Here is a 57,671-nt window from a genome sequence, read left to right as displayed (position 1 = left end):
TATTTAAATGCACAACAAAATGATAATGAAGAGGAATAAAATTATTTATTTCTCTTCAAAAGATATCGGACTAATAAAAAAGCATCCTCTTGGGGTGCTTTTTTTATGAACATATTCTTTCAATGGTTGTTTTAATTAGTAGATAATTAAAGCAAAACGAAAGGATTTTTTTCTTACATTTGGAATGAATTTCTTAGCCAAATAAAGAATTGACTTACGAAATATTTACAACAAACAGCTTGTTAAACTAAAAAATTCATTGATTATGAGCGAGGAAGACAAGGTATTGGAATATGATGAACAGGATTCCGTAAGATTTATACAAGAGCATTTGCCCGATGAAATGAGAGGCGAGTTTACCGACGATGAGATAAACTATATTGTGGATCTCGTCTATGAGTATTATGAAGAAAAAGGCTTTTTGGATGAGGAGGAAGATGCGGAAGTGATAATTGATGAGGAAGAATTGTTGGCATACGTCATCAAAAACGCACAAAAAGATGCGATAAGGGATTTCTCAGAAGATGAAATTGAAGCCATCGTAGCGGGAGAATTGGCTTATTGCGATTCATTGAATCTTTTCTATTAAAAAACAAAAGTTATGAAACAGGTATCATTGGTTTTAACTGCACTTTTCTTGGTTGCAACGTTAACATTATCGAGTTGTGGAGCAAGCAAGACAGTTCAGGGTGCAGGAATTGGAGCTGCAAGCGGTGCTGCATTGGGTGCAGGCATCGGGGCCATTGCCGGAGGAGGCAAAGGAGCAGCATGGGGAGCAGGAATTGGTTCGGTAGTAGGAGGAACAGCAGGTGCCATCATCGGCAATAAAATGGATAAGCAAGCCAAAGAATTGGCCGAGATTGAGGGTGCACAAGTGGAGAAAATTAACGAAGGACAGGCCATTAAGGTTACTTTTGAATCGGGTATTTTGTTTGCAACCAATTCCAGTACATTGAACGAGGCTTCGCGCGAGTCGCTGGATAAATTTGCCGAATCGCTGAAAAGCAATCCCGACACCGATATCAAAATTTATGGGCATACCGACAGTACCGGCAATGACGCCATTAACAATCCTTTATCGGAACGTCGTGCCGAAGCAGTTTACAATTATCTTCTCTCAAAAGGGATAACGGGAACCCGTATGGAGGCAAAAGGATTTGGATCTACGCAACCTATTGCCGACAACAGTACTGTTGAAGGAAGAGCTCAGAATCGCAGGGTTGAAGTTTACATTCTTCCCAACGCCAAAATGATTGAGGAGGCTCAACAACAGGCAAATTAGATCGAGAGAGAGAATCGGTTGACGAGGGTTGTTGCTTCCTCTGTAATTGAAAAACAAAACGTATTGCCGGATAAAAAACGACAATGCGTTTTGTTATTTTTGCTACATTTGCTTCCAAAGGAAGAATATTTGAAAGAGAAAGAAAAATGCCGGACAAGAAAGAAAAATACGTGCAATTGATTTCCGCCATAAGGTCTCTTACCGAGTCGGAAAACGATATTGTTGCCAATATGGCCAATGTGGCGGCTGCAATAAAAGAAACCTTTGGGTTTTTTTGGGTTGGATTTTATATCGTGAAAGGGAATCGATTGGTGTTGGGACCTTTCCAGGGACCTGTGGCCTGTACCCGTATCGCTTATGGAAAGGGTGTTTGCGGAACGGCTTGGAAAGAACGGAAAACCCTTATCGTGCCCGATGTGGAAGCTTTCCCCGGGCACATTGCATGCAGCCGTTTTTCGCGTTCCGAAATTGTCGTTCCCGTGATGAACGAGAATGAGGTAGGGGCAGTGCTGGATATCGACAGCGAACGTTTGGCTGCTTTTGACGAAACAGATGCTTACTATCTCGAAAAAATTGTTGAGTTGATACGTCCTTCACTTTTTGGCCTGACCAATTTCGATTCCTGAGGAAGTTTCTTCGATTTTTCATGCATTGGCTTTTTTTTCTTACCTTTGCAACTTTGAAAAATCTGAAATATAAACACTTCAATTATCGTGGCTGATACAAAGTACATTTTCGTTACGGGCGGTGTAGTTTCTTCGTTGGGGAAGGGTATTATAGCATCGTCTATGGGTAAACTGTTGCAAGAAAGAGGCTACAAGGTTACCATTCAGAAATTCGATCCCTATATTAATGTGGATTCGGGAACGCTGAATCCGTATGAACACGGCGAATGTTTTGTGACGGTGGATGGACATGAAGCCGATTTGGATTTGGGACACTATGAACGTTTTCTCAATATTCAAACCACCCGCGACAATATCATCACCACCGGACGTATTTATCAGAATGTGATTATGAAAGAGCGTCGCGGCGATTATTTGGGTAAAACGGTACAGGTTATCCCCCATATTACCGACGAAATCAAACGAAACATCAAACAGCTGGGCATTAAACATAAATTCGATTTTGTGATTACCGAAATCGGCGGAACAGTGGGTGACATTGAGTCCACACCGTTTTTGGAAGCGGTTCGTCAGTTGCGGTGGGAGTTGGGCAAAAATTGTTTTTGCGTGCATCTCACCTATGTGCCTTATCTGAAAGCAGCGGGAGAGGTGAAAACTAAACCGACTCAACACTCGGTGAAAGAGCTGCAATCGTTGGGTATTCAACCCGATATGCTGGTTCTTCGTACCGAACAAAAGTTAGACGAAGATATTCTGCATAAAGTAGCTCTGTTTTGCAATGTCGAAAAGCAGGCTGTAATACAGTCGGTTGATGTTTCTTCCATCTACGAAGTCCCCATTATGATGCGCGACCAGGGAATGGACGAGGTGGTGTTACGCAAAATGAATATGCCGGTGGGAGAAAAACCGGCCATGAAGGCGTGGATTGCTTTTCTTGATAAACGCAAAAATGCCACCGAGGAAGTTCGCATTAAACTGATAGGAAAATATGCCGAATTGCCCGATGCGTACAAGTCCATCAGAGAAGCTCTTTCTCAGGCCGCCATTTATCACGACCGCAGGTTGGTCTTGCAGATATGCCATTCCGAAAAAATAAACGAAAAAAATATGGCCGATATTTTGAAGGATGCCGATGGTATTGTGGTTGCTCCGGGATTCGGACAGCGGGGTGTCGACGGCAAGTTGACGGTATTGAAATATGCTCGCGAAAACGATATCCCCACTTTCGGCATTTGCTTGGGTATGCAGTGCATGGTTATCGAGTTTGCCCGCAATGTGTTGGGCTATGCCGATGCCGATTCTACCGAAATGGATCCTGAAACCAAACACAATGTCATCGATTTGATGGATGAGCAGAAACATATTACCAATATGGGCGCCACGATGCGCTTGGGTGCTTATGATTGTGTGCTGAAAAAAGGGTCTCTTGCCTACAAGGCTTACGGAAAAGAGCTCATACAGGAAAGACATCGCCATCGCTATGAGTTTAATAATAAATATAGAGAAGAATTTGAAGCAGCAGGGATGCTGTGTACAGGGATAAATCCCGATTCGGATTTGGTGGAGGTGGTTGAAATGCCTTCGAAACGATGGTATTTGGGCACCCAGTATCATCCCGAATACAATAGTACGGTGGTTTCGCCCAATCCCTTGTTTATGAGTTTCATGGATGCTGCCATCAAAATGAGCGAAGAACATAAAGAAATAAAAGTTCAACATAAAAAAAAGTAATTTGGTATAAAGAATAAGAATGGATAAAAATACAACAATAGGCCTGTTGCTGATCGGTGCTATTATTATTGCGTTTTCAATTTATAATCGTCCAAGCCAAGAAAAACTGGCTGAAGAGCGAAGGATTCGCGATTCGTTGGTGATGGTGGAGACCGAGAAAGCAAAAGTGGCAGGAGAAAAGCAAGTTGCCGACAGTGTGGCGCCGATCAGTCAGGCAAAGAATGAAGTAGCCGATTTTTTCGATTCTCCTTCAGCAATAACAGAAAGCGACTCGTTGGTATCCCCCACACAGTCTGAAAGAAAATTGGTAGCTCTCGAAAACGAGAAGGTGAAACTTTTGCTCGACACCAAAGGTGGTGGCATTTACTCGGTGCAGTTAAAAGGATATTTGCGTTACAATAAAGACAGCCTTTATCTCTTTGAAGGAGACGAAGGACAGTTTAATCTCGATTTGTATAATCGCAAAAGCGTGAAACTGTCGAGTGCAGAACAAACCTTTGTGCCGATAGTTTCAGACGATGGCCGTACGGTAACAATGCGCTTGAAGAATTCCGACAGCCAATATCTCGATTTTGTGTACACCTTGCCCAAGAACGAGTATATGATGAAATTCGACATCCGACTCGTGGGAATGAACAACGGACTTCATCCCGAGAGTCTGACAAATTTTAAAATTAACTGGTCGCAGAAGCTGCGTCGTCAGGAAAAGGGAGACGCCTTTGAGAAACGCTATTCGCGAATTTATTACCGGTATCATAATCAGGGTACAAAAAAAATGAGTGAGAGCCGAAAGGAAACAAAAGAAATTACCGAACCCATTCAATGGTTTGCTTTTAAAGATCAGTTTTTTACTTCGGTGATTATCCCCGATAAACCTTTTGAAAGTGTAATTCTTTCATCTACACCTCTTGTTTCGGAGAACTATTTGAAAGATTATAAAGCCGATGCATGGGTGCCTATTGTGGCTGATCACGAAAAAAACGAGTACGCTACAGGATTCAGGTATTATTTTGGCCCTGTACATTATACCACACTGAAAGCTTATGACAAGGGGGTGGAAAATCCGGAAGACAAATTGTATCTGCAGGAATTGGTAGAATTGGGTTACCGTTGGCTGAACTGGGTAAATAAGGGGTTGGTAATACCTGTGTTCAATTTTTTTCTTTCGCTCAATTGGAATATGGGATTGATCATTTTTATTCTCACATTGATGGTTAAGTTGATCATTTTGCCTCTTACTTTCCATTCCTATAGGTCGTCTGCAAAGATGCGGGTGTTGAAACCGGAAATCATGGAGATCGAAAAAAAATATCCAGGAAAGGATCAGGAGCAAATGATGAAGCGCCAGCAAGCAACAATGGATTTGTACCGAAGAGCAGGGGTGAATCCCATGAGCGGATGTCTGCCCATGTTGTTGCAGATGCCTGTTCTATTGGCTTTGTTCTTTTTCTTTCCGTCGGCTATCGAATTGCGTCAGCAAGGATTTTTGTGGGCTGATGATCTCTCGACCTACGATTCCATTATTTCGTGGAGTGCCAATATTCCGTTTATCACACGGTTTATGGGAAATCACATCAGCCTGTTCTGTTTGTTGATGACCACCGTGAACGTGATTTACGGACTTTACAACATGAACCTGACGGATACAGGGCAGCAACAGATGAAAGCGATGAAGTATATGCCTGTATTTATGTCTCTTTTCATGTTCTTTTTCCTGAATTCTTACCCCGCAGGTTTGAACTACTATTATTTCCTTTCCACATTGATTACTATCGTTAGTACCTTTATGTTCAAACAGTTTGTGAACGAAGAGAAACTGTTGGCTCAATTGCAGGAAAATAAAAAGAAACCGGTGAAAAAATCGGGATTTATGGCTCGATTGGAAGAAGCACAAAAAATGCAGGAAAAACAGGCCAGAGAAAGGGCTAAAGAAAATGCTAAAAGGAATTACCGGCGCAGATAATAAACCGGGAATAATACGATAAGAATGAAAAACCCGAAAACGCACTGTTTTCGGGTTTTTCATTCTCAAGCGTAAACCGCTATAACAAACGAAGTATGCAGCTTATTTGCTTTTTTCTCTTGACACATCGCCCAGATATCCGCCGTGATGACGTTTGGCATATTCGTTTGCCGTGAAACCGATTCGTTTCATGGTTTCAACCACCAGAATGTCTCCCATTACCGTCATGACGGTTGTAGAAGTGGTAGGAGTAAGTTCCAGCGGACATACTTCTGCCGGGCTTCCTGTAAGAAGAAGAACATTGGCTTCTTTGGCCAGTACACTGTCTTTGTTGCCGGTGATTACGATAATGGGGATATCGGCATACATGCCACGGGCAAGATCGATGAGTTCGATAATCTCGCGGGTTTTACCCGAATTGGTAATCAAAAGAAGCAGGTCGTTATCCTGAAGAATGCCAAGATCGCCGTGCTGGGCTTCACTGGGATGCAAAAAAATAGCCGGCGTGCCGGTAGAACAAAAGGTGGTGGCTATATTCTGACCGATTTGGCCGGCTTTTCCCATGCCGCTAATAACGAGTTTGCCTTTTTTTGTGTGTACCTGTTCAATGATTAAATCTACGGCCTTGTTGTATTGTTCGGTGACGGGAATATTCAAAATAGCATTGGCTTCGCGGTTGATAATTGATTGTATTTCCTCGAGATCCATAATTGACGTTGCTATGAGATTAGTTGGTTTTGAATTTATATTTAACGGCAGCCAGTTCTTCGTTTGCTTTGGTAATTTTGTTTTTCAATCCTTCTTTGTAGCTGACGAGTTTTTGCTGCAGCTGTTCATCGTTTGTGGAAATGATTTGCAAAGCAAGGATTGCTGCATTCAAAGCTCCATTTATGCCGACTGTTGCCACAGGAATTCCCGGAGGCATTTGTACGATGGCAAGCAGGGCATCTATTCCTTCGAGCGACGAATTGATGGGTACTCCGATGACCGGAAGGGGAGTCATCGAAGCGATTACTCCGGGCAGATGGGCTGCCATTCCGGCTGCAGCAATGATCACTTTTATGCCGCGATCTCGTGCATTTTTGGCAAATTGCTCTACAGCTTCAGGAGTGCGGTGTGCCGACAAGGCATTAATTTCGAACGGAATCTCCATTTCGTCGAAAAATTTGGCGGCTTTTTCCATGATAGGCAGATCGGATGTACTGCCCATGATGATACTTACTACCGGTTTCATATTTTTGATATGTTTATTATTTGCCGATGAAGCTTTTGTATTGTTCGGCTGACAAAAGGTTGTCGAGCTCTTCGGGTTTTTGAATGGAGATTTTGATAATCCATCCCTTGCCGTAAGGATCTTTGTTCACCAATTCGGGTGCATCGTCCAGGTCGGCATTCATTTCCTGTACTTTCCCCGATACAGGCATCAAAAGATCGGATACGGTTTTTACGGCTTCGATGCTGCCGAATATTTCTCCGCTTTCGAGGGTATCGCCTACGGTGGGTATATCGACATACACAATTTCGCCCAATTCGTTTTGTGCAAAATCGGTGATGCCTATATAAGCTTCTTGGCCTTCTACTCTGATCCATTCGTGATCTTGAGAGTATTTTACATTTTCAGGAAAATTCATATGTTCTATTTTTAAAGGTTTTTAAAATGTGGTGTAAAAATAGTGCTTATTTCGTTATCGACAAAATACTTTTAATGACTGCTCCCGGGTTTTATGCTCCAATCCATACACAGATAAACGTAACCATAAAACCGAGCAAAAATCCGGTATATACCTGAGCGGGTGTATGTTTTTTTAAGAGCAATCGCGATGATCCCACCAACCCTGAAATCAGCAACAATGCCATAATGAGGTAATGAGGATTGATGTGTTCCACAAAATAGCTGACAGCCACTACACCACCCATCAATCCTCCTACGCCGAACATGTGGGCGCTGATTTTCCACCATAGGGTAACAACAATGGCAAGTGCCATTACGATGAGCGATGATACATTGAGCATGATAAACCAAAAAGGCATGCCCATTTTATGGTAGAAATAAATCATAAACCCATAAGAAATTAAGGTAAAAATATAAGGAATAAACCGTTCGTGGCGAATGTCGAGCGATAAATTGGAAATGAGATGCAGGCGATACATCACCAAAATAATAAGAGATGGGACGGCAAACGCGAATACGAAGACGGGTAGAAGAATTTCGACGAAATGACCGGCATAGGTCATGCGAAATTGATCAGTATAAATAAATAACAACAAAACGTTGTAGACCGGCATTAATAGGGGTTGAAAAACTATGGATATAAGTTTTGCCAATGATTTCATCGGATAGTTTTTTGTTATGAGTTAAAAAATGAGACTAAATTTTTTTCCTTAAACGTGCAACAGGAATATTCATTTGTTCGCGATATTTGGCCACGGTACGGCGGGCAATCATGTATCCTTTTTGGTTGAGTATCTGCGTGAGTTGATCGTCGGTTAAGGGTTTAGACGGATTTTCGTTTTCTATGCTTTCTTTCAGGATATATTTGATTTCGTGTGACGACACATCTTCTCCTGCTTCGTTTTGCATAGCTTCGGAAAAGAAAAATTTGAGGGGATAAATACCGGTATTGGTTTGTACGTATTTGCTGTTGCTCACACGCGAAATAGTAGAGATGTCGAATCCGGTTTTTTCGGCCACGTCTTTCAAAATCATCGGTTTGAGTTTGGTTTCATCGCCGGTGAGAAAGAAGTCGTACTGGATGCCTACGATGGCTTCCATGGTTCGTTGCAAGGTGTTTTGACGTTGTTTGACGGCATCGATAAACCATTTGGCCGAATCCATTTTCTGCTTCATGAACAGCATGGCCTGTTTGTCTTGGTTCGACATGCTTTCTTTGTTTTGATTATATCCTTGTACCATTTCGTAAAAATCGCGGTTTACTTTCAGGTCGGGAATATTTTGGTTGTTGAGATACATGATTACTTCGCCGTTGTCAGATTCCACAATAAAGTCGGGGGTGATATTGCTCATGGCGATTTCCAGCGAATTGGTCCATGAGTTTCCCGGCTTAGGATTCAGTGATACAATTTCGTCGATGGCTTTGCGCAGTTCTTCTTCGGAAATGTTGAGCTGACGCAGGATTTTTTCGTAGTGTTTGTGCGAAAACTCTTCGAAATAGTTGGTCAGAATCTCCTCGGCAATTTTTACTTCGGGCGAATGTTTTTTGCGTTGCAGTTGCAGCAACAAGCATTCCTGCAAATCGCGCGCGCCCACTCCTGCCGGATCGAGATCTTGTATCTCATATAAGATGTCTTCCATTTCGAGCGATGAGGCATCGATATGTTGTTGAAGGAGCAAATCGTTGGAAATGGATTTCAGGTCGCGTTGCAGGTATCCGTTCTCATCGAGATTGCCGATGATGTATTCGGCTATGGTTTTTTGCCGTTCGTTAAGATGAAGGAGGCTGATTTGCTCCAGGAGAGATTCGTTGAGCGTTTTTTCATCGGAATAGACAGATTCTCTCTGTCGCGATTCGTTGTATGATGAATAATTCAGTTGATAATCGGGTATATCGTCTTCCGAAAAATAATCTCCCAATGCCATCTCTTCTTGCGAAAGCGGGCTCTCTTCTTCTTTATCTCTATTGTCATCTTGAATGTCGTATTCGTCGTCGGCGTGCGTCTCGGCAGGGTCAACCGTTTCCAATGCCGGATTATCTTCCACTTCCTGCTTGATTCGGTCTTCCAATTCAACAGAGTTTAGTTCCACCAGTTTAATTACCTGCATTTGCAGAGGGGAAAGTTTTTGGACCTGTTTAAGTTGTTGTTCCTGTTTGAGAGCCATTTATTATGTAGATTATTTATAATGTTAATCGGAAAACAAAGATAACGATTTTTGAACTAAAGTTGCGAAAGTTGATGCATTATCTCTGCCATTACGTCTGTTTTTTCGTCCGAAAGATTAATCCAGTGTATTTCTTTGTCCCTTTTAAACCAACTGAGTTGCTTGCGTGCATAGTTGCGTGAGTGTTGCTTTATTTTATCGATGGCTGTGTTTAAATCGCAATTGCCGTCGAAGTAATCGAAAAGTTCTTTATAACCTACCGTATTTAATGAATTGAGGTGGCGGAGAGGGTAAAGACGTTGTGCCTCTTCGATGAGGCCGTTGCTGATCATATTGTCGACGCGTGCGTCGATCCGATGGTATAACTGTTGGCGTTCGCGTGTGAAGCCGATTTTTACGATGTGGAATGGTCGTTTTTTGCAACAATTTGTGCGCAAAGAAGAATAAGGCTTTCCTGTCATCAAGCAAATTTCCAGTGCATGGATTACCCGCTTTGGGTTTTTGAGATCGACCTGATGATAAAAAACGGGATCGAACAGCTTCAATTGTTGGCGAATGGGGTCGAGCCCTTCTTTCCGATACAGTTGCTGAATCTCTTTTCGTAAATCTTCGTCTATGGTGGGAATTTCGTCGATGCCCCGGCATACGGCATCGATGTATAACATCGATCCACCCGTCATTACGACAACCGGGTGTTCTTTATGGAGTTTTTGTATGAGAGGGATGACTTCTTCTTCGTATCGGCTGGCACTGTAGTATTCATCAGGTGAGAGGATACCTACAAAATAGTGTTTTACCCGGCTCAATTGATCGGACGTTGGCGCAGCTGTACCGATAGGCATTCCTGTGTATAATTGGCGTGAGTCGGCCGACAAGATAGGACTGTTCAGCTTTTCGGCAATGCGGATGCTCCATTCCGTTTTCCCGACACCGGTCGGGCCGAGCAAGACAAGCAACGTATTCATTTAATACAAATCGTCCTCGCTTGTTTCGGTTGGAAAATCGTCAAGTCCTTCAAACCCTTCGCGATCGAGTTCATCGATGTCGAAACTTTCATCGCCATAGAACGATTCATCCATATCGATGGATATATCACCGGCTTTCATCTCTTCGAGATTCAGTACCTGAGGTGGCGCTTCACCTTCGGAAAGGGTGCAGAGGGGTTGTTTTAAATTTTTCCCCGGGATGATTTCCGATAATTCCATATACAGTGCTCTCTCCGAAAAATAGTCGAAGACGAACATCAGTTTTTGTTTTTCATCTTCCAGATAATCGCTCAAGACACATTCTTCCATCGAGTACGAATCTTCGTCGGACGATGTGTCCATTTTTACCAGCGTAATTTCCATTTCTTTTCGCCAATCATCATCGCAAAGTACAAACGAAGCCATTTCTTTGTCACTGTATCCTGTACTGTCGATAATGGCTTTGTATAGATCGTAAAATGTGGCATCGGCGTCTATTTTGATCTCTCTTTTGAAGTTCTCAACTTCATCGGATAAAATTAAAAATCTGAATATCACAATATTTAAATTTTATTATGGTTGTTTGTCATTCAAAGGTAAGAAAAAAGTTTGGAAATAATAGCGTCCTTTTTTCATAAAATATGATATTTGCATTGGCTTAACTTTTTTATCGTGAGATGTTGTATTATTCCTAGAAATATATTACTTTTGCCATGCCTTTTCAGAAAGGGAAAAAATTCTTCAGTAGCTCAGTCGGTTAGAGCATCTGACTGTTAATCAGAGGGTCGTTGGTTCAAGTCCAACCTGAAGAGCGGGAACATGGTTTTTACTATCTAAATAATTAGATTCTTCAGTAGCTCAGTCGGTTAGAGCATCTGACTGTTAATCAGAGGGTCGTTGGTTCAAGTCCAACCTGAAGAGCGAAAGAGGATGTCACGTAAAGGCGTCCTCTTTGTTTTTATAAACCTTTTTGTAATTGTCTCGTTTTAATAGCTGTGTAATGGCTGATTTTTTCATGCATTCCTAATTTTAAAATCTACAATGAAAAGAATTTTATCTGCATATCGTTTAAGACCCGAAGGGTTAAAGGAATTGGAAGGGAGATACGAAATCGTGCTCCCTAAAGAAAAGTCGCATTTTTCTAAAGAAGAAGTGTTGGAACTAATTTCTGACGTTGAAGTGTTTATTCCTGCTTTCAACTTTTACACCGACAAAGAGATTATGGACAAGGGAACAAAGTTGGAGCTTATAGCCAATTATGGGGTGGGATACAACAATATCGATGTGGATTATGCCACAAAGAAAGGGATTGTGGTAACCAATATTCCCCACAGCGTGACAGAACCTACTGCCGAATTTGCTTTCGGATTGTTGTTGGCAACAGCAAGACGTATAGCCTATTACGACCGTAAAATTCGTACCCCCGAAGGGGTGAGCTGGGGTATGTATGGCGAAGCGGGGCTGCCTGTCTTCGGCAAAACCCTCGGGATTATCGGCATGGGACGTATCGGACAGGCTTTGGCGCGAAGAGCGGTGGCTTCGGGTATGAAAATCATTTACCATAACCGCCATCGTCTCGATGAAGCTATCGAAAAATTATATGATGCTGCGTACGTTTCGCTCGAAACATTGCTGAAGGAGGCTGATTTTGTTTCGCTTAACGCCCCGTCTACACCCGAAACGATTCACCTGATTGGCGAGAGGGAGCTAAACATGATGAAACCGACGGCGGTGTTTATCAATACGGCACGTGGAAACATGGTGGACGAGAAAGCGTTGGCTGAAGCGCTGAAAGAAGGGAAAATATGGGGAGCAGGGATTGACGTTTTCGAAAACGAGCCGCATGTGCTGCCCGAACTGTCGGAATTGGATAATGTGGTTCTTACGCCTCATGCTGCTTCCAAAACATTGGAATATCGGCATAATATGGCTGTTGAAATGGTGCGGAATATCATCGGATTTTATGAAGGGACTTATCCCGTTTCACGGGTCAATTGATAACAACGAGAAATAATGCTATTAAAAGATTATTCGCTTCAACAAAGAAATAATTACCTGCAAAAGAAGAGAAAAGGATAATTTATGAAATATCAAACCCATATGTTGGACAATGGCTTGCGCATTATACATTATCCGTATCTTTCGGAAATATCGTATTGTGGATTTGCCGTGAATACCGGAACGCGTGATGAAATGCCGGACGAAGAGGGGATGGCGCATTTTGTGGAACATATGCTGTTTAAAGGAACGAAACGGAGAAAATCTTTACATATTGCCAATCGGATGGAGAATGTGGGAGGGGAGATAAATGCTTACACGACCAAAGAAGAAACCTTTGTTTATTCCATTTTTCCCGAAGAATATTTGCCTCGTGCTGTTGATCTGTTGAGCGATATGGTTTTTCATTCGACGTTTGATCAGATACAGATTGAGCGGGAGCAGGGAGTTGTTTTGGATGAGATCAATTCTTACCTCGATACTCCTGCGGATTTGATTTATGATGATTTTGAAAATCTTTTGTTTTCGGGGCACGATTTGGGACATTATATCCTTGGAAATCCTCAATCGTTGAAAACATTCGATACACAACGCTTAAAAAATTTTGTGGAGCGGCAATATAATCCGGCGTTAATGGTGTTTTTTTCCTTTGGCAAGTCACCTTTTTCTAAAGTGGTCAAACAGGTAGAGAAGCATCTGGCCGGTATTCCGGCAAACGGGATTTTGTCCAAAAAGAGAGAAATCCCAACCGATAGTTCAATACGAAAAGAGAGGGTTGCCAAAGGGATCATGCAGGCACACGTGATGATGGGGCGAAAAACGTATGATATGTATCATCCCGATAGATATGCTTTATATCTTTTGAACAATATTTTGGGAGGCAATGGTATGAACAGTCGGCTTAATGTGGCTCTTCGCGAAAAAAATGGTTTAGTATATAATGTGGAATCGAGTGTCTCATTTTATACCGATACAGGAGTTTTCGCCTTGTATTTTGCTTGTGATCCTCGCCATATGGAGCGTTGTGTGCAGTTGGTCGAAAATGAATTGCAGCGATTAAAAGAAACCCGGCTCACACCCGGTCAATTGGCAACTGCTAAAAAACAGCTGAAAGGACAAATGATGATTTCGGCCGAAAATCACGAAAATGTAGCGTTGGATATGGCGAAAAATTTTTTGCATTATCATGAATATCGTTCTCCTGAAGAAACGTTGAAAATAATCGATTCCGTTACCTCGGTTCAGCTACAGCAGGTCGCGACAGAGGTTTTTGATCTTTCTATGCTGTCCCAATTGTGCTATGTGTAATCTCACTTTTTTCTAATGTATCTTCAAATTCCTGTTCATTTTGCCTACAAACAGGATGTTACGCCGGGAACACGCATTGTTTTTCATGCAGGTCCTTATGTGGCTTATGGAGTAGGAGGTAAGTCGAAAGTAACTGCAGGAACTGTTACATTGGAAAGCGATAAGGTTTTTGGAGAGGGAATACTCCAATACAAATCGTTTGATGCTGGTTTAGGTTTGGGGGTAGGTGCGGAATTCGGCCCTATCATTCTTGATCTTGGTTGGGATATGGGATTGCTCGATATTTCCAATATTGACGATGGGAGTATAAAAAATCAGAACGCTTATCTTTCTGCAGGCTTTCGGTTCAATTGATGTAAGTTGTAAGCCACATCATTAAATCATTTTGAAAATCTATATAGGGGGTGTTCAAAAAGTTATTAAACAAGTTCAACACCCCCTTTTCATTTTCTCTCTCTTTGCTGCTATATTTTCTACTTGATTCGGCCTTTATTTCTAATATATTGTCCATCCGCCATCTACTACAACTGTTTGTCCGGTTATGTAATCACTATCGTCACTTACCAGAAAAGCCGCTGCATTCGCTATATCTTTAGGAATGCCGTATCTGCCGTATGGTATTTTACTCAGGAGGACATCGGCAATTCCCTTATCTGATCTTAAATTCTCCGTCATAGGAGTCTCGATAACACCCGGAGCAACTGCATTTACATTGATCCTGTATTTACTAAGCTCCATAGCTAATTCTCTCGTCAGGTTAACGATGGCGCCTTTAGTGGCGCAATATACACCGGATAAGTCAAAACTGACAAAGCCTGCTATACTGGCAATATTGATAATTTTTCCATAGTTTTGTTGTTTCATCTCCGGAATAACGTATTTTGTACATAAGAGCACACCTCTCAAGTTTACATTGAGCATTTTGTCGATGGTACTCACTTCCATTTTGTCTAATTCTTCTTGTATAAAGATGCCTGCATTGTTAACTAGAATATCTATTCTTCCGTATTCACTCACTACTCTTTTTACGACTTTCTGAATATTTTTTTCGTTTGTTACATCGAGTTCTAATGCAAGCCCTTTTCCTCCTTCTTTAGCGATTTTGTCAACCACTCTTTGGCAATCTTTTTCATCTATGTCTGTTACAACTACTTTTGCACCATTTGCAGCAAACATCAAAGCTATTCCTTCACCAATGCCTCTGCGAGCACCGGTTATAATAGCTACCTTGTCTTTTAAATCGTATTGGTTCATAATTTTTTCGTTTTAAAGGGTCAAATAAAAATAATTTTCATCGATTAATAAAATCACAACATTTAAAGGGTCAAATTCAAGTAGAAAATATGCATGCTTAAACTATCTAAGGTTGTTTCCAAATTATTCTGTTTTACAAATATAAAAAAATAAATGGATATAAAAACCTATTTAGATATATTTAAGGAAATATTTCTTTAATGATTTTTGTGTTGTCCTATCTCCGCACCTTCGCCGTACCAAGTCCGCACCTTCCTCGCTCCATGCTTGCATCAGGCTTGTATCATCTTTGCATAAAGTCCACTCCGACTTCGCCGCTGTATCCCGCTCCACATGCGGCAAAGAGATAGGTTCGTTTTACACAGGTTTCGCGGAATCCGATGTTGTTTTCCCTGCCTTAGAGCGAACAAGGAGCGAAGGAAGAGCGAAGAAGAAGCGATAAAAAGTCGGCAAAACCCATCTATCGAATAAAAACTGTGTTAAACCAAACACCGAAAATTGTTCCCGTATGCCGTCGTATTTGTTGAAACGGACATAACCGTTGTTAAGTCAATACCCCAATATCCAAAAACAGCCATCTGTATGTTGCATATTACAGGGCTAAATCGAAAACTCGGCGCTAAATCGGAACGTATTTTTTTCCAAAATGAAGTTTGGGTGAATTCGCACTTGCTGGTTGATTCTACGTAATGTTAAATTTATTCTGTTTTGCAAAAAGTTTGAAAAATATTTATATATTTGTGGTGTTCAAATTATAAAAAATATGAAACAACTTACAGAGTTTATTAATCTTTTTGGTGATGACAGTGTACAAAGTAATTGAATTTCAATGATTAACAAAAAAACATGCAAGTATGAAAAGAAAAATCAATTTTTTGTTATTCCTGTTCTGTTTAAGTATAGGAGTAGCATTTTCACAAATCCGAATTACGGGTAGCGTGGTTGACGAGAATGGAGAACCCGTCATTGGGGCTTCTATTTTGGTTAAAGGTACAACTGTAGGAACCGTGACGGATGTCGACGGAAATTTCACGTTGAATGTACCTGACGATGGAAAAACATTGGTTGTATCTTATGTGGGCATGAGAACACAGGAAGTACCCGTAAAGCCTCAATTGAAGATCATAATGTTTGAAGATGCAACTATGCTTGGTGAAGTCGAAATTACTGCTGAATTTGGTATGAAACGTGTTTCGAGAGCTGTAGGATCATCAGTTCAGAATGTAAAGGCATCCGATATTATTGAATCGGGCAGAGATAATTTTATTACAGCTTTACAGGGTCGTGTGTCTGGTATGAATGTGATTTCTACGGGTGGCGCTCCCGGTTCGTCTACAACTGTTGTGTTGCGAAATGTTACATCTATATCTGGGAACAATCAGCCGTTATACGTTGTGGATGGGGTTCCAATGAATAACTCGACATTTGATCCTATTGACTTATGGATAGGTCCAACAGAAACTTATTCGGTAAGAAATTTAGATTTTGCATCAAGAGGAAATGATTTCAATCCTGAAGATATAGAATCGATGACGGTTCTGAAAGGTGCTGCCGCAGCTGCCCTTTATGGATCAGATGCTTCTAATGGTGCAATAATTATTACTACTAAAAAAGGACGCGCAGGGAGAGGTAGGGTCACTTATAGCAATTCTTTTCGGTGGGATAATTCTTACGGATTTCCTGAGATGCAGACAAAATATGCAAATGGAGCTTATGGGACGACAAACTATTATTATACAAGTAGATTTGGCGGCTTGTATCCTGAAGGGATGAAACTATATGATAATTTAAGAGCCGTAATGCAAACTGGTTTTTCAAATCGTCACAATATTTCGGTTGACGGTGGAACAGAGAAAGCCACTATAAGAGTTGCTGCTTCAATTTTAGACCAATCAGGTGTGATTAAAACTACATCTTACTCTCGTATCAATTTGACTTTGTCAGGACAAGCTGAAATAACCAATTGGTTAAAATTTGAAGGCTCAATGCAATATACAAACACAGGTAATTCAAAAGCTTTGATGGGAACGGATGGTCCTCTCTATAGGTCAATGTTGTGGCCATTGGTTGATGATATGTCAGAGTATTTAGATGCCGATGGTTCACATATGCGTTACCCTAATTATTATATTGATCAGGATCTGTTGAATCCATTGTTTGGTTTATATAAAAACAAATATTACGATAAATCAGATAGATTTCTATCCAATATTGCAATTACTGTGACTCCTTTTAAGAATGCCTTTGTTCGGGGACAGATTGGCTGGGATGTAGGTATGCAAATTTTTGAAACATCAATGCATCCCTATTATGCTGCCAGAAATGCTGGGAATGGCGAATATTATTTGACACATTCAAATTTTTCGGATCCCACCTTAAATGTTATTGCAGGATATAATACGAATTTTCTAGGTGACAAATTAAGTTTTGCTACCCAAGTCGGATATCATCAACTTGAAAATGGTGTTACAAGATTAGTAACAAGTGGATCTAAATATATAATTCCGGATTTTCAATCAATAAATAATACCGAGCCTTCTACTATTATTTCGTCACAACGAAATACAAAAAGAAGGATTCAGGCTATTTCAGGACAATTTGAGTTTGGTTTTAACAATATGGCTTTCTTGACCTTTAGAGGACGAAATGATTGGTCATCAACGTTGCCTAAAGCAAATAATTCGTATTTTTACCCTGCAATTGAAGGTTCATTTATTTTAACAGATTTGCCTTTTTTAAAAAATAATGAATATCTTAATTATTTAAAAATAAGAGGGTCGGTAGCTAAAGTAGGTAAAGATGCCGGTCCTTTGGAAATTGATCCGGAATTAGAGCCTACTTATTTAACAGGAGGAGGATTCAAATATGGTTTTACAGGACCTAACAGAAAATTAAAACCTGAAATGACAACCTCACATGAGATTGGTTTTGAAGGTCGTTTTTTGAAAGATCGAATATCTGCGGATTTTACTTATTTTAATACCCGTTGTTCTGATCAGATTGTTAAAGGATTTAGATTAAGCTATGCTACAGGTTTCGTATTAAATAACATGAATGTGGGTACTTTTGATACATGGGGATGGGAAGGACACATTGATGGGGATATATTACGTGGTGCAAATGGATTGCGATGGAATGTTGGTTTTAATCTTTCACATGTAAATTCGGAGGTTGTTTATTTACCTGAAAATGTAACAGAGTATTATAATCCTTATACTTGGAATTCGGGAAATATTCGAAATGGTATTATGGTAGGTTATCCTATAACGACATTAACAGGACGAGCCTATGAACGTAATGAGGCAGGACAAATATTAATAAACCCCACCACTGGTTTACCTATTATTAGTCCGAAATGGAGTGTCATTGGTGATAGGGAGCCAAAATTTAGATTTGGTATTACCACAAGCCTGAATTATAAGGATTTTCGTCTTTCCGCAATGTTTGCAGGACGATATAAAGCTACTGTGGTAAATGGAACCAAAAGATCAATGATGACAAGAGGTACGAGCTGGGAATCCGTAAAATTACGTGAAAGTAAGCCGGTAATATTTAATGGTGTATTAAAAGATGGGAATGAAAATACGGCAAATCCTACAATTAATACTATTGCTGTTGATTACAGCACATATGGGACTTCAATTTATGAAGGAGGGGATGAGGATTGGTTGGAAAAAGACGTTAATTATTTACGTTTACAGGAAATGAGATTAAGTTATCGAGTTCCGACACAGGTATTAAATAAGACAAAAATAATTTCTTCTGCGGATGTTTATATTTGTGGGAATGATTTGTTTACGTGGACTAATTATTCCGGAATTGATGCAGTGGGTAATACTGTTTCTGCTGCTGCAGGTGGTACCGGAGGGGAAGGTTATGATGTGTGGTCTTTGCCAAGTCCTCGTGGGATATCTTTTGGTTTTAGTCTTACTTTTAATTGATTTAATAATATAATGACATGAAAAAAATATCATCAGTTATAATAGCCTTGCTTTTGTTATTTGCCGGATGTGAAGATTATTTGGATGTAAATAAAAATATTGATGCTCCCGATTATGTAGAAGGATATCTTTATTTGGCAGGGATCATTCAGCAATATCAAGGAATTTATTGGGATATAAGGGCACTTGGACCTTTAACTCAAATGATGGGTACGACTTCATACACTTCTTTTGCGAATCATTACTATTCAGAAGGCAGTGATGCGGGAGGAGAAGTTTGGCGTATGGTTTATTGGAATCAAGGTATGAATCTTGAAAATATGATAAATCAGTCATTAGAAGCAGAGGATTGGACTCTTGCGGGTATAGGTTATGCGATTAAAGCCTATTCATGGGATTTAATGACAAAGATTCATGGTGAGCTTCCCATGAAGGATGCTTTTGTTGAGGATTTGTTATCTCATAGATATGATTATCAAAATGAAATATATCCAAAAGTAAGGGAGTGGGCTTATAAAGCAATAGAGTTATTGGAAAAGCAAGATGATCATAATTATGGTACCAAAATTACAGCTAACGATTACATTTACGAAGGTAATAAAGATAAATGGATAAAATTTGCATATGGAGTTATTGTTCGAAATTTATCGTCTCTTTCCAATAAAACTAATTTTGTATCGGATTATGCTCAGGAATTGATAACATGTGCCGAAAGATCTCTCCAATCATCTGACGATGATGCCACAGTCAAAATTGCGGGGGGATCTCAAGATGCTCCTTATTCCGGCTATAATAATTTTTGGGGGACTGCGCGTTCAAATCTTTCCTATTCTTATTTTCAGCACGAATATGCTGTACAAGTGTTTACCGGAACGGTACCGGAATATAATGAAGATACAGGAGAAAAAATACAGGTAATAGGGAATGATTATTATCCATATGAATTGATGTCGAAACAAATTATATGCGATACTTTAATGGATGGCGTAGGGCATTACGATCCTCGTGTAGCCGTAAAATTAGCCACGACATCCGATCCTAATTATGAATATATAGACAATCCGGATAGTGTTAAAGCCCACAAATATTACGGAAGTTCTTTTACCAGTGCAAGTGGGCCTATAGGAACAGCTCCTTCATTTTATGGAAGAAATGAAGCTTCTAGATATAGCGGTAATATTCATGATGGAATAGGAAGATGGATTTACAGGGATGATGCCCCTTACATATTAATGACTTGTGCCGAAATTAAATTTTGCTTGGCAGAAGCGTATTGGAAAATGAACCAAAAAGACGAAGCTTTTGCAGCTTTTAAAGAAGGCGTAAAAGCAGACATGGATTTTACTTCCAAGTATATTTATCCGGGAACTAAAGGGAAACCACAGGGTGGCGATAAAATTACGAAAAATTTGTTTAATGCTTTTGCGCAAGAATATTTAAATGGTCCGTATGTGAATGGTTTGTCTTTATCTGATTTTTCTTTATCTCATATTATGATGCAAAAATGGATTGCATTATACCCATGGGGAGCTCCGGAGGCATGGGTCGATATGAGGAAATATCATTATGATATTGAATATACCGGAGAATATCCATCGAAAGGGAATGGTTGGGATGTTACTTCTCTTGATCAGAAATGGGATACAAATATAACTAAGGTATTCAAAGGATTGTATTTGCTTCCAGCCCAAGTTCAGAGTCGAAAAGGATCTTATAATATTAAAAATGAAGGTTCTCCGGCTTATCGCATCAGACCCAGATATAATTCTGAATATATGTGGAATTTAAAATCTTTAGAATCATTAAAGCCCATACCTGGTACGGCCGATAATTATCATACTTCCATACCTTGGTTTGCATATCCTGGTGAAATGCCAATTAATTAATTAATTAATCAATCAAATGTAATCATGAAAATTATGAAACTGTTTAGAAATATTTCATTAATAGCATTTGTTTTGTTTGCTTTTTCATGTGAAAAACATGAAATAATATATAACGCAGACCCGATTTCAGATGTTGCTGAATTTCAACTTCATTATGTTGTTCCTGTGTCAGCAGTTGCTTCAAACAATATTTACAAAGTTGAAATCAATGATCAGTTATATGCAAACAATACTGCTCCCTTGAATACCTATAACGCAATTCCGAGTGGATCTGTTGGGCGTTTTTATACAACACGGATTGGGGAGAACAATATCAAATTATATATGGGATTGAATGAAAATCAAAGATTAATTTACGATCAAAATTGTGTTCTAAGACAAGGGAAACAAAATATTTTTGTTTACGATTTTAATAAACCTCCTATTGTCTTTGATAATGGCCATCCATATCAAACAAATATAACGGAATATTCAGATTCGACGGCATGGATAAAATTCTATAATTTTTTATACGAAAAACAAGGGGAACCAACAAGTTTGAAATTACAGTATCAGTATCAATACACGATGAATTATGAGACTCGTAAGAAGAGTGATTGGCTTAATATAGGTCAACCTGTTGGTTTTGGAGAAACAACCGGATGGCAGCCTGTAATTGTAATAAAAAGTGTTGAGCTATCATCTGGTTATGCCAGATTGGATTACAGGATAAAAGTTATTGATGCAAATGGGGAAGATGTTGGAAATTTGCAGATTCTTTCCGGAAATAAATATGTTGATTATTCTGATTATTGGAATGCTTATATAGGAAGACGTTACCATCATATATTGGCAGGCTTAAGAACGGCATCTCCAACATCTTCTGTAAGACAGTTTACGGCATTATAAAGGATTTTTCACCGGGAAGAGTGGTTTTTGAATTTTTTTAAGATCCTTTCTTCCCGGTTTTTATATCAATAACATTGCGATTTATATTGATAAAGGTAAGAGCTATATTTTTACTGTTGTTTATTTTTTTATTTCATTCATGTCGAATGTCAGATAACAGCTTGTCGAACGTTTCAATGCCAAAACGTTCGACTGTTGCTTTGTCCGGGAGTGAATTCTTTGATAGGATTTCTTCATGTGATCCTGAAAAGAGAGAATATTTTATAGAAAAAGAAATAGTTGATGGAAATTTTCCACAATTCATGCGTCAGTTTGTTCGAATAGATGTTTCTACCACAACATTTAATGGAAAAAAAATTAAAGGATTTTATTATGTAACTCCTGACTATTTGATGATAGGCAGTGATCAAGATTTTTTTCGTATTCCTATGCAACCGAAAACGGCACAAAAAATTGCCGATAAATTTGGTTGTTTTTTACCAACGCGAAAAATTTGTGATGATGTATATAAAGCAGCAAAAATAAAGTTAGAACCATTTCCAGTTGCAAAAGATAGGGATTCTTTAAAAACTTTTTATTATCATAATCAAATTATTGAGAAACAAAGAAATGGCAAAAGAGGCTTAATTTCAGGTATTAAAAAAGATGTGATAATTTCATCTTCGATAAATAAAGACAAACGACCTCACAGAATGGCAATATATGGTTGGCATAGACTTGATGGGCTGCCGATTCAACCTCTATACACGGGTCATGTATCATGGTACGTAGATTATAGTCATGGTATTCGATTAGTGAGTCGTTTAATTTATATCGAAGGAAAGAAAATGGATTATTTGGACGTTTTAAAAAATCCCGATACTCGTTTTTTACTTACCGATGAACCTGAGGAGGGGTTGGATTTTTACTCCTATTTATATTGTAATGATAAATAATTTGACAATTTATTAGTTTGGTTAAAAAACTTAAATTGTTTGATTATAAACATAACAAATTCATAATATTAAACCGATTGATTTTCACTGATGAGGAAGATATTATCAATTTTCTCGTTGATTTTTTTATTTCGAGTATCTCATGCTCAAACTACATGGATTCGGGTGAATCAGGTGGGGTATCTACAAAATGATAGTAAGGTGGCAGTATGGGTGAGTAAGGAGAAAAAAAATGTCTCACGTTTTGAAGTCATTGATGTTCAAAGCGGGAAAGTGGTCTATTCGGGCAATAAAATCAGGAATATGGGCAAACAACCGGCTTTTGAATCATCGGCACGTTTGGATTTTTCCGATTTTTCAGCTCCCGGAACCTATTTAATAAAAATAGGTGAAACAAAATCAGTCCCTTTTAAAATTGGCAACGATATTTATGCCGGAGCATCGGAGATTCCATTGAAGTATATGCGCCGGCAACGTTGCGGTTATAATCCGTTTTTGAGGGATTCCTGTCATGTATATGACGGAATTACGATTGGTGATCCTGACGGCAAACGTGATGGAAGATATTATGACGTAGTTGGCGGATGGCACGATGCTTCGGATTACTTGCAGTATGTCACCACTTCGGCAAATGCTGTTTATCAGTTATTGTTCGCCTACGGTCAATATCCCGATGTATTTGCCGATCACTATCAGGCAAACGGAGACGAGGGGGCAAATGGTATTCCCGATATTTTGGACGAAGCAAAATGGGGACTCGATTGGCTGGTGAAAATGAATCCCGATAAAGATACTTACTTCAATCAGGTGGCCGATGATCGGGATCATGCGGGAATGGTTTTGCCTACCCGGCAAAAGGTGGATTATGGCTGGGGCGCAGGAAAAGAGCGTCCGGTGTATTTTTGCAGTCCGAAACCGCAAGGGCTCTTCAACTATAAAAACCGCAGTACAGGATAGGCTTCTACGCTGGGTAAATATGCTTCCTCGTTTACCTTGGGAGCTAAACTTTTAGCACCCTATTATCCCGAATTTTCTGAAATGTTGCTCCAAAAGGCTCAGGATGCTTATCGCAAAGGAGCGGAAAATCCGGGAGTTTGTCAGACAGCGCCCGGTGGCGCACCTTATTTTTACGAAGAGGATAACTGGGCTGACGATATGCAGTTGGCTGCTGCCGAAATGTATAACGTTTTCCGGAATGGTGAATACCTGTATCACGCTGTGCATTACGGACGTCCGGAACCTGTAACGCCATGGATGGGTGCCGATTCTGCCCGTCATTATCAATGGTATCCGTTCGTTAACCTTGGAAATTATCACCTGGCACTGCAAAACGATCATCCGGCAGCAAAAGCAGAATTTATCCGCAATATGCGAACCGGCTTGCAGCGAGTAAAAGATCGAGCCAGGGATCTTGGCGATGCTTTTCTGAATGGCATTCCATTTATCTGGTGCTCAAATAATCTTACTGTGGGATTTATTACTCAGTGTCGCCTTTATCATGAACTTACCGGCGACAATACATTTCTTGAAATAGAAACGGCCATGCGCGACTGGCTTTTGGGTTGCAATCCGTGGGGGACTTCCATGATTGTCGGTTATCCCGATGGTGCGGATACCCCTGAAGACCCTCATTCTGCTTTTACGCATTTGCATGGAATGCCGATTACAGGCGGATTGGTTGACGGTCCTATTTACACTTCGATTTTTAATCGTCTTATCGGAATTTATTTGGCCAATGAGGATGAATATGCGCCTTTTCAGTCGGATTATGTGGTTTATCATGATGATTTTGCCGATTATTCTACGAATGAACCGACAATGGATGGCACGGCTTCCCTTTGTTTCTATCTGGGGTACTTAAACTCGCAAGCAAATAAAGCTGAAAAAAGTTGGCGCAACCACAAAGAGTAAAGAAAGTTGGGTTAAAAAACGGAATTCATATATCAAAAGTATTATGCAGTAACGTTTAATTTATTACTTTTGTAACAAATAAACTAGGGGTGCCAATTTTATGGCTGAGATTATACCCTTTCACCTGAACAGGATAATACCTGCGGAGGGAAGTAAAGTATACATAGAATTTTTATCGGTTTTCAGTTTAGCTCCCCCTGTTTATTTTACTAATCATAATTTTAAAAAACAGAACTATGGAGCAAATTGTATCGATGGGAATTATTGATTCCTACTTCAAAAAACTTAAAGAAAGCCTTAATGTTGATGTAGCTATTGTGGGTGGAGGCCCATCGGGTCTGGTTGCAGCCTACTACTTGGCAAAAATGGGGAAAAAAGTATCGCTCTACGAGCGCAAACTTGCACCGGGCGGCGGTATGTGGGGTGGCGCCATGATGTTTAATGAGATAATGGTGCAACGTGATGCTATCCATATCTTGGACGAGTTAAAGGTTGATTACAAACCTTACGTGGATAACTACTACACTATTGACTCGGTGCATGCCACTTCGTCTCTAATTTACCAGGCTACTAAAGCCGGTGCAAAAATATTCAACTGCACTTCGGTGGAAGATGTCGTATTCCTAAACAACAAGGTTAGTGGGCTTGTTATTAATTGGACCCCTGTTGAACTTCAAAAAATGCATGTTGATCCATTGGTAGTAATGGCTAAATCCGTTATAGACGCAACGGGTCACGACTGCGAAGTCGCACGTACATTGGAGCGCAAAAATAACATCCGATTATTAACTGAAACCGGCTCAGTGATGGGTGAACGCTCGCTTTCGGTTGATGAAGCAGAACGTACCACGATTGAGAATACCAAGGAGATTTTCCCCGGTCTTTATGTCGCGGGCATGGCTTCCAATGGTGTCAGCGGCAGCTACCGAATGGGACCAATCTTTGGCGGAATGTTACTATCGGGTGAGAAAGTTGCCAAGCTTATTGACATATCGCTTAGCGTGTCGGTGCAATGATGGATTTTGGTATCTACATCATAATTACCAAGCCGCAACTTCCCTACACCACAATTGCCGAGAAATGCGTAAAAAATGGCATTAAGATGCTTCAACTACGTGAAAAAGATCTATCGGACAAAGAGTTGGTGAGAATTGGGAGGGAAATTAAAAGCATTACAAAAGGCTCCGAAACAAAATTTGTGGTTAACGATCGTCCTGACATTGCAGTCCTCTGCGATGCCGATTTTCTTCATCTTGGACAAGACGATATTGCGATGGAGGATGCCCGACGAGTTGTAGGCGATATGCGTATTGGACTATCTACCCACTCTATTGAACAAGCTATGGCAGCTCTTGCGAAGAATCCTGATTATATTGGGTTCGGTCCTATTTATCCAACCAATGCAAAAGCTATTCCTGATAAGCCTGTGGGAACAACCTTATTAAAGCAGGTATTAGCGATAGCAAAAATTCCTGTAGTAGCAATAGGTGGAATTTTTCCCGATAATATTGAGGAGGTAATCGATGCCGGAGCCAGAAATATCGCTATGGTAAGGCACTTTATGCAAACCAACGAGTTTGATTCTCGTGTGTTAGAAATCAACAATTTATTAAACAGAGTAAAATGAGTACCCAAATATTAAAAGCCAAAAGTGGAGTAATTACATCCGAAATGGAATTTGTTGCCAAATCTGAAAGGGTTACTCCCGAATGGTTACGTAATGAAATTGCCATGGGCCGGGTTGTAATTCCCAAAAATATAAATCACAAATTCTCTCCTCGTGCAATTGGCAATGGTCTTAGCATTAAAGTTAATGCTAATATTGGCACTTCGGAAAAGCATTGCAATCTAACTGAAGAACTTGAGAAGATGAAAATTGCTATCCGATATGGAGCCGATTCCATCATGGATTTATCAACCGGAGGAAATCTACGGGTAATACTGCAACAAATAATAAAGCAGTCGTCGGTAATGGTTGGCACTGTTCCAATTTACAGTATAGCAACTCGGTTGTTGGCTAAAGGTATGAAAATTTCACAACTCGACCCTGAGGAACTTTTCGATGAGATTGAATTACAGGCTCAAATTGGTGTCGATTTTATGACACTGCATTGTGGAGTAACCCGTTCATCCTTGTCATTTCTGGAGAATGATCCGCGTGTATGCGGAATAGTAAGCCGGGGCGGAGCACTGCTTAAACGATGGATGACCGATAATAACAAAGAAAACCCGCTCTACGAGCAGTACGATCGTGTGCTGAAAATTTGTAAAAAGTATGATGTAACTATTAGTTTGGGAGATGGGCTGCGTCCGGGTGCCGGTGCCGATGCCACTGATCGTGGTCAAATTGCCGAATTGCTTACCCTTGGCGAACTGGTGGATAGAGCGCGCAAGTACGGTGTACAAGTTATGGTAGAAGGGCCGGGACATATGCCTTTAGATCAAATTGAAATGAACATGAGGGTTATGAAGCGGATTTGCCACGATGCTCCGTTTTACGTTCTTGGACCTCTGACAACTGACTCTGCACCGGGCTACGATCATATTGTCGGTGCAATAGGGGGAACAGTGGCAGCAATTAATGGAGCCGATTTTCTTTGCTATGTAACACCTGCGGAACATTTATGCTTACCAACTCTTGACGATGTACGCGAGGGTGTTATGGCTAGCAAAATTGCAGCTCATAGTGCCGACGTGGTTAGAAACGTTGGCGCGGCGCGTGAACGCGATTACAACATGTCCAGAGCCCGTCGCAACCTCGATTGGGAACAAATGTACACCTATGCACTTGATCCTGAAATTGCACGTCGAAGAAAATCGGAATCTGAAAGTGGTAATGAGGATCATTGTACCATGTGTGGCAACCTCTGTGCCGTTAAGAACGATAGAAATCTGTGATGGAATACTTCTTAACCATTGCCGCATCAGACAATAGCGGGGGTGCCGGAATGCAGCAGGACATGAAGGTGGCCCATGCGTTGGGTTATTGGGCACTGTCTGCTGTTACAGGCATTACAGTTCAGAACTTTAATTCTGTAAGCAGAGTTGATGCCCTGGACTCGCATTTGCTCCAATCGCAAATTGAGGAATGCTTAACATCGTTTCCTGTAAAGGCTGTTAAAATTGGAGCAATTTGCAGTGCCGATAATATATTGGCAATTGCTGAGAGTCTTCAGAGATATCCTGTTAGCAATATTGTGCTCGATCCTGTTCTGTCATCTACAAGCGGTAAAGATTTTCTTAATCCCTCTGCACTGAATGTGCTTACTGAACAATTATTCCCGTTAACCGATTTGATTACTCCAAATCGACCGGAATTTGAAATTTTAACCGGGAAAAATATTGATGATATCGATACTGCCATCGCTATTGCGAAGGATAAGTGTTGCGAATGGAACACTTCGATTTTAGTGAAGGGAGGGCATTTCAACAGCACAAATATCACAGAAGCAATTGTTACCAATACTGAAGTATTCCGTTTAGAACGTGAACGCAAACAATTTCGCTATCAACATGGAACGGGTTGTGCACTATCTTCCGCTCTTGCATGCTACATGGGGAAGTGTTTATCGTTAATTGAGGCGTATTTCAAAGCATCAAACTATGTTGTGGATTTTTACGACCGCATTCAGAATGAAATATGAACAATATAAGTCCGACTAAAAACAATCCGGAATGATGAAACGAAAGATTCTTTTATTCTTTTTTGTTGCTTTTTTGACGACTTCGTCTTTTGCTCAACTCCCGTTGCAGCAATTTCTTAATACGCCTGCATTGAAACATGCTTCGGTGGGAGTGTGTGTAAAAGATTTGGAAACAGGAAAGACCTTGATTGAGCATAATGCCGATAAATCGTTTACACCGGCTTCGACGTTGAAACTCATCACCACTGCCACTGCGTTGGAGCTGTTGGGTCCCGATTACCGATATGCAACCACCCTTGCGTTGGATGCCGATAATCCTTCCCGGATTCTGGTGCTCGGTTCAGGTGATCCGACTTTAGGAAGTGACGCTTTTGATGAGAATCCTTATGCTTTTCTTTCGGAATGGGCGGATGCATTAAAAACTTCGCTTCCCAAAAAAGAGGCGTGGGAATTATATATCGTGGATGATCTGTTTGGTTATGAGGGCGTTTCGCCTCAATGGACATGGGAAGATTTGGGTAACTATTACGCTGCCGGAGCTTATGGTATCAGCGTTTTTGATAATACGTACCGGCTCTATTTTGATACGACGGATCGGAATTCTTGTCCAAAAATTCTTCGTACCGATCCGACAATAAAAGGCCTTTCGTTTACCAATTACCTTACCTTAAATACCTCAGGGAAAGATAATGGTTATATTTATGGCGCGCCATTTTCGTTTGAGCGGACCATTCGTGGCAATATTCCTGCCGGAAGAGTCGGCTTCAGTATTAAAGGGGATATTCCCGATCCGGGCTTGTTGTTGGGCGAAAAATTGGCAGAGCATCTTCAAAAATCAGGGGTAAACATTCGGACCGTTGAAACGGCAAGGAACAATTATATTTTGCGCGTTTGCAATCCTATGCCTCAATCCTATAGGGTGGGAGAGGTGGTGTATGTTCATCGGTCGCGGCCCTTAAGCGACATCATTCGCGAAATAAATGTGGAAAGCAACAATCATTACGCCGAACATTTGATTCGCACCCTTGGCAGGATGAAAAACGCCAATATTTACAGCGATCCATTGAAAGAAGGGATCGATTTTATGAATACATTTTGGAAATCGAAGGGTATTTCAACCTCATCTCTTTTTATGTATGATGGCTGTGGCCTCGCTCCACAGAATGCGGTTAGTCCTGTTTTTTTGTGCGATTTGCTTTCTTATATGAATAAGAAAAGCCTCTACTCTAAAGTGTTTTTCAATTCTTTGCCGAAGGCCGGTGAAGAAGGGACGTTGAAATATTTTATGAACAAGACGAAATATGCAGGGAAAATTAGTGCTAAAAGCGGTAGTATAAATGGTGTGCAATGTTATGCCGGATATTTGATGGACGAGAATAAAAAATTTGCTTTTGTGGTGATGGCGAATAAATTTACCGGCGACAATGTACAAATTCGCCGTGCCATTGAGAAATTCCTGTTAAGTCTTTGATTAATTTTTAATTACCTCTAATAGTTTAATTTCGAAAACCAGCGTGGTGTAAGCAGGAATGCTGCCATAAGTTGTTTCCCCATAACCCAATTTCCAAGGGATCCATACTTCCCATTTATCGCCTTCCTGCATGTTTTGCAGGGCTGTTGCAAAGCCGTCGATTAACTCGGAAACTTTCAAACGGGTGGGACGTTCTCCGTTGCGCGGACTTGAATCGAAAATAATTTTGTTGGTTATTCTATTTCCTTTGCTATCGGTATATGTATCGGCTTTTGTCCAATCTTTTTTATACCATCCTACATAAGAAATTTCTACCGAATCGGTAAAAATAGGCATTTCTCCATAGCCCGACTCAAGCTCTTTATACATGATATAGCCGTTTTTTGACTGTGAAAAGATTTTCGAGTAATCCGAGTTGCGTGATATTTCGGCAAAAATGGTTTCGTTGGCTTCCTTCCATACAGTGTCGATTTTTTCCGAGTCATCGCATGAAACAAAAAAAACGGCTGCCATACCTGTCAGAATGATAATGAAAAAGGCGGTTTTTGTTTTCATAGGTTTATCAAAAATTTTTTCTGTTGTCTATTTATTCGGCTAGCATTTTTAACAGATTTTTCATATCTGTTTTTGCTATGATTTCTTTTTCTACGTCAGGAATAAGAACGCGTTCCTGTTTCATCGTATCGCGTTCGCGAATGGTTACTGTATTGTCTTCCAGTGTTTGGTGATCTACTGTTACGCAATAAGGCGTTCCGATAGCATCCTGCCTGCGGTAGCGTCTTCCGATGCTGTCTTTTTCGTCGTATTGGCAGGTGAAATTAAATTTCGATATCTTCATTATTTCCTGTGCCTTTTCGGGTAAGCCGTCTTTTCTGACCAAAGGGAGAACAGCCAGTTTCACCGGAGCCAGAGCAGGAGGAATTTTTAGTACTACACGCATTTCGCCCCCTTCAAGTATCTCTTCGCAATATGCAGCAGAAATAACGGAGAGGAACATTCTGTCTAATCCGATGGATGTTTCTATTACATAGGGGGTGTATGATTGATTTAATTCGGGATCGAAATATTGCATTTTTTTGCCGGAGTATTTTTCGTGCTGACTTAAATCGAAATCGGTGCGCGAATGAATACCTTCTACTTCTTTGAACCCAAACGGCATGTTAAATTCAATATCGGTTGCCGCATTGGCATAATGGGCAAGTTTGTCGTGATCGTGAAAACGATAGTTTTCTTTATTGAATCCTAATGCCAAGTGCCATTTCATGCGCAGGTTTTTCCAGTAATTGAACCATTTCATTTCATCACCGGGCGTTACAAAAAACTGCATTTCCATTTGTTCGAATTCCCGCATACGGAAAATAAATTGACGAGCTACAATTTCGTTTCGGAAAGCTTTTCCGATTTGGGCAATCCCGAAAGGAATTTTCATCCGACCGGTTTTTTGTACGTTGAGAAAATTCACAAAAATACCTTGTGCTGTTTCGGGACGGAGATATACTTTCATTGCTCCGTCAGAAGTCGATCCCATTTCAGTGGCAAACATCAGGTTGAACTGGCGGATTTCCGTCCAATTGCACGTACCGCTAACAGGGCATACAATATTGCAATCGATAATGAGTTGCCGTAATTCGGTAAAATCGTTCTCGTTCATTGCTTTTTTGTATCGCTCATGCACTTCGTCACGATGTTTCTGGTGCTCGATTACACGGGGATTGGTTTCGCGGAATTTTTTCTCGTCGAAATTGTCACCAAAACGTTTGGCTGCTTTCTTTATTTCTTTGTCTATTTTTTCATCCAGCTTTGCAAGGTAATCTTCGATTAACGTGTCGGCACGATAGCGTTTTTTGCTGTCTTTATTATCGATTAATGGGTCATTGAAGGCATCTACATGCCCGGATGCCTTCCATACGGTAGGGTGCATGAAGATGGCAGCATCGATGCCGACAATATTTTCGTGTAATAAGGTCATGCTGTCCCACCAGTATTTTTTGATGTTGTTTTTCAGCTCAACGCCCATTTGTCCATAGTCGTACACTGCACTTAACCCATCATAAATTTCACTTGAAGGAAATACAAAACCATATTCTTTGCAGTGTGATACAATTTTTTTGAAAACGTCTTCTTGTGCCATTTTTTTTATAAATATCGGGGATCTGAGAGTAACGATCCGGCTTTTATTGAATTTATTCTTATGCGTTATTATTTGAAAGTACAAAGTAAACGGTTTTTTTCGAGATTTTAATAACCTATCAACTTAAAGATAATAAATGAAGTTGATTTTAGAAGAAGACTACTCGTTGAAATCGGAAGAATAATGTTACTTTTGCAGCTATATGCAGAAACGATTTAACAGTTGAACATGAGTTGAAAATATGGCAGGGGAATTAAAAACGTTGGCAAAAGAAACCGCAATTTATGGCATAAGCAGTATCGTGGGCAAATTCCTGAATTGGCTGCTTACGCCGCTATGGTCATATGTATTGGTGAGTCAGGCACAGATGGGGGTGATTTCTAATTTGTATGGCTGGACGGCACTGATTATTGTCATTTTGACCTATGGCATGGAAACCGGATTGTTTCGATTTGCCAATAAGAATGAGGAAAATCCTCATACGGTTTATTCAACAGCGTTGATAAGTATCGGTACGACAACGTTTGTTTTTCTTTCGTTGGTGATTCTTTTTTTGAAACCCATTACAGGTATTACCGGGAGCTCTGATATCAAGTCCCATTATGTACTGATAATGGCTATTATTTTGTCAATGGATGCCTTCTGTTCCATCCCTTTTGCATGGCTGCGTTATCAGAAGCGTCCGTTACGTTTTGCCTTTATTAAGATCCTGTTTGTTGTGCTGAATATAACCTTCAATTTGTTTTTCTTCGTATTATGTCCTTGGCTGGCTAAAAGATATCCCGATTCTTTCGCTTGGTTCAATCTCGAAAACGGGGTGGATTATGTCTTGATTTCTAATTTGCTTGCGACCTTTATTCAATCGATGTTTCTTATTCCCCAACTTCGAGTAAAGTATGTGTTCGATAAAGCATTATTAAAACGAATGCTCCAATATTCACTTCCACTGCTTATCTTGGGCATTGCCGGTATATTGAATCAGACAATCGATAAAATTGTTTTTCCATGGCTTTATCCTGACAAAGTGAATGCGATGACGCAATTGGGAATCTATTCGGCATGTTTCAAAATTGGAGTAATCATGGTTATGTTTACACAGGCTTTTCGATACGCATTCGAACCGTTTATTTTTGCAAAGAATAAAGAGGCTGCGAATAATAAGGTTGCGTATGCCGATGCTACCAAATATTTTATATTGTTTGGGTTACTGATTTTTTTGGGGGTTATGGGGTATCTCGATGTGATCAAGTATTTGATAAAATCTACTTATCACGAAGGGTTGATTGTAGTGCCCATTGTTATGATGGGGGAACTTTTCTTCGGAATTTATTTCAACCTGTCGTTGTGGTATAAACTTACCGATCAAACAAAATGGGGCGCATATCTTTCGTTAATCGGTTTGGCAGTGACGATTGTCATCAATGTCGCATTTATCCCGCGTTTTGGATATTTGGCATGTGCATGGGCTTCTTTCTTTGCCAATTTGTTAATGATGTCGATATCCTATTATCTTGGGCAGAAGAATTATCCTATCGGTTATAATTTGAAAGCCATTGGTTCGTTTTTTGGATTAGCCTTGGCGCTATTTGCCGTTATGATATTTAACCGTTTTGTTATACCCGCGATGGGACTTCGACTGATTATTAACACCCTGCTAATCGGTATTTATCTATGGGAGGTAATAAAAAAGGAATTACCTTTGCGAGAAATACCGGTTATCGGGAAATATTTTCAACATAAATAAATATTGTAGATACAGTAAAAATTGCTTTAATGAAAAAAACATTTTTATCGATTGTACTTTTGTTTGTGGTATTCGTTGCTTTTGCCGACGAAGGTATGTGGATTTTGAAGGAACTCAACAAACAGAGTATTGCCCGTATGCAGGAGCTTGGTTTTGTTTTTCCGATCGATCAATTGTACGATGAGAACAACCCGTCTTTGAAGGATGCCGTGGTTATTTTTGGCGGAGGATGCAGTGGCGTGGCTGTGTCGGATCAGGGGTTGATTTTTACCAATCATCATTGTGGTTATGATGCCATTCAGAAATTAAGTTCTATAGAACAGGATTACCTGAAAAACGGTTTTATGGCCGATTCTTATGAAAACGAACTGCAGGCAGATGGATTAACGGTTTCTTTCCTTCAGTCAATGCAGGATGTTACCGATGAAATTTTACCGAAAATTCCTTCGGTTTTGAACGAAGTTCAACGCGAGTTAGCTATTGATTCTATTTCCGATTTGTTGCTAACAGAATACGATGGAAATCCTTTTATAGATGCACAAGTGATCCCTTTTTATGCAGGGAATAAATATTATAGGGTTGTTTATGATGTATTTCGTGATGTACGCTTGGTTATAGCGCCTCCTCAGTCTATCGGGAAGTTTGGAGGTGAAACCGATAACTGGATGTGGCCCCGCCATACGGGCGATTTTTCTGTGTTTCGGGTTTATGCTGACAAGGACAATAAACCGGCTGAATACAGCAAAGATAATGTGCCTTACAAGCCCAAATATGTAGTTCCCGTTTCGTTGAAAGGAATGGCGGAAGGTGATTATGCCATGACGATAGGTTATCCCGGGCGCACGCAGCGTTACCTTTCATCGTGGGGAATCAAACAAATGATGGAGTCTGAAAATAAACCCCGAATCGAAGTTCGAGGTGTGAAACAGCAAATTTGGTGGGATGCGATGACAAAAAGCGATGTGACGCGTATAAAGTATGCTTCGAAATATGCGGGCAGTTCTAATTACTGGAAAAACGCCAAAGGGATGAATGTGGCTTTGGTAAAAATGAATGTGGTTTCCGAAAAGGAATCATTGGAAAGTCGGATGGAGGAATGGATTAACAGTGATCAGCAAAGGAAAGAAAAATACGGTGATGTGTTGAGTATATTGAAGGAGGCATATACCGAGACAAACGATTTGGCCAAGTACACTACCTATTTTCTGGAAACATTTCATAACGGAATAGAAATCATACGTTTTGCAAATACTATTCTTCAATTCGATGCCAATGGTTCACAGCAAGAAAAACAGGAATTTATTTCTGACCGTATCATTAATGCTTATAAAAATTACAATCCCGACCTCGATAAAAAAGTACTGGCCGAATTGATGAAATTGTATGCAGAACGTGTCCCGGAACAATATCATCCGGATATTTATAAAACCATACAAAAAAAGTTTAAAGGGAATTATGATAAGTATGCCGATTGGCTGTTTAAACATTCCAAATTTACCAATCTCGACGATTTGCTCGAATTTCTGAAAACGGCCGATATCAAAAAATTGATAAAAGATCCGGCTATGGAATTGGCTCTTTCCGTAAAAGATATGGGATATGAATTATCCTCGCAAATGATCCCCGCTTATGAAAAAATTATGCAAGGCGAACGCAAATTCATGTCAGCGTTAATGGAAATGAATCCCGATAAAGAATTTTATCCTGATGCTAATTTTACGCAACGGTTGAGCTATGGCACGATTAAAGGGTATCAACCGCGGGATGCGGTTTGGTATCACTATTTCAGCACGACGCAAGGGGTATTGGAAAAAGAAATACCCGATGATCCCGAATTCGAAGTTCAACCTTTTATTCTGGATATATTGAAAATGGCCGATTTCGATCGATATGCCGACAAGGATGGGAAAATGCACGTGTGTTTCTTGTCCGATAACGACATAACCGGCGGAAATTCTGGGAGTCCTGTTTTTAACGGGAATGCAGAATTGTTAGGTCTTGCATTCGACGGAAATTGGGAGGCTTTAAGTGGTGACGTTATTTTTGAACCGGAAATGCAGCGTACGATCAGCGTGGATATTCGCTACATACTTTTCGTAATCGATAAAATTATGAAAGCTCCTCATATTGTAAATGAATTAAATCTGGTCCAATAGCTTGTCATTTTATTCAAAAAGAAAACGCCGATTTTTTTTGATCGGCGTTTTCTGCATTATGAAGAAAAAGAAATTCAGAGATTAAATTTATCTCTGTCAAATTTTTCGTAACGGGGTGGGGTGGGAACATAGGTTTCGTCATCCCACAAGGTGCTGGTAATCATCAGATCGGCACTGTACCGATTGCATGCAATTGGGACGTTGTGAACCCGACATTGACGTAACAACATCATGATATCGGCTTCGTGTGGTTGCGGATTAAGATCATCGATAAGGAAAACTGCTAAATTGATTTTTTTCTCTACTACCATAGCAGCAATTTCGACATCGCCACCCATAGGACCCGAATTCTTACATTCCACTTCAGGTTGAAATCCTTTGTTGATAAGGGCTCGTTTTACTAATGCACCAGTGGTACCTGTACATACCAGGTGATGTTGCGATAAAAACTCTGCATTATAAATTACCCAATCAACCATGTCGGCTTTGCGCTGATCATGGGCTACAAGTGCAATTGTTAATTTTTTTTTCATTGTTCTATGTTTAAATGTTTAACTCGTTGCGGATCGCATTAATTTTGTCGATAGCCTTTTTCTCGGCTTCGGCGATTTCGTCTCTTGAATTTGCCGTTCCGTGTACTTCAATATAGTATTTTATTTTCGGTTCAGTTCCCGATGGGCGGATCGATAATTTTGTATTGTCTTCAGTAAAAAACTGAAGTACGTTTGAGGTGGTCGGCATCTCAAGTGCTATATGTTCGTTATTAATGAAGTCAATGGCTTCAAGAGCTACGAAATCTTTCATCAAGATTACGGGCGATCCTGCCAATGTTTTGAATGGATTACATCGATATTCTTTCATCATTGCTTCAATTTCATCGGCTCCTTCTTTACCCTTCTTGACGAGTGAGATGTTAACCTCTTTTGAGTATCCGTATTCGATGTATATATCCTGTAAAAGCTCATACATGGTTTTACCGTTGTCTTTTGCCCATGCTGCAATCTCGGCAAACAAAGCACATGCCGATACGGAGTCTTTGTCGCGTACGAAATCGCCGGCCAAAAAACCATAACTTTCTTCTCCGCCGCCAATGAATTGTTTCAACCCTTCGTTTTTTCGGATAATGCTGGCAATCCATTTGAATCCGGTATAGCAATCAAACATTTCTACACCGTAGCGTTTTGCAATGGGGCTTACCAGTTCGGTAGAAACGATGGTTTTGACCACGTAATCTTTTCCTGTGAGCTTGTTCAGTTCTTTTCTTCGGGTAATAAGATAATAAAGAAAGATGAGCATGGCCTGATTGCCGTTTAAAAGCATGAAATCACCTTCAGCATCACGGATAGCCGTTCCGATGCGGTCGCCATCGGGATCGGTTGCCATTACGATTTCTGCGTCGGTTTCGATGGCTTTTTTTATGGCCAGATCCAATGCGGCCTGATCCTCGGGGTTGGGAGAAGCAACGGTGGGGAAGTCCCCACTGATCACATCTTGCTCAGGCACATGGATGACATTTGTAAAGCCGATAGCCTCCAGCGTAGGAGGAACAAGGGTAATTCCTGTCCCGTGGAGAGGGGTATAAACCATTTTCAGGTCTTTATGGCGTGCTATGGCTTCGGGTGAAAGAACGAGCTTTTTAACCTCTTCAATGAATGCCATGTCCATCTCTTTCCCTATGATTTTGATCAAATCTTTATTTCCCTCGAATTTGATTTCTTCAATTCCTTTAATCCGGTTTACTTCGGCAATAATATTTCTGTCGTGAGGGGCCAATACTTGGGCACCGTCTTCCCAGTAAACTTTATAGCCGTTATACTCTTTCGGATTATGTGATGCGGTAATCATTACGCCACTTTTGCATCCCAATTTTCGGATGGCATACGACACTTCAGGTGTTGGGCGCAGGCTTTCAAAGAGATAAACTTTTATGCCGTTGGCACTAAGGATGTTGGCCGTCATTTCGGCAAATTTGCGACTATTGTTGCGGCAGTCATGTCCTACTACAACTTTGATTCCGTTTCTTCCCGCATATTCTTTCAGCAAATAATTCGAAAGTCCCTGTGTAGCTGCTCCAACCGTATAAATGTTCATGCGGTTGGTCCCTGCACCCATGATGCCGCGAAGGCCACCTGTTCCAAATTCCAGGTCTTTATAGAAAGCATCGATGAGTTGTGTTTTGTCTTCACTTTCGAGCATTTTTTGCACTTCTGCCTTTGTCTCGGCATCATAATTGCCTTTAAGCCATTCTTCGGCTTTGGCAGTTACAAGTGATAATAATGTTTTGTCGTCCATAATTATTTCAAAATCTATTTGATATCCTATTTATTTATTTGGAGAACTTTATAACGATCTCCCGTTTCTTTTATGATTCGGCGATAATGCTCGTCGGAATAACCCGGTCGGTCGGGAAATGCCGGTTTCCCGTATGGATTTCGTTTAAATATGCCGTTTTCTTCTTTCTTTATTACGCCGTCCATGTATTTGACGAGTAAATATTCTCCGAGTTTTTTCCATTGAGCGACACCGTCTTTTACTACAGAATTTGTGTAATTCGTTAAGTAATTTACAGCAATGGCTTTCTTCTTTTTGTATAAATTCCCGGCTTCTTTTTCCACTTCCGATTGATGATCCCTAAAACCGGTTTCGAGCGTTGTTTGAAGTTTTTTTACATCTTTAATCATGTCCTTGTAGCGGCTGTATACCATGTTCGAAACCCAATTGTGTATCCAGAAAGCCGATGTCCATGAAAATGTGACAAAATCGCCATTGCCAACCGCCATCTCTTCGGGTACTTGGGTATTTCCGCAATATACAGGGTAGTAAACATTTTGTGCAGCATCATCTACGCCAAACCAAAGTATCCCACCAATTTCGTTGGGTAACCAAGAACGCATTTGTGCAACAAAAGAAAATCCGGTTTGTTGTGTTGCGACAGGGCGTTCATTAAAATATTCTACTGAATCGACTTTCCATGTTAAAGGCGACCATCGGTAAGGACAGTTGAATGGGCCTGCTCCCACATCGAATCGCCAGTCGAGTTCGGTGTTTTCGTAATGGTCGCGCATGTATGCCTGTACATCTTCAATCGCTATTTTTCGGTCAGGTTTAATGTAAAGAGGCATCGGGCTTGTAGTCTCTCCTTTTGCATAAGTAACGTATTTGGCCATGTCTTTGTTTACATGATTAAAAAATGACCAAACACGGGCTTCACAAAAACGTAGTGCTCCAAAATCAAGGGGAGCATATGCTTTTGAAAAACTGAAGTTATTGTCTTCCCCATCAAAGTATCCTTTCTCGCGTGCAAAGGAAATGACATCGGGTGCATAAAGGCAATTTTCGGGATCGTTTAAAGGGAATTGATGGATTCTGGCGTGATTGGCATGGGCACTGACACAATCGTCGGGGATTCGTATGGCAACCCAAACGGCACCTTTGTTTCCCGTTCCCTTACCAATCATTTCCATGATCCATATTTCATTGGGATCGGCAATTGAGAATGATTCACCTTCGCTGTAATAACCATATTCAAAGACCAGGTCAGTCATTATTTTTATGGCTTCGCGAGCAGTTTTTGACCGTTGTAAAGCGATATATATGAGGCTTCCATAATCGATAATTCCTGTGGTGTCAACTAATTCGGTTCTTCCGCCAAAGGTGGTTTCTCCAATGGAAACCTGATATTCGTTCATGTTGCCGATAACATTGAAGGTTTGAGAAGCTTGGGGTATTTTTCCAAGATATTTTCCTGTATCCCATTCGTATACTTCGAGCATTTCGCCGGATTTATATATTTTTGCCGGCCAGTGATAGAGTTCTCCATATAAACCAAAAGAATCGGCAGCATATGAAATCAGGGTAGATCCATCTTTGGATGCTTTTTTGCCGACAAGAAAATTTGTGCACGCAAACGTGCAATTAATCGTTAAAAAGAGAGCAAGTGTAGCCAGAAGATTTTTCTTTGTCATAAGGAAGTAAAAAAATTTATCAACAGGGTTGTAAAGATAACCTATTTTGTTGAAATTTCACTGAAAAATTCGAGAATATCTTTTTTTATTCGAGTAAAAATCGTATTAATGCTTGAAAATATTGTTATTTTTGCAAGAGAAAACAATGGCTCGATATATAATGGACAACGAAAGAAATAAGCATAAGACAATAGCGGGATTAAATCGTTATCAACTTTTTATTGTTGTGGTGTTAATCACTATGCTTTTTTTCTTTAGTGACAGTAGTTTCTTAAAAAGAATGAAGTATGACAGGCAAATAAGGGATTTAAAAAAACAGATTGAATTTTATCAGGCACAAATCGATACCAATAAAACGAAATTGAATGAACTTCAATCGAGCAGAGAAGACCTTGAAAAATTTGCACGTGAAAATTATTTGATGAAAAAGGAAAACGAAGAAGTTTTCATTATCGAGTGATTTAAAGATATAATGGAGAATTTATGAGCAAAGCAAAAGACACTGTTTTTCGAATTTCCGGAGTTATCATTTTATTGGCTGCAGCAGGTTATTTTCTAATGCCTACGATTGTTCCTTGGATAATGGCGGTGGGTGTTGTAACCTTTACTGTGATTACTATAATTACTCCTTATCCGGGTAAAAGTATTCGAGGGAAACGGTTATACAATTTTCAGCTGTTATCTTGTATATTAATGGGTTTCTCGACTTATTTGATGTTTCGCCAGCGAAATGAGTGGGCATTGGTTATGCTCATTGCGATGGTTTTTTTGCTGTATTCAGCATTGACGTTGCCAAAAGAATTTGAAAAAGAAAAAAGAGAAGAGCAACAAAAATAAAATGACACACAATTCTCTTATTGATAGGTATAAACGGTATTTATTGCTGGAGAAAAATTTGTCGAAAAATACCATAAATGCCTATTTGACCGATCTGCAGAAGTTTAACGCTTTTGTTGAGGCACGTCAACTTACTTATCAAAATATAACCTATAATCATTTGGAGGAATTTGTTGCCGAATTGCATGATCTGAATATCGTTCCTCGATCGGTAGCACGCATCATATCAGGGGTAAAATCTTTTTTTAGGTTTCTTGTATTGAATGAGTATATATCGGATGATCCGGCAGAATTGTTGGAAATTCCTAAAATCGGATTAAAATTGCCGGTGGTACTTTCTCTTGAGGAGATCGATGCTATTCTGGGTGCAATCGATGTTTCAACGGCAGAAGGTACACGAAATTATGCCATTATTGAAACGCTTTATAGTTGTGGTTTGCGGATTTCGGAACTTACTCATTTGAAGTTTTCGGATCTTTTTTTTGATGAAGGTTTTATCCGTATTGAAGGGAAAGGCAGCAAGCAGCGCCTGGTTCCTATTTCGGATATAGCAATTCAAAAAATAAACGATTATCTTCTTTACCGAAAACAGAAGAAAGTAAAAAAAGGGAATGAGGATATTGTTTTTTTAAGTTCAAGAGGGTCGGCTATTTCACGAATAACCGTGTATTATTATATTCAGCAATATGCCGATGCTGTAAACCTGAAGAAAAAAATCAGCCCGCATGTTTTCAGGCATTCTTTTGCTACCCATCTTTTAGAAAGAGGAGCTAATATTCGCGTTATTCAGGAAATGCTTGGACATGAGAAGATTACTACTACCGAAATTTATACCCATATCGATCGAAATTTTCTAAGACAAGAGATTATCGAACATCATCCAAGAAATAAAAAATGGGATGACCCTACTCCTACTCAAAGATAATTTTATATATTTGCTCAATTAAATTTAAAAAGTAAATCATTATAAAAATCATATTCTATGAAATTTGTAGTATCAAGTGCGGCTTTGTTCAATCCTCTGCAGGCAATAAGCAGAGTTATTAATCCCAAAAGCAATCTTCCTATATTGGAGTGTTTTTTGCTTTCTTTGGAGGGAAATAAATTGATGCTTACCGCGGCAGATAACGAAGTGCGGTTGGAAACTTTTGTGGAAGTAAGTGATGCGGAAGGTAATGGGATGGTTGCTATCAATGCCAAAAATTTGCTTGATCCGTTGAGAGAATTGCCCGATCAGCCGTTAACGATTGATGTTAACGATGAAACGTTGGAAGTATATATTTATTATCACAACGGTAAATACAATTTTGTGGGATTAAAAGGTGACGAATATCCTCAGCCAAAGCCTCTCAGCGAATCGGCTTCTGCTCTTGTCCTGGATGCACAAGTGTTGTTCGAGGGAATTAACCGTAGCTTGTTTGCTACAGCAGATGACGATTTTCGACCCGTAATGAGCGGTATTTATTTTGACATTACCCCTGATGATCTTACTTTTGTTGCATCTGACGGACACAAATTGGCGCGTATTATTACTAAGGAAGCAAAAGGAGAGGCTCAATCTTCGTTTATCCTGCCTAAAAAACCGGCAAATTTGCTTAAATCGTTACTTCCAAGGGAATCGGGTGAAGTACAAATCAAGTTCGATGATAATAATGCCTACATAACTACACCCAAATATACAATGGTGTGTCGATTTGTAGAAGGACGCTATCCAAACTATAATTCCGTTATCCCGCAAAATAATCCCAATCATGTTGTTCTTGACCGACTTGCTTTTCTCAGTGCACTGAAAAGGGTATCCGTTTTTTCCGATCCATCAAGCAGTCTGGTTAAATTGCAATTTTCACAAGATAAAATAGTGGCTTCTGCACAAAATATCGATTATCTTACATCAGCAGAAGAAATTATTCCTTGCAATTATGAGGGAAATGCCATGAATATTGGTTTTAAAGCGGTTTTTTTAATCGATATTCTTAATAATATTCCTTCTGCAGATGTTCGTCTTGAACTTTCAGACCCTTCCCGTGCATGTCTTATCCTTCCGGAAGAAAAAGAGGAAAATGAAGATATGTTGGTTTTGTTAATGCCGATGATGTTGAACGAGTAAATACTATGAAATTAAATTTAAAAAATCCGCTGGTTTTTTTCGATTTGGAAACTACGGGAATCAATATCAGTAAGGATAGAATTGTGGAGATATCCCTATTAAAGGTTTATCCTAACGGCAAAGAGGAAATACGATCGTATCGCATCAATCCTGAAATGCATATCCCCGAGGAATCCACTGCCATTCATGGGATTACTGATGAAGATGTGAAAGATTGCCCAACTTTTAAACAACTTGCAAAAACACTCGCCGACCAGTTGGAAGGTTGCGATATGGCAGGTTTTAATTCGAGTCGATTTGATGTTCCTATGCTTGCTGAGGAATTTCTTCGTGCCGGAGTAGATTTCGATATGAGTAAGCGAAAATTTGTGGATGTGCAAATTATTTTCCACAAGAAAGAACAACGTACACTGGAGGCTGCATACCGATTTTATTGCGATAAAGAATTGGAAAATGCACATTCGGCCGAAGCAGATGCTGTCGCAACGTATGAAGTATTGAAATCGCAACTCGAAAAATATCCGGATTTAGAGAATGATATCAATGTATTATCGAAGGAATTTTCGAGTTTTAACAATAATGTGGATTTTGCGGGGAGAATTGTGTTTAACGAAAAGGGGGTGGAAGTTTTTAATTTTGGAAAACATAGAGGGAAATCCGTTGCAGAAGTTTTTAAAAATGAACCGAGCTATTATGCTTGGATGATGGAAGGCGATTTTCCTTTAAACACCAAGCAGGTAATCACAAAAATCCGGTTAAGGGAAATGAACAAATGATAATTGGAGTGCGATAAGTGTATATCCATGAAGTATGTTAAAGGGATAATAGGTTGCGTAGGTATTGCATTACTTTTCATCGCTTGTAGTAGGGGAAAAGCGGAATCCGGGGAAAAAGGGGATAAAATTGTGCCTGTAATGCGGGAGAAAAAAGCTCGATTTACGGGGAATTACAATAGAGAATTCAATGACCTTCCCGACATTCATTTGGCTTCGGCTCTCAAGAACGGCATAAAACCGATGCAGAACCGTGACGATACGTTGTTACTGAAAGATAAACTGGTACGTTTACCCGATGAACTGGAACTCTATAAAACATACCCTCTTTCTCATTCCGTTCCTTTTTTGGTCCCTTCGGCTGCGAAATTGCTTGTAGATATTGCTCAAAACTTCAGAGACTCGCTTTACAGCAAAGAATTGCCACTTTACAAACTTTATCTTACCAGCGTTACGCGTACCGATGATGATGTATCGGATTTGTCCGGACGAAATATCAATGTCATTGATAATTCGGCACACCGATATGGTACTACTTTCGATGTTTCATGGAAACGTTTCGACCCTGTTGATGCCGATTCGGTGAATCAGGTGTTGCCGGAGCGACTGAAATTAGTGTTGGCACAAGTTTTATTTGATTTGAAAAATCAAAAGCGATGTTATGTAAAACACGAACGCAAACAAGCTTGTTTTCATATTACGGTAAGGGTCGATGAATGAAACGTTTTTTTATTACTCTTGCATATAACGGAAAAAATTATGTCGGTTGGCAGGTCCAACCGAATGGGATAAGTGTACAGCAAAAGGTTCAGGAAGCGTTGAGTATTCTATTGCGAAAACCCACCGGAATTGTTGGTGCAGGGCGTACCGACGCCGGAGTGCATGCTAGAAAAATGGTTGCCCATTTCAACTGGGATGGTGATCCCTTTAATCGTTTAGATCTTATCAGGAAACTGAACGGTTTTTTACCTAAGGATATTGCTGTTAACGACATTTACGAAGTAAGGCCTGATGCTCATGCACGTTTCAGTGCAATTTCCCGCACCTATACCTATTATATTACAACTCAAAAAGATCCTTTTCTTTATGAGTTAAAATACAGGGTTTCCTTTGATCCTGATATTGTACTGATGAACAAATTGTGTGGAATCCTGACGGAATACGAAGATTTCACTAGTTTCAGCAAACGCCATTCCGATGTAAAAACCAATAATTGCCGGATAGAAACGGCTTTTTGGGAAAAAATCGGAAACGATTATGTGTTTACCATCACTGCCAATCGTTTTCTCCGCAATATGGTGAGAGCTATTGTGGGAACATTACTTGAAACTGGTCGCGGACGAATGGATGAAGAGGGTTTCCGCCATATTATTGAAGCAAAAAATCGAAATTTAGCAGGGACGTCTGCCCCTGCTTATGCACTTTTTTTGGACGATATTGTTTATCCTGTCGATATTCGGGTAGAAGAAAAGTGATGCATTTAATCATTCATTGAGAGAAGAAATTCTTCGTTGTTTTTGGTGCGTTTCAACCTCGTCAGTAAAAATTCCATGGCTTCAATCGAATTCATATCAGCCAAGAAATTACGCAATATCCACATTCTGTTCAACGTATCCTCAGATAAGAGAAGATCGTCGCGGCGAGTGCTGGATGCATTGATATCTACAGCAGGGAAGATGCGTTTATTGGAAAGTTTCCGGTCGAGTTGGAGCTCCATATTGCCGGTACCTTTAAATTCTTCAAAAATCACATCATCCATTTTAGAACCTGTTTCGATCAAAGCGGTAGCTATGATGGTTAATGAACCTCCGTTTTCGATATTGCGTGCTGCACCGAAAAATCGTTTGGGTTTATGCAGGGCATTCGCGTCGACACCACCCGACAACACTTTACCTGATGCCGGCTGAACCGTATTGTAGGCGCGGGCGAGGCGTGTAATCGAATCGAGTAGAATAACTACATCGTGTCCGCACTCTACCATGCGTTGAGCTTTATTGAGAACGATTTCGGCAATTTTTACATGTCGATCGGCCGGTTCATCAAATGTCGAGGCAATAACCTCTGCATTTACGCTACGTTCCATATCGGTTACTTCTTCGGGACGTTCGTCTATTAACAGAATAATCATATATACTTCGGGATGATTATCGGCAATAGCATTGGCTATATCTTTCAGCAGCATGGTTTTCCCCGTTTTGGGTTGTGCTACGATTAATCCGCGCTGCCCTTTTCCTATGGGGGTAAAAAGATCGACAACACGGCATGAAAGGTTGTCGTTGTGGCCTTTTGTAAGGTTGAATTTTTCAGTAGGGAATAAGGGCTTGAGGTGATTAAAAGGAACGCGGTCACGCACTTCTTCGGGATTGCGCCCATTGATTTTATCCACTTTTACCAACGGGAAATATTTTTCGCCTTCTTTTGGTGGTCGAATGGGACCTTCTACCACATCACCTGTTTTTAGTCCGAATAAGCGTATCTGCGATTGCGAAACATAAATATCATCAGGTGAAGACATGTAATTGTAGTCCGATGAACGCAGAAATCCGTAACCCTCGGGCATGATTTCCAGCACGCCTGATGACACTAGAATCCCATCGAAATCAAAAACGGGTTCTTTCTCTTTTTGAATCTGTTCTTTCGGCTGTGCAGCAGATTGATTTTTAGGCTGTGGCTGTTGACGTGGTTGGAGTGGCGAAGGGGTTATTAATTCTTCCAGAGAAGGTTTTTCGGTTATTGCAGAGGCTTCGGCATCTGTGCTTGTGGGTTTTTTTTCTACAATATCTTCCGCTACTACAGGAGGAAGCTTAACTTCGGGTATGGAGGGTTTTTCTTCGCTGCGGCGTTTAGTTGATCTAAAAATTAATTGGGAGGGTTTAGATGTCGTTTTCTCTATATTTTCTTTTGGATTTTTTTCTGACTCGGCAGTCGTTTTATTTGGTGAAATCGATGCCGGATTTGTATTTTGCATTGAATTTTTAGGATCTCTATCATTTTGTTTATCAAGAACCTTTTCATGTGTTGCCGATGTTGGGGATTCCGGTTTTTTTACTTCTTTTCCGGCAGCAGGTTGGATTGGTTTTTTCCCTTCAACTTCTTTTTGAGTAGTTTCTTCCGTTTTTTTTCTTTTGTTACGGGTTGAAGGTTTAACTTGTGGTTTCGTATCTGCTTTATTTTGCTCTTGGTTCGATGGTTTGGCCGGAAAATTTGTTTTCATTTTTTGGGTTTCGGCAATTGCTTGTTCATCAAGAATTTTATAGATGAGTTCTTCTTTTTTGTATGCATCGGGGCGCCGAATGCCCATTTCTTTGGCAAGAGCACGTAATTCTGTGATAAGCTTTTCGTTAAGCTCAATAATATTATAAGCCATCTAAATTGTATTGATTTTTTAGGGTTTAATTAATAAAAGAATAGTGTATAATTATTTTATTTTATTGATAATGCGTTGGTTTTTGAGCGTAACTCAATTCAACAATGCACAATAAGATAATTGGATATAAAAAGTAAAATGTAAATTAAAAATAAATTCAGATTGAAAAATGGAACTTAATTGATTTCAATGAGAACAGTAGAATGTTCTCATTCTTTCCTTGAAGATTCTGATGCAAAGGTAATATATTTTTTTCTAAACACGAGCGAATGAATTATTTTTTTTTGATAAAAATGGCGATAAAAAGGTAGTCATTGTTTTATTTATTTATCTGCATATTAATTTTAGCTGAATTATCTTTTCTCCTTTTTATTTCATTTTTGTATAATTCGGCTCTTTTTTTATCGAGTGAATTTGGCGAGACAGATTCTTCAAACAACTGCACTGATAGTGTTATCCAATCGTATGCTTTGTCCATCTCTCCCAACATTTCGTAAGCGAGGGCAATGTTGCTCGCAGCTTTGGCTTTTTTTACCTTGTTTTTTTCGTTATCGTAGAATGTTTGCCATTTCCAGATGGCTTTTGTCCATTCAGCCGATTTGGCATAAGATTCGCCCTCGCGCATTAAGGGATTGTACAGGGTGTAGTACCATCTGTTTTGCATTTCCCAGTGAGGTGCGAATACATTAACCATTTTTTCTGCGGCATACACTGCCAATTGTTTCATTGCTTCTTCCGGCGTAGGTATAATCAAATTGGCATAAGCCATGTCATCCCGTATATCAAAACCTTCCCAGCGCAAACTGTCGGTAAAGTAGACAGCAGGAATTTTACCTTCCATTGTAGGCATGTAAACCCGTAGTATGGAATGTATTTTACCCTTCATTGTGGCAAAGTTATACCCTTCTTGCATGAATAGATCGATCCACTCGGTTTGTAATATTAATTTATCGAGAGAAACAATGGCATCTGTTTCGGTCTCTTTTCGCAATTCATTCATTTTTTCGGGCATGATGGGCTTTTCTTCCCAAAAGTTAGTGTCGGTACGTAACGGTTTATTGTAAAGAATTACTGTATCAAAGTATTGCTCCTCCGATAGAAATTGAGTAAAAGCTTCGGTATAATAAGTCGATATACTGTCGGCACTTACTTTTGTCGGTTCGAATTCTTTTTTTTCCAAGGGCTTTTTTTTGTGACCCACCTCATCGGGCTGTTGTACTACGTTATCTACAATCAGAAGTGAATGCACATTTGCCGGTAAGGTAAGTTGGGCAGGTTCTTCTGTCTCTATCGTCATATATTGAATTCCTGCACAACTATTCATAAAAAGAAGAAACAGGAAAATACAGAAAGAGAGAAAGACGTGTCTTTTATTCATTGGTCGTTTTGTTTTGCGCGTAATTCTTTACATTTTAGTATCAAAAGTAAGAAAAATATCGTAGCAAAGAAATTGATATTTTTATGAATGCAAAAATAAATACAATTTTGGGATTGTCTATTAAAAAAGAACACAAAAAACAATCCGATGAAACGCTATTCTTCAGCAACTTCTTATATAAAATGTTGGCTAACGTGAATTCTTTCCTTATCTTTGTCGCTCCCAAAATACTAAAAAAATACATCAAAAATGACTTTTAATATTATTGTGTTGGCTAAGCAGGTTCCCGATACAAGAAATGTAGGGAAAGATGCGATGAAAGCCGATGGAACAGTGAATAGGGCTGCCTTACCTGCTATTTTCAATCCCGAAGATTTGAATGCGTTGGAGCAGGCATTAGGAATCAAAGATCAGTATCCGGGTTCAAAAATTACGGTATTGACAATGGGACCTGTACGTGCAGCCGAAATTCTTCGTGAAGGATTGTTTCGTGGTGCTGACGATGGGGTTCTACTTACGGACAGGGCATTTGCCGGAGCCGATACGTTGGCCACTTCGTATGCGCTTTCTATGGCAATTCGAAAAATCGGCAGTTTCGATATTATTCTTGCAGGGCGTCAAGCCATTGATGGGGATACAGCGCAAGTTGGACCTCAGGTTGCCGAAAAACTGGGAATACCCCAGATTACTTATACCGAAGAGATTCAGAAAATCGATTTGCAAAAGGTACGGGTAAAGCGTCGCTTGGAAAATGGGGTTGAAATAGTTGAATGTCCACTTCCTGCGCTAATAACGGTAAACAATTCTGCACGGGCATGTCGACCACGCAATGCAAAATTGCTGCAGAAATACAAACATGCCCGGACCATTACGGAGCGACAGGCCGAAAGCATCGATTACATCGATCTGTATAGCAGTCGACCTTATCTTAATCTTAATGAGTGGAGTGTTGTGGATGTCGATGCCGATCCCAAATTGTGCGGTTTATCCGGTTCACCGACAAAAGTAAAAAAAATTGAGAATGTCGTTTTTCAGGCAAAGGAAAGCAAGCGCTTGACCGAAAGTGACGAAGAGATTGACGAACTGATGAAGGAATTAATAAGAAATCATACAATAGGTTAAATTAATACTACAGAAATGGATAATTTATTTGTATATCTGGAAATAGAAGACGGCGTGGTCGCTGATGTAAGCCTTGAATTGCTTACCAAGGGACGTTCGCTTGCCAATCAACTTGGATGCAAACTTGAAGCTGTAGCTATCGGTGATAATTTGGGAACGGTTGGAAAACAGGTCTTTCCGTATGGAGCAGATGTTTTGCATATTTTTGATGATAAACGTTTATCCCCTTATACTACATTGCCTCATGCTTCTATTCTCGTAAAACTTTTTAAAGAGGAAAAACCCCAGATTTGTCTTTTGGGAGCCACGGTGATCGGACGCGATTTAGGACCGCGTGTATCATCTGCATTGGGAAGTGGACTGACAGCCGATTGTACTTCATTGGAAATCGGCGATCACGAAGATGTGAAGACAAAAAAAGTTTATAAAAACCTGTTGTATCAAATTCGTCCTGCATTCGGAGGAAATATCGTAGCATGGATTGTAAATCCCGATCATCGTCCGCAAATGGCTACCGTGAGGGAAGGAGTGATGAAAAAGGAAATTTATTCGCCAATTTATGCAGGTGAAATTGTGGAACACAACGTTGATGAATATGTTTCCGATGAAGATTTTGTTGTATCCATTATCGACCGCCATGTTGAAAAGTCGAAAGTGAATATTAAAAATGCTTCCATTATTGTTTCGGGGGGATATGGTGTGGGTTCCAAAGAAAATTTTCAATTGCTTTATGAACTTGCCGACGTTCTTGGGGCGGAAGTGGGTGCATCACGCGCGGCAGTTGATGCCGGTTTCGCCGAACACGAGCGCCAAATCGGACAAACAGGAGTTACTGTACACCCTAAATTGTATATCGCCTGTGGAATTTCGGGTCAGATTCAGCATATTGCAGGAATGCAGGATAGCTCAATCATTATTTCCATCAATAATGATCCCAATGCACCTATAAATAACATTGCCGATTATGTGATTATAGGCGACGTAGAGAGGGTAATCCCCAAAATGATTAAATATTATAAGAAAAATACAAAATAACTTTTCTGAAGATAAAAAACAGAATACAATGGCTAATTTTTTTACCGATACACCGCAATTCAAACATTACCTTCATCATCCCCTGATGAAGCGTATTGTTGAATTGAGAGAGAGAAATTATATCGACAAGGATAGATACGATTACGCACCGCTTGATTTTGAAGATGCGCTGGATAGCTATGAAAAAGTACTCGAAGTGGTGGGCGAGATTTGTGGCGAAATTATCGAACCGAATGCCGAAGAAGTAGATAAAACCGGGCCTACACTCCATAACGGCCACGTACAATATGCTCCTCAAACGCAAGAAAATCTGGATGCACTTATTAAGGCTGAATTGATGGGGATGACGCTTCCACGTCGATATAGTGGTCTTAATTTTTCGATGGTTCCCTACATGATGTCAGCCGACATTGTAAGCCGTGCCGATGCTAGTTTTCAGAATATCTGGATGTTGCAGGACTGCGGTGAAACCATTTACGAATTTGCAAGTGAGGAACAAAAAAATAAGTATTTGCCACGTATCGTAAAGGGTGAAACAATGTCGATGGACCTTACCGAACCTGATGCGGGATCCGATTTGCAGTCGGTTATGCTTAAAGCAACCTATAATGAGGCGGAGAATCAGTGGTATCTAAACGGTGTAAAACGATTCATTACCAATGGCGATTCCCATATTCATCTTGTGCTGGCACGTTCGGAGGAAGGCACAAAGGATGCACGTGGCTTGTCGATGTTTATTTACGATAAAAATAACGGTGGAGTTACCGTACGCCGCATTGAAAATAAAATGGGTATCAAGGGAGCACCTACTTGTGAATTGGTTTTTAAAAATGCTAAAGCAGAATTGGTGGGGTCTCGTCGTCTGGGATTGATCAAATATGTAATGTCCTTGATGAATGGAGCTCGTTTGGGTATTATGGCGCAGTCGGTGGGTATTTCAGAAGCAGCTTATCGCGAAGCTTACAATTATGCCATTGAAAGGCGTCAGTTCGGGAAAGTAATTATTGAGTTTCCCGCCGTTTACGAAATGATTGCCAATATTCGTGCCAAAACCGATGCTTCCCGCTCATTTTTATACGAAACTTGCCGTTTTGTGGATATGTATAAAACGTTGGAAGATATTTCAAGGGAACGAAAATTGACCCCTGAAGAGCGAGACGAATTGAAATATTATTCCCGATTGGCTGATGCATTTACACCGCTCGGAAAAGCCATGTCCAGTGAATTTGCCAATCAGAATACCTATGATGCTGTTCAGGTACATGGTGGATCAGGCTATATGAAAGATTATAAGTGCGAACGGTTATATCGCGATGCCCGTATTACCAATATTTACGAAGGCACCACACAATTGCAGGTTGTTGCGGCTATTCGCCACGTTACTACCGGCACGTATCTGCAGCGAATTAAAGAATATGAAGCCATGCCGGTTATTCCCGAATTGGAACCTTTGAAACGTTCCCTTTCGAGAATGACACAAATGTACGAAAAACTGGTTGAGTTGGTTACTTCACCGAAAGACGAAGAATATCTCGATTTTCATGCTCGCCGCTTGGTAGAAAGTGCGGGACACATTATCATGGGGTATCTTTTACTTCAAGATACCAACAAAAATCCTCAATTGTTTCGCCATTCGGCCGAAGTTTATATTCATTACGGACAGGTTGAAGTAATCAAGAATTACAATTTTGTAACCAAATCGCGTATTGAAGATATTGGATATTACAAACCGGTGATTCCTGCCGAATAACAGAAGAAAATATATTGTTTTGCTTTCAGACGGTTCAGTTAAAAATGGATCGTCTGTTTTTTTATTCGAATTGAATGGATTTGGCAGGAGTAATTTTGGCAACCAGATATGAGGGACCTATCATCATAAACAGTGATACAATCAGTGTTCCCAGGTTGAGCAGGATAAGATAGAGCACATTCATATCGATAGGAACAGCTGAAAGGTAATATATGGAAGGATTTAATTTAATGATATGAAATGTCTTCTGAATAAAACAAAGAAGCAGACCGATAACATTTCCCCATACCATTCCCTGTCCAATGAGAAAAGCCGATAAATAGAGAAAAACTTTTCTAATGCTGAAATCGCGTGCCCCCATCGCTTTTAGAATGCCAATCATATTGGTGCGCTCCAGAATAATAATGAGTAACCCCGAAATCATGGTAAATCCCGATACGACAATCATCAGAATAATAATAACCCATACGTTCATATCCAATAGGCTCAGCCAGTTAAATATCATAGGGTTGATGTCTTTTATGGAGCGAACATATAAAGCGTTTCCCAATCGGTCTTTGTAATGCGACATTTCGAAAAAGAGGTCTTGTGCAACTTCATCGAGTTTATTGAAATCATTTACCAAAACCTCGATTCCGCTTACCATGTCTTCATCCCAATCATTCAGTTTTGCCGGAATATCTTTTTTGGTAATTACATATAATTTGTCGTAGTCTTCGAAATTGGTTTGATAAATGCCTGTAATTATGAATCGACGTGCGCGAACGGGATCTTGTACAAAGAAGGTGGTAAAACTATCGCCCAACTTCAACCGAAGCTTATTGGCAATGGTTTTCGATATAATGGCAGGATTTGATGTTGAAGTGTCATTCGCAGTAAATACTTCACCCTCGATGAGATTCTTTTTGAAAAAACTCCAATCGTAATCGTCTCCTATCCCTTTAAGAACGATACCCTGAAAATCGGTATCTGTTTTTATGATGCCGGCTTTACTGATGAAGCCTTGAATATGCCGGATTTCGGGATGGCTTAAAAGTTTTCGGGCAAGGGTATCGCTGAAAGCAATGGGGTTATATTCGTAGGAAACATTGTTGTCGAACGCGGTAATCTGAATATGAGCTTCAAAGCCGACTACTTTTTCGCGGATCTCCTTTTTGAACCCGATAATAATGCATACCGCCACAATCATCACTGCCAATCCCAATGCTATGCCGGCAATAGCAATTTTGATAGCAGGAGAAGAGACACGTTTTTCGTTTTTTTTGTCGCCTTTATAAATCCGTTTTGCTATAAACAGCTCTGTGTTCATTTTTTACGTAAAAGGCATTATTTTTTCGAGGGTAAGCCTCCAATGCTTTTTCTAAAATAGTTAGTGCTTTGTCGAGATCGGTTTTATTCAGTACATAAGCAATGCGTACTTCGTTTTTACCTAATCCCGGTGTAACGTAGAATCCTGATGCCGGAGCCATGAAAATGGTTTCGCCTTCGTATTGAAAATCCGACAGACACCATGCACAGAATTCATCAGCATCGTCCACCGGCAGGCTAGCCAAGGTATAAAATGCTCCCATTGGCATGGGCGAATATACCCCCGGAATCCTATTGAGACGTTCAATCAAAAAATCTCTTCTGCTTCGATATTCTTCAAAATTTTGGCGCAGGTATGCTTCACTTTCATCGAGCGATGCATTGGCGGCAATTTGTCCGATAAGGGGAGGACTCAGGCGTGCCTGACAAAATTTCATTACCGTATCGTGCACTTTTTTGTTCTTCGTGATGAGAGCGCCAATACGAATACCGCATTCACTGTATCTTTTGGAAACCGAATCGATCAGAATCACATTTTCTTCTATTCCTTTCAGATGGCATGCCGAAACATACGGTATGTCGGTATAGATAAATTCACGATACACCTCGTCGGAAAACAGGTATAAATTGTATTTTTTTACCATTTCCTTAATCTGTTCCATTTCTTCGGGTGAATATACATACCCTGTGGGATTATTCGGATTACAGATTAATATTCCTTTGGTGCGTGAATTAATCAGCTTCTCGAATTCTTTTATAGGAGGCAGAGCAAATCCCGTTTCCATGAAGGAAGGAATTGTCTTAATGATGGCTCCGGTCGATACGGCAAAAGCCATATAGTTTGCATATGCAGGTTCGGGAATAATGATTTCGTCGCCAGGATTCAAGCATGCCAGAAATGCAAATAAAACGGCTTCGGAGCCTCCTGAAGTAATGATAATCTCGTCGGCTGAAAGGTTGATATTGTATTTTGCGTAATAGTTGATCAAGTTCTCCCTGTAATACCGATATCCGTCGCTCGGACTGTATTCCAGTATTTTATTTTCGATATTTCGTATAGCATTAAGCGCGCTTTCCAGAGTTGGCAAATCGGGTTGACCGATGTTAAGATGATATACTTTTATCCCTCGTGCTTTAGCTGCATCGGATAGCGGGGCTAATTTTCGGATAGGTGAAGCGGGCATCTGCATCCCTCTTTCGGAAATTTCAGGCATACGTTTTTTATATTATAACTTTGTATTAATTGGATAGATATGAGCTATTTTTAGCTTTATAATTTTAATTCGATAACAAAGGTAATAAAAAAATGCGCTTTTTCTATGCCTTATTGTTTTATTTCCTATATTTGCCAAGTTGTTAAAATTGAAATTGATGAAAAAAGGTAACCTTTTGTTTATTATTCTTCTTGTGTTGTCTTTTGGGGCATGTTCGGAGAAGAAAGAGTCCGGCAAGTGGACGTTGGTATGGGAAGATAATTTCAATCGGGCAGGGTGGTTGGATACTGCTTCTTGGACTAAAATTCCACGTGGAAATAGCGATTGGAATAAATACATGAGCGATCATGAGGCTGTTTGTGAAGTTCGTGACGGAAATTTGATTTTGCGGGGAATACAAAATACGATCTTGCCGAATGATCCCTCGCCTTATCTTACGGGTGGAGTTTATACCAAAGGAAAAAGGACATTCGATTTTGGCCGAATCGAAATAAGAGCAAAATTAACCGGTGCCCAGGGTGCTCATCCCGGCATTTGGATGTTTCCCGTAGATGATAGCGGAATAAAGGGAGGAGAAATCGACATTATGGAGAGATTGAATTTCGATAAATATATTTATCAAACCGTTCATTCCTATTATACCGATTTCCTCGGAATTAAGGATAAACCGGTAGCAAATAGTGTCATTGTTACGATTGCTCCCGAAGATTATAATGTATATGCACTTGAAAAATATCCCGATAGTTTGGCATTTTTTGTAAATGATGTGCATACAAAAACATATCCGCGTGTTCAAACTCCGGAAGAAGGCCAATTCCCTTTCAGCGATCAGAAATTCTATTTGCTCATGGCTATGCAATTGGGTGGGAGTTGGGCAGGATCGGTCGATCCTACTTCATTGCCTGCCGAAATGTATATCGATTGGGTTCGGTATTATAAACCTAAATCGGAAAAGAAATCAGACGAATAGATCTTTTTTACGGCGTGTGCTTATTTGAGAGGGAAAGAATGATTGAACAAGCGTTCTTGAGCTAACTTTTCGTATGGTGTTCCTTTGCGCCCATAGTTGGTGTAGGGATAAATGCTGATTCCGCCGCGGGGTGAAAAAATGCCCGTCACCTCAATATATTTCGGATCCATCAGATGAATAAGATCTTTCATTATGATATTCACGCAATCTTCATGAAACGCTCCGTGGTTGCGAAAACTGAACAAATACAATTTTAAACTTTTGCTTTCAACCATTTTGGCATCGGGGATATAATCGATGCGGATGGTAGCAAAGTCGGGTTGACCGGTGATGGGGCAAAGCGCGGTAAATTCGGGGCAGTTGAAGGTTACCCAATAATCATGATCCGGATGTTTATTTGTAAATGTTTCCAGAATTTCGGGAGCATATGTTGTTTTATATTCCGTTTTTTTGCCAAGAAGGTTTAGCTTGTCTTGTTCCATTTTTTCCAATTTAGAACGTTGTTGTTTTCTTCAGTCTGTTTTTTCTATCGCTTTTTGTTATTCATTTCTTTAAAAGAAAGATATTCTTCCAAGCCTTTATTCCGCAGCTTACAGGCCGGACAGTGACCACAACCCTCGGCTTTTATGCCATTGTAACAGGTAAGTGTTTCGTTTCGAACTACATCGAAGACACCCAATTCATCGGCCAGTTGCCAAACCTGTGCTTTAGTGCGCCACATAAGGGGTGTGTGAATGATAAACGGTTTGTCGAAAGCCAGATTAAGCGATACATTTAATGAGCGAATGAACGTATCCCTGCAATCGGGATACCCGCTGTAATCGGCCTGAGAAACGCCCGTTACCAGATGTCGAATATTTTTTGCATAAGCAATAGCCGCGGCAAAAGTAAGAAACAGCATATTGCGTCCGGGAACAAACGTATTGGGATAGGAATCCATCGGTTTTTCTTCGTCCATTTCAAGGGAAAGATCGGTAAGCGAGTTGGGTGCCAGTTGGGAAATAACATCGGCATTAAGTACCTGAAAAGAAACTTGAGCTAATTCGGCAATATGCCGCGCATTTTCTACTTCCAACGAATGACGTTGGCCGTAAAAAAAACAGAGGGTATATACGTTTCTGAAATTTTTTTTAGCCCAATAAAGACAAGTTGTGGAGTCTTGCCCACCGGAAAACAGCACTAATGCATCTTCGTTTGCAAAATCGTTCATTTTTTCTTTGTTTTTTATGTGGTTACCTAAGATACACAGAAAAGAATTTCTTTTCAATGCAAAGATAAGCCATTTCTTTGAATTTAAACAAAAGAAGATGCGCCACCACTGAAATGAATATTTTTGATCAATTATGTTCTTGGATCAAAAAACGGATAATCTTTTACTAACTGAAATTCGTTGTCGAGTAACTTTTTTTCTTCCTTTGAAAGGGATTTGTCCACTACCTCTTCAATATGATCTACGGCAAAAGAAAAATGCCGAAAATCACCCGGTGGTATTATTATATCTGCTCCGGTCTTAAAGGCATATTTCAATGCAGCGATAGCAAGTTTTGCATTTTCAATATCGATGGGTTTGCACCACGATTTCTGATAACGGGAATTCCGTTTTTCATTTTCGTTGAGCCAACGGCGATGGATAAGACTTTTTAGAGCAATAACGCCCATGCCCTGGCGTTTGGCTTCATTAGCAACCCCTGATCCCCATTTGTCGCGCATATCCATTTGCCAGTTTATCGGAAACATAGCGGTATCGAAATCGTACATCGACATGGCTCTAATGGCTTGTGATTGGGAGTGAGCCGAAAAACCCACCTTACGGATTCGTCCGCGTTGCTTTTCTTTCTCAATCATTTCCATTACTCCTCCGGGGCCAAAAGCTTTGTCGACATCTTCAGGTGTGGTTATGCTATGTAATTGGTATAAATCAAAATAATCGGTATGCAACAACCGTAATGATTCTTCGAATTCTTTTTGAGCTCCATCACGCATGCGTTGTGTGGTTTTGCATGCAAGATAGCAGTTTTTGCGAAAAGGTCGCAACGAATTTCCAAGTTTTTCTTGAGCATCACCATAAGAAGGAGCCACATCAAAGTAGTTAATCCCTCTATCGATAGCCCAAGCCACATAATTATCCGACGCACTTTGGCCATCGTTCATCGAAACAATTCCCCCGTAGGCG

General features: G+C 40.1%; 51 protein-coding genes, 2 tRNA genes, 1 pseudogene and 1 riboswitch (2 of these 55 cut by a window edge). Of the genes and pseudogenes, 34 read left to right on the top strand and 20 right to left on the bottom strand.

Features of this window, described 5'->3' with window-relative positions:
• From OLM34_RS02320 to yidC, 6 genes are all read left to right on the top strand, one after another.
• On the top strand, window positions 1-39 hold the 3' portion of the coding sequence (locus OLM34_RS02320) for a hypothetical protein (RefSeq protein WP_264404960.1). It extends 942 nt beyond the left edge of the window; only the last 39 of its 981 coding nucleotides appear in the window; its start codon lies beyond the left edge, outside the window; it ends in the stop codon at window positions 37-39.
• 226 nt (window positions 40-265) lie between these two features.
• Window positions 266-589, top strand: coding sequence for a hypothetical protein (locus tag OLM34_RS02315; RefSeq protein ID WP_264404959.1), 324 nt, complete (start codon window positions 266-268; stop codon window positions 587-589).
• Window positions 590-601: 12 nt separating this feature from the next.
• Window positions 602-1,282 carry an OmpA family protein gene (locus OLM34_RS02310; protein ID WP_264404958.1) on the top strand — a complete coding sequence of 227 codons (681 nt, stop codon included), beginning with the start codon at window positions 602-604 and terminating at the stop codon, window positions 1,280-1,282.
• 146 nt (window positions 1,283-1,428) lie between these two features.
• A complete protein-coding gene (locus tag OLM34_RS02305; RefSeq protein WP_264404957.1) occupies window positions 1,429-1,908 on the top strand; it encodes a GAF domain-containing protein in 480 nt (159 codons plus the stop codon).
• Window positions 1,909-1,995: 87 nt separating this feature from the next.
• Entirely contained in the window at window positions 1,996-3,639 is a 1,644-nt protein-coding gene (locus OLM34_RS02300) for a CTP synthase (protein ID WP_264404955.1), read from the top strand.
• Between the two features lie 19 nt (window positions 3,640-3,658).
• On the top strand, window positions 3,659-5,602 hold the full coding sequence (gene yidC / locus OLM34_RS02295; protein WP_264404954.1) for a membrane protein insertase YidC: 1,944 nt from the start codon (window positions 3,659-3,661) through the stop codon (window positions 5,600-5,602).
• A gap of 102 nt (window positions 5,603-5,704) precedes the next feature.
• On the opposite strand, the gene OLM34_RS02290 is transcribed toward yidC, so the two are convergent.
• The 7 genes from OLM34_RS02290 to OLM34_RS02260 form a co-directional block, all read right to left on the bottom strand.
• Window positions 5,705-6,310, bottom strand: a complete 606-nt coding sequence (locus tag OLM34_RS02290; protein ID WP_264404952.1) for an SIS domain-containing protein — start codon at window positions 6,308-6,310, stop codon at window positions 5,705-5,707.
• Window positions 6,311-6,329: 19 nt separating this feature from the next.
• Window positions 6,330-6,836, bottom strand: a complete 507-nt coding sequence (gene purE / locus OLM34_RS02285) for a 5-(carboxyamino)imidazole ribonucleotide mutase (protein WP_264404950.1) — start codon at window positions 6,834-6,836, stop codon at window positions 6,330-6,332.
• 16 nt (window positions 6,837-6,852) lie between these two features.
• Window positions 6,853-7,233, bottom strand: a complete 381-nt coding sequence (gene gcvH, locus OLM34_RS02280) for a glycine cleavage system protein GcvH (protein WP_264404949.1) — start codon at window positions 7,231-7,233, stop codon at window positions 6,853-6,855.
• A gap of 91 nt (window positions 7,234-7,324) precedes the next feature.
• Window positions 7,325-7,936, bottom strand: a complete 612-nt coding sequence (locus tag OLM34_RS02275; protein ID WP_264404947.1) for a hypothetical protein — start codon at window positions 7,934-7,936, stop codon at window positions 7,325-7,327.
• Window positions 7,937-7,970: 34 nt separating this feature from the next.
• Window positions 7,971-9,440 (bottom strand): RNA polymerase factor sigma-54, encoded by a 1,470-nt coding sequence (gene rpoN / locus OLM34_RS02270; RefSeq protein WP_264404945.1) that lies wholly within the window; start codon window positions 9,438-9,440, stop codon window positions 7,971-7,973.
• Window positions 9,441-9,496: 56 nt separating this feature from the next.
• Entirely contained in the window at window positions 9,497-10,405 is a 909-nt protein-coding gene (gene miaA, locus OLM34_RS02265; RefSeq protein WP_264404944.1) for a tRNA (adenosine(37)-N6)-dimethylallyltransferase MiaA, read from the bottom strand.
• Window positions 10,406-10,963 carry an IS1096 element passenger TnpR family protein gene (locus tag OLM34_RS02260; RefSeq protein ID WP_264404943.1) on the bottom strand — a complete coding sequence of 186 codons (558 nt, stop codon included), beginning with the start codon at window positions 10,961-10,963 and terminating at the stop codon, window positions 10,406-10,408.
• A 180-nt stretch (window positions 10,964-11,143) separates the two neighbouring features.
• Between OLM34_RS02260 and OLM34_RS02255 the strand changes: the two genes are divergently transcribed.
• The 5 genes from OLM34_RS02255 to OLM34_RS02235 all read left to right on the top strand — a co-directional run bounded on the left by OLM34_RS02255 (window position 11,144) and on the right by OLM34_RS02235 (window position 14,065).
• Window positions 11,144-11,217, top strand: a tRNA-Asn gene (locus OLM34_RS02255).
• Window positions 11,218-11,252: 35 nt separating this feature from the next.
• A tRNA-Asn gene (locus tag OLM34_RS02250) sits at window positions 11,253-11,326 on the top strand.
• Between the two features lie 120 nt (window positions 11,327-11,446).
• The gene (locus OLM34_RS02245) at window positions 11,447-12,403 is read left to right on the top strand and encodes an NAD(P)-dependent oxidoreductase (protein WP_264404942.1); all 957 of its coding nucleotides are present in this window, start codon (window positions 11,447-11,449) and stop codon (window positions 12,401-12,403) included.
• Between the two features lie 84 nt (window positions 12,404-12,487).
• A complete protein-coding gene (locus OLM34_RS02240; protein ID WP_264404941.1) occupies window positions 12,488-13,711 on the top strand; it encodes a M16 family metallopeptidase in 1,224 nt (407 codons plus the stop codon).
• A 15-nt stretch (window positions 13,712-13,726) separates the two neighbouring features.
• Window positions 13,727-14,065, top strand: coding sequence for a PorT family protein (locus tag OLM34_RS02235; protein WP_264404939.1), 339 nt, complete (start codon window positions 13,727-13,729; stop codon window positions 14,063-14,065).
• A 141-nt stretch (window positions 14,066-14,206) separates the two neighbouring features.
• Here the strand turns inward: OLM34_RS02235 and OLM34_RS02230 are convergent, their stop codons facing one another.
• A complete protein-coding gene (locus tag OLM34_RS02230; RefSeq protein ID WP_264404938.1) occupies window positions 14,207-14,965 on the bottom strand; it encodes an SDR family NAD(P)-dependent oxidoreductase in 759 nt (252 codons plus the stop codon).
• Window positions 14,966-15,819: 854 nt separating this feature from the next.
• Between OLM34_RS02230 and OLM34_RS02225 the strand changes: the two genes are divergently transcribed.
• The 10 genes and pseudogenes from OLM34_RS02225 (at window position 15,820) to dacB (ending at window position 29,641) form a co-directional block, all read left to right on the top strand.
• A complete protein-coding gene (locus OLM34_RS02225; protein ID WP_264404937.1) occupies window positions 15,820-18,906 on the top strand; it encodes a SusC/RagA family TonB-linked outer membrane protein in 3,087 nt (1,028 codons plus the stop codon).
• A gap of 17 nt (window positions 18,907-18,923) precedes the next feature.
• Window positions 18,924-20,792 (top strand): SusD/RagB family nutrient-binding outer membrane lipoprotein, encoded by a 1,869-nt coding sequence (locus tag OLM34_RS02220; protein ID WP_264404936.1) that lies wholly within the window; start codon window positions 18,924-18,926, stop codon window positions 20,790-20,792.
• Between the two features lie 24 nt (window positions 20,793-20,816).
• Window positions 20,817-21,680 carry a hypothetical protein gene (locus OLM34_RS02215; protein WP_264404935.1) on the top strand — a complete coding sequence of 288 codons (864 nt, stop codon included), beginning with the start codon at window positions 20,817-20,819 and terminating at the stop codon, window positions 21,678-21,680.
• A gap of 146 nt (window positions 21,681-21,826) precedes the next feature.
• On the top strand, window positions 21,827-22,615 hold the full coding sequence (locus OLM34_RS02210) for a hypothetical protein (protein WP_264404933.1): 789 nt from the start codon (window positions 21,827-21,829) through the stop codon (window positions 22,613-22,615).
• Between the two features lie 90 nt (window positions 22,616-22,705).
• Window positions 22,706-24,526, top strand: a pseudogene (locus OLM34_RS02205) (glycoside hydrolase family 9 protein).
• A 75-nt stretch (window positions 24,527-24,601) separates the two neighbouring features.
• Window positions 24,602-24,694: riboswitch (TPP riboswitch) on the top strand.
• Window positions 24,695-24,762: 68 nt separating this feature from the next.
• Complete coding sequence (locus tag OLM34_RS02200; protein ID WP_264404932.1) at window positions 24,763-25,542, top strand: sulfide-dependent adenosine diphosphate thiazole synthase; 780 nt, start codon at window positions 24,763-24,765, stop codon at window positions 25,540-25,542.
• Window positions 25,539-26,153, top strand: a complete 615-nt coding sequence (gene thiE / locus OLM34_RS02195) for a thiamine phosphate synthase (RefSeq protein ID WP_320051499.1) — start codon at window positions 25,539-25,541, stop codon at window positions 26,151-26,153. The genes OLM34_RS02200 and thiE overlap by 4 nt, the downstream gene beginning before the upstream one ends.
• The gene (thiC, locus tag OLM34_RS02190; protein WP_264404931.1) at window positions 26,150-27,424 is read left to right on the top strand and encodes a phosphomethylpyrimidine synthase ThiC; all 1,275 of its coding nucleotides are present in this window, start codon (window positions 26,150-26,152) and stop codon (window positions 27,422-27,424) included. Before thiE ends, thiC begins: the two co-directional genes overlap by 4 nt.
• Window positions 27,424-28,170, top strand: coding sequence for a bifunctional hydroxymethylpyrimidine kinase/phosphomethylpyrimidine kinase (thiD, locus tag OLM34_RS02185; RefSeq protein WP_264404929.1), 747 nt, complete (start codon window positions 27,424-27,426; stop codon window positions 28,168-28,170). Before thiC ends, thiD begins: the two co-directional genes overlap by 1 nt.
• Window positions 28,171-28,201: 31 nt before the next feature.
• Window positions 28,202-29,641, top strand: a complete 1,440-nt coding sequence (gene dacB, locus OLM34_RS02180) for a D-alanyl-D-alanine carboxypeptidase/D-alanyl-D-alanine endopeptidase (protein ID WP_264404928.1) — start codon at window positions 28,202-28,204, stop codon at window positions 29,639-29,641.
• Here the strand turns inward: dacB and OLM34_RS02175 are convergent, their stop codons facing one another.
• A complete protein-coding gene (locus OLM34_RS02175; protein WP_264404927.1) occupies window positions 29,642-30,196 on the bottom strand; it encodes an FKBP-type peptidyl-prolyl cis-trans isomerase in 555 nt (184 codons plus the stop codon).
• Window positions 30,197-30,227: 31 nt separating this feature from the next.
• The gene (locus tag OLM34_RS02170) at window positions 30,228-31,772 is read right to left on the bottom strand and encodes a glycine--tRNA ligase (protein ID WP_264404925.1); all 1,545 of its coding nucleotides are present in this window, start codon (window positions 31,770-31,772) and stop codon (window positions 30,228-30,230) included.
• A gap of 241 nt (window positions 31,773-32,013) precedes the next feature.
• On the opposite strand from OLM34_RS02170, the gene OLM34_RS02165 reads away from it, so the two are divergent.
• Window positions 32,014-33,516 carry an oligosaccharide flippase family protein gene (locus tag OLM34_RS02165; protein WP_264404924.1) on the top strand — a complete coding sequence of 501 codons (1,503 nt, stop codon included), beginning with the start codon at window positions 32,014-32,016 and terminating at the stop codon, window positions 33,514-33,516.
• Between the two features lie 29 nt (window positions 33,517-33,545).
• On the top strand, window positions 33,546-35,672 hold the full coding sequence (locus OLM34_RS02160; RefSeq protein WP_264404923.1) for a S46 family peptidase: 2,127 nt from the start codon (window positions 33,546-33,548) through the stop codon (window positions 35,670-35,672).
• A gap of 74 nt (window positions 35,673-35,746) precedes the next feature.
• On the opposite strand, the gene OLM34_RS02155 is transcribed toward OLM34_RS02160, so the two are convergent.
• The 3 genes from OLM34_RS02155 to OLM34_RS02145 are packed head-to-tail and all read right to left on the bottom strand — an operon-like array spanning window position 35,747 to window position 39,637.
• Complete coding sequence (locus OLM34_RS02155) at window positions 35,747-36,205, bottom strand: methylglyoxal synthase (protein WP_264404922.1); 459 nt, start codon at window positions 36,203-36,205, stop codon at window positions 35,747-35,749.
• A gap of 10 nt (window positions 36,206-36,215) precedes the next feature.
• Complete coding sequence (locus OLM34_RS02150) at window positions 36,216-37,964, bottom strand: phospho-sugar mutase (protein WP_264404921.1); 1,749 nt, start codon at window positions 37,962-37,964, stop codon at window positions 36,216-36,218.
• 26 nt (window positions 37,965-37,990) lie between these two features.
• On the bottom strand, window positions 37,991-39,637 hold the full coding sequence (locus OLM34_RS02145; protein WP_264404920.1) for a dipeptidase: 1,647 nt from the start codon (window positions 39,635-39,637) through the stop codon (window positions 37,991-37,993).
• Between the two features lie 145 nt (window positions 39,638-39,782).
• On the opposite strand from OLM34_RS02145, the gene OLM34_RS02140 reads away from it, so the two are divergent.
• Genes OLM34_RS02140 through truA form a run of 7 tightly spaced genes read left to right on the top strand, consistent with a single transcriptional unit; the run spans window position 39,783 to window position 44,829 of the window.
• Complete coding sequence (locus OLM34_RS02140) at window positions 39,783-40,097, top strand: FtsB family cell division protein (protein ID WP_264404919.1); 315 nt, start codon at window positions 39,783-39,785, stop codon at window positions 40,095-40,097.
• Between the two features lie 23 nt (window positions 40,098-40,120).
• A complete protein-coding gene (locus OLM34_RS02135; protein WP_264404917.1) occupies window positions 40,121-40,474 on the top strand; it encodes a hypothetical protein in 354 nt (117 codons plus the stop codon).
• 1 nt (window position 40,475) lies between these two features.
• Window positions 40,476-41,399, top strand: a complete 924-nt coding sequence (gene xerD, locus OLM34_RS02130; protein ID WP_264404916.1) for a site-specific tyrosine recombinase XerD — start codon at window positions 40,476-40,478, stop codon at window positions 41,397-41,399.
• A gap of 57 nt (window positions 41,400-41,456) precedes the next feature.
• A complete protein-coding gene (dnaN, locus tag OLM34_RS02125; RefSeq protein ID WP_264404914.1) occupies window positions 41,457-42,581 on the top strand; it encodes a DNA polymerase III subunit beta in 1,125 nt (374 codons plus the stop codon).
• A gap of 5 nt (window positions 42,582-42,586) precedes the next feature.
• Window positions 42,587-43,357, top strand: a complete 771-nt coding sequence (locus tag OLM34_RS02120) for a 3'-5' exonuclease (RefSeq protein WP_264404913.1) — start codon at window positions 42,587-42,589, stop codon at window positions 43,355-43,357.
• 27 nt (window positions 43,358-43,384) lie between these two features.
• On the top strand, window positions 43,385-44,074 hold the full coding sequence (locus OLM34_RS02115) for a DUF5715 family protein (protein WP_264404912.1): 690 nt from the start codon (window positions 43,385-43,387) through the stop codon (window positions 44,072-44,074).
• A complete protein-coding gene (truA, locus tag OLM34_RS02110) occupies window positions 44,071-44,829 on the top strand; it encodes a tRNA pseudouridine(38-40) synthase TruA (RefSeq protein ID WP_264404910.1) in 759 nt (252 codons plus the stop codon). The genes OLM34_RS02115 and truA overlap by 4 nt, the downstream gene beginning before the upstream one ends.
• A gap of 5 nt (window positions 44,830-44,834) precedes the next feature.
• Here the strand turns inward: truA and rho are convergent, their stop codons facing one another.
• A complete protein-coding gene (rho, locus tag OLM34_RS02105; RefSeq protein ID WP_264404909.1) occupies window positions 44,835-46,721 on the bottom strand; it encodes a transcription termination factor Rho in 1,887 nt (628 codons plus the stop codon).
• A 319-nt stretch (window positions 46,722-47,040) separates the two neighbouring features.
• Window positions 47,041-48,099: a DUF6340 family protein gene (locus OLM34_RS02100; RefSeq protein ID WP_264404908.1), complete on the bottom strand. Its 1,059-nt coding sequence runs from the start codon at window positions 48,097-48,099 to the stop codon at window positions 47,041-47,043.
• Window positions 48,100-48,348: 249 nt separating this feature from the next.
• Between OLM34_RS02100 and OLM34_RS02095 the strand changes: the two genes are divergently transcribed.
• From OLM34_RS02095 to OLM34_RS02085, 3 genes are read left to right on the top strand one after another with little or no spacing between them, the layout of a single operon-like run.
• Complete coding sequence (locus OLM34_RS02095) at window positions 48,349-49,221, top strand: electron transfer flavoprotein subunit beta/FixA family protein (RefSeq protein WP_264404907.1); 873 nt, start codon at window positions 48,349-48,351, stop codon at window positions 49,219-49,221.
• Window positions 49,222-49,236: 15 nt separating this feature from the next.
• Window positions 49,237-50,256 (top strand): electron transfer flavoprotein subunit alpha/FixB family protein, encoded by a 1,020-nt coding sequence (locus OLM34_RS02090; protein ID WP_264404906.1) that lies wholly within the window; start codon window positions 49,237-49,239, stop codon window positions 50,254-50,256.
• Between the two features lie 28 nt (window positions 50,257-50,284).
• Window positions 50,285-52,006: an acyl-CoA dehydrogenase family protein gene (locus tag OLM34_RS02085; protein WP_264404905.1), complete on the top strand. Its 1,722-nt coding sequence runs from the start codon at window positions 50,285-50,287 to the stop codon at window positions 52,004-52,006.
• 61 nt (window positions 52,007-52,067) lie between these two features.
• On the opposite strand, the gene OLM34_RS02080 is transcribed toward OLM34_RS02085, so the two are convergent.
• Both OLM34_RS02080 and OLM34_RS02075 read right to left on the bottom strand, forming a co-directional pair.
• Entirely contained in the window at window positions 52,068-53,315 is a 1,248-nt protein-coding gene (locus tag OLM34_RS02080; RefSeq protein ID WP_264404903.1) for an ABC transporter permease, read from the bottom strand.
• The gene (locus OLM34_RS02075; protein ID WP_264404900.1) at window positions 53,278-54,528 is read right to left on the bottom strand and encodes a pyridoxal phosphate-dependent aminotransferase; all 1,251 of its coding nucleotides are present in this window, start codon (window positions 54,526-54,528) and stop codon (window positions 53,278-53,280) included. Before OLM34_RS02075 ends, OLM34_RS02080 begins: the two co-directional genes overlap by 38 nt.
• Before the next feature lie 157 nt (window positions 54,529-54,685).
• Here OLM34_RS02075 and OLM34_RS02070 point away from each other — a divergent pair, with 157 nt between their 5' ends.
• Complete coding sequence (locus tag OLM34_RS02070; RefSeq protein ID WP_264404898.1) at window positions 54,686-55,498, top strand: glycoside hydrolase family 16 protein; 813 nt, start codon at window positions 54,686-54,688, stop codon at window positions 55,496-55,498.
• Window positions 55,499-55,518: 20 nt separating this feature from the next.
• On the opposite strand, the gene queF is transcribed toward OLM34_RS02070, so the two are convergent.
• From queF to OLM34_RS02055, 3 genes are all read right to left on the bottom strand, one after another.
• On the bottom strand, window positions 55,519-55,980 hold the full coding sequence (gene queF / locus OLM34_RS02065) for a preQ(1) synthase (protein ID WP_413777178.1): 462 nt from the start codon (window positions 55,978-55,980) through the stop codon (window positions 55,519-55,521).
• Between the two features lie 44 nt (window positions 55,981-56,024).
• On the bottom strand, window positions 56,025-56,708 hold the full coding sequence (gene queC, locus OLM34_RS02060; protein ID WP_264404895.1) for a 7-cyano-7-deazaguanine synthase QueC: 684 nt from the start codon (window positions 56,706-56,708) through the stop codon (window positions 56,025-56,027).
• 131 nt (window positions 56,709-56,839) lie between these two features.
• Window positions 56,840-57,671, bottom strand: the 3' portion of a protein-coding gene (locus OLM34_RS02055; protein ID WP_264404894.1) for an aldo/keto reductase. Its footprint extends 164 nt past the window's final position; only the last 832 of its 996 coding nucleotides appear in the window; its start codon lies beyond the right edge, outside the window; the stop codon is at window positions 56,840-56,842.

The sequence above is a fragment of the Anaerorudis cellulosivorans genome (assembly GCF_025943985.1).
Lineage (GTDB): Bacteria > Bacteroidota > Bacteroidia > Bacteroidales > Dysgonomonadaceae > Anaerorudis > Anaerorudis cellulosivorans.
The sequence above is the reverse complement of the archived record's forward strand: the minus strand, read 5'-3'. Positions and strand labels throughout refer to the sequence as shown.

What these genes read in the sequence shown, in the direction of transcription:
- OLM34_RS02245 (WP_264404942.1), top strand. Translation starts at nt 11,447, where the DNA reads ATGAAAAGAATTTTATCTGCATATCGTTTAAGACCCGAAGGGTTAAAG.
- OLM34_RS02305 (WP_264404957.1), top strand. Translation starts at nt 1,429, where the DNA reads ATGCCGGACAAGAAAGAAAAATACGTGCAATTGATTTCCGCCATAAGG.
- queC (WP_264404895.1), bottom strand. Translation starts at nt 56,708, where the DNA reads ATGAACGATTTTGCAAACGAAGATGCATTAGTGCTGTTTTCCGGTGGG.
- OLM34_RS02235 (WP_264404939.1), top strand. Translation starts at nt 13,727, where the DNA reads ATGTATCTTCAAATTCCTGTTCATTTTGCCTACAAACAGGATGTTACG.
- yidC (WP_264404954.1), top strand. Translation starts at nt 3,659, where the DNA reads ATGGATAAAAATACAACAATAGGCCTGTTGCTGATCGGTGCTATTATT.
- OLM34_RS02155 (WP_264404922.1), bottom strand. Translation starts at nt 36,205, where the DNA reads ATGAAAAAAAAATTAACAATTGCACTTGTAGCCCATGATCAGCGCAAA.
- OLM34_RS02175 (WP_264404927.1), bottom strand. Translation starts at nt 30,196, where the DNA reads ATGAAAACAAAAACCGCCTTTTTCATTATCATTCTGACAGGTATGGCA.
- OLM34_RS02145 (WP_264404920.1), bottom strand. Translation starts at nt 39,637, where the DNA reads ATGACAAAGAAAAATCTTCTGGCTACACTTGCTCTCTTTTTAACGATT.
- OLM34_RS02220 (WP_264404936.1), top strand. Translation starts at nt 18,924, where the DNA reads ATGAAAAAAATATCATCAGTTATAATAGCCTTGCTTTTGTTATTTGCC.
- OLM34_RS02310 (WP_264404958.1), top strand. Translation starts at nt 602, where the DNA reads ATGAAACAGGTATCATTGGTTTTAACTGCACTTTTCTTGGTTGCAACG.
- OLM34_RS02230 (WP_264404938.1), bottom strand. Translation starts at nt 14,965, where the DNA reads ATGAACCAATACGATTTAAAAGACAAGGTAGCTATTATAACCGGTGCT.
- OLM34_RS02135 (WP_264404917.1), top strand. Translation starts at nt 40,121, where the DNA reads ATGAGCAAAGCAAAAGACACTGTTTTTCGAATTTCCGGAGTTATCATT.
- thiC (WP_264404931.1), top strand. Translation starts at nt 26,150, where the DNA reads ATGAGTACCCAAATATTAAAAGCCAAAAGTGGAGTAATTACATCCGAA.
- OLM34_RS02290 (WP_264404952.1), bottom strand. Translation starts at nt 6,310, where the DNA reads ATGGATCTCGAGGAAATACAATCAATTATCAACCGCGAAGCCAATGCT.
- OLM34_RS02215 (WP_264404935.1), top strand. Translation starts at nt 20,817, where the DNA reads ATGAAAATTATGAAACTGTTTAGAAATATTTCATTAATAGCATTTGTT.
- xerD (WP_264404916.1), top strand. Translation starts at nt 40,476, where the DNA reads ATGACACACAATTCTCTTATTGATAGGTATAAACGGTATTTATTGCTG.
- truA (WP_264404910.1), top strand. Translation starts at nt 44,071, where the DNA reads ATGAAACGTTTTTTTATTACTCTTGCATATAACGGAAAAAATTATGTC.
- purE (WP_264404950.1), bottom strand. Translation starts at nt 6,836, where the DNA reads ATGAAACCGGTAGTAAGTATCATCATGGGCAGTACATCCGATCTGCCT.
- OLM34_RS02070 (WP_264404898.1), top strand. Translation starts at nt 54,686, where the DNA reads ATGAAAAAAGGTAACCTTTTGTTTATTATTCTTCTTGTGTTGTCTTTT.
- dacB (WP_264404928.1), top strand. Translation starts at nt 28,202, where the DNA reads ATGATGAAACGAAAGATTCTTTTATTCTTTTTTGTTGCTTTTTTGACG.
- OLM34_RS02240 (WP_264404941.1), top strand. Translation starts at nt 12,488, where the DNA reads ATGAAATATCAAACCCATATGTTGGACAATGGCTTGCGCATTATACAT.
- OLM34_RS02075 (WP_264404900.1), bottom strand. Translation starts at nt 54,528, where the DNA reads ATGCCTGAAATTTCCGAAAGAGGGATGCAGATGCCCGCTTCACCTATC.
- OLM34_RS02160 (WP_264404923.1), top strand. Translation starts at nt 33,546, where the DNA reads ATGAAAAAAACATTTTTATCGATTGTACTTTTGTTTGTGGTATTCGTT.
- OLM34_RS02225 (WP_264404937.1), top strand. Translation starts at nt 15,820, where the DNA reads ATGAAAAGAAAAATCAATTTTTTGTTATTCCTGTTCTGTTTAAGTATA.
- OLM34_RS02150 (WP_264404921.1), bottom strand. Translation starts at nt 37,964, where the DNA reads ATGGACGACAAAACATTATTATCACTTGTAACTGCCAAAGCCGAAGAA.
- OLM34_RS02100 (WP_264404908.1), bottom strand. Translation starts at nt 48,099, where the DNA reads ATGAATAAAAGACACGTCTTTCTCTCTTTCTGTATTTTCCTGTTTCTT.
- OLM34_RS02275 (WP_264404947.1), bottom strand. Translation starts at nt 7,936, where the DNA reads ATGAAATCATTGGCAAAACTTATATCCATAGTTTTTCAACCCCTATTA.
- OLM34_RS02315 (WP_264404959.1), top strand. Translation starts at nt 266, where the DNA reads ATGAGCGAGGAAGACAAGGTATTGGAATATGATGAACAGGATTCCGTA.
- queF (WP_413777178.1), bottom strand. Translation starts at nt 55,980, where the DNA reads ATGGAACAAGACAAGCTAAACCTTCTTGGCAAAAAAACGGAATATAAA.
- OLM34_RS02200 (WP_264404932.1), top strand. Translation starts at nt 24,763, where the DNA reads ATGGAGCAAATTGTATCGATGGGAATTATTGATTCCTACTTCAAAAAA.
- OLM34_RS02080 (WP_264404903.1), bottom strand. Translation starts at nt 53,315, where the DNA reads ATGAACACAGAGCTGTTTATAGCAAAACGGATTTATAAAGGCGACAAA.
- dnaN (WP_264404914.1), top strand. Translation starts at nt 41,457, where the DNA reads ATGAAATTTGTAGTATCAAGTGCGGCTTTGTTCAATCCTCTGCAGGCA.
- OLM34_RS02120 (WP_264404913.1), top strand. Translation starts at nt 42,587, where the DNA reads ATGAAATTAAATTTAAAAAATCCGCTGGTTTTTTTCGATTTGGAAACT.
- OLM34_RS02210 (WP_264404933.1), top strand. Translation starts at nt 21,827, where the DNA reads ATGTCAGATAACAGCTTGTCGAACGTTTCAATGCCAAAACGTTCGACT.
- OLM34_RS02085 (WP_264404905.1), top strand. Translation starts at nt 50,285, where the DNA reads ATGGCTAATTTTTTTACCGATACACCGCAATTCAAACATTACCTTCAT.
- OLM34_RS02170 (WP_264404925.1), bottom strand. Translation starts at nt 31,772, where the DNA reads ATGGCACAAGAAGACGTTTTCAAAAAAATTGTATCACACTGCAAAGAA.
- rpoN (WP_264404945.1), bottom strand. Translation starts at nt 9,440, where the DNA reads ATGGCTCTCAAACAGGAACAACAACTTAAACAGGTCCAAAAACTTTCC.
- gcvH (WP_264404949.1), bottom strand. Translation starts at nt 7,233, where the DNA reads ATGAATTTTCCTGAAAATGTAAAATACTCTCAAGATCACGAATGGATC.
- OLM34_RS02115 (WP_264404912.1), top strand. Translation starts at nt 43,385, where the DNA reads ATGAAGTATGTTAAAGGGATAATAGGTTGCGTAGGTATTGCATTACTT.
- thiD (WP_264404929.1), top strand. Translation starts at nt 27,424, where the DNA reads ATGGAATACTTCTTAACCATTGCCGCATCAGACAATAGCGGGGGTGCC.
- OLM34_RS02165 (WP_264404924.1), top strand. Translation starts at nt 32,014, where the DNA reads ATGGCAGGGGAATTAAAAACGTTGGCAAAAGAAACCGCAATTTATGGC.
- thiE (WP_320051499.1), top strand. Translation starts at nt 25,539, where the DNA reads ATGATGGATTTTGGTATCTACATCATAATTACCAAGCCGCAACTTCCC.
- rho (WP_264404909.1), bottom strand. Translation starts at nt 46,721, where the DNA reads ATGGCTTATAATATTATTGAGCTTAACGAAAAGCTTATCACAGAATTA.
- OLM34_RS02095 (WP_264404907.1), top strand. Translation starts at nt 48,349, where the DNA reads ATGACTTTTAATATTATTGTGTTGGCTAAGCAGGTTCCCGATACAAGA.
- OLM34_RS02090 (WP_264404906.1), top strand. Translation starts at nt 49,237, where the DNA reads ATGGATAATTTATTTGTATATCTGGAAATAGAAGACGGCGTGGTCGCT.
- miaA (WP_264404944.1), bottom strand. Translation starts at nt 10,405, where the DNA reads ATGAATACGTTGCTTGTCTTGCTCGGCCCGACCGGTGTCGGGAAAACG.
- OLM34_RS02140 (WP_264404919.1), top strand. Translation starts at nt 39,783, where the DNA reads ATGGCTCGATATATAATGGACAACGAAAGAAATAAGCATAAGACAATA.